Origin of the sequence: Plantibacter flavus, from assembly GCF_051487245.1 — a bacterium.
Classification (GTDB): Bacteria; Actinomycetota; Actinomycetes; order Actinomycetales; family Microbacteriaceae; genus Plantibacter; species Plantibacter flavus_B.
Genome location: NZ_JAHVDH010000004.1, coordinates 227423 through 285093 on the forward strand (window position 1 = coordinate 227423; position 57671 = coordinate 285093).

Sequence of the window (57671 nt, forward strand, 5' to 3'; positions counted from 1 at the left end):
TCCGACGGTCGCGTCGGCGTCGTCCGTCGCAGTGAGCGCCGGAGCGCCCTCGCCGCCGGTCAGTGCGCCAGTGACATCGGCGACGACGCGGTTGCTGAAGACACCGGCCGCGCTCTCGCCCGGTGCCGGCTGGTTCCCGGCGAGCGTCGAAGGCACCTCGCCTCCGGACCGGAGGTCGACTCGACGCTGCACGGCGACCGGCACCTGCTGAAGCGGCGATGCGGGGTTCTCCCAGAACGCGCCGTCAGCGCGAGTGAAGGTGTACCGGACGCCCTCGACGTCGCTCGCAGCCACCGAGTCGGGCAGCGGCGACGCGTTGAACTGCGATGCGGTGCGGGCGGTGCCGTTCACCCATGTTCCTCCGGAAGCGACGCAGTCCAGCGAGACGTCACTGAAGTCTCGACCGACGCAGACGTCCATCTGCACGCGGTTGATCGGAGCCGTCAGCGTGATCTGCGGGGCGAGTCCGACGTAGTCGAACGCGTTCCAGAACGTGCCGGCGTCGTCGGTGAGCACGAGCTCCACCGCGCGGACGCTGCCGCCGGGACGACCCGAGAGGGTCATCGTGATCGGCGCCCGGTTCGGCTCCTGCTGGGACACGGTGTTGAACGTCTTGCCTGCGGTGACGGAGATGCTCATCGCCTGCAGCACCATCGAGGCGTCGTCGGTCGCGGTCGGGCTGCTGTCGGGGCTGCCTCCGAGGTCGGCGACCTGCGCGACGGTGTCGTTCGCGACGGCCGAGTCGGCCACCGTGACCGGGGCGTCGGTGCTGCGGTGCGTCGCGCGCAGGCGGGTGTCGAGCGTCAGCGTGGCCTGCGCACCCGAGTCGATACGACCGGTGTGCAGCACGCGAACGGACACGACGTCGACGAGTTGCGCCTCGGTCATCCCGAGCGCCGTCGTCCTCGAGACCGTCTGCACGGAACCGTCGGACGCGGTCAGTTCGACGACCGTGTCGACGGTGCCCGCAGGCTGCGAGATGGTCACGAAGCCCTTGATGTTGAACACGTCGAACGGCGCCGAGGTCGAATCCGGGTTCGGCTCCGTGATCGACAGGCTGTCGACCTTCGCGGCCGTCACGTTCGTCGCGACGATGCTCGCGCGGCCGGACGGGAAGAAGGCCTGATCGGTGCCGAGCGGCGGGATGCCGAGCGGACCGCCGGTCCACGTCTTGTCGACCTGCACGTTGAGCGGCACGTCGATGAGCGTCACGGTGTCGGAGTCGACGTCGGTGACGACGAGGTCACCGGCGCTGTCGAGCCCCGAGGCTCGCGCGGTGTTGACGACCTGGCCGGGCGTTCCCGGACCGGCGTTGTACTCGCGGGAACCGACGGCCGGATCGGGGTCGGTGACCGGCACGCGGACGAGGTCCCGGACCTGGAAGTCGAGCACGAAGGAGCGGTCGTTGCCGATGGAACGGGCGACCCCGCTGCCGACCTGCGGAGCCGTCGGGTCGTCACCGATCGTCGCGGCGCGCGTGGGGCTCTCCGCGAAGACGAGGCGGACGCCGACCGTCGACGCCTGCTCGGCGGCGGTGAAGCTCACACCGGGGAAGGTGCCGTCGCACGCCCCAGGGCAGGGATCGTTCTGGGCTTCGACCCAACCGTCGCCGTCGTACAGTTCGACGCGCAACACCTGGTCGTATTGGAGCCACGGATCCTGCTCGGCCGTGATCGGGTCCACGCCGGTGACGTTGAAGGCGTTGAACACCGTGTCCTCGACGGGCGTCGTCGCGGGGTCGGCGGTGTCGGAGATCACGACGGTGTCGAGGTCGGCGTATCCGCCCGTCGACCAGTCGATCCGAGCCGGGATGCTGTCGCCCGAACGCGCGATGACGGTCTGACCAGCCCCGGGCGAGCTCTCGAGGAAGGTCTTCTCGATGAGGTCGCCCTGACCCGGCTCCACCGGGATGAGCGTGATGGTCGGGCACGGCACCGCGGTCACGCCGGTGGCAGGGTCGATGTTCGCGGCGGAAGCCCCGGCAGCTGCGCAGTTCTCGATGACGTCGTCGCCACCGGCTGCCGCGCCGCTCGCGTCCCGCTTGTCGGCACGGAGCGCGACGCCGAAGTTCGGCTGCACCTTGGTGCCGGGCGCGAACCCGATCTCGGAGTCGAACTGGAAGCGCAGACCCTGGATCGAGCCGCGAAGCTCAGCCGGGATCGGCATCGAGAAGATCCGCGGGCCGGCGACACCCGTCGCGCCGGGGAGGTCGACGAACTGCGTCCCGTCCCAGTACTGGACGGTGAGGGTCGCGTTCGCGGGGATCGCCGTCTGCGTGATCGCGGTGGCGTCGAACGAGTTCCACCAGGGGTTCGGCGACGGCACGGCCGGCAGCACCTGGGGGTCCTGGACGACGATCTGGTCGGCGTTCGTGGTGGAGGCGGGGAACGGCAGGAGCTCGGTCGGCAGCAGCACGGTCGCCGGCGAACCGGGCACCGAGAGGATGCTGGCCGGTGCGATGCGCTTCGCGACCTCGACGGCCAGGTGCTCGTCGTAGATCGTGAGCTGGTCGCTCGCCGTGGTGGTGCCAACGGTCCCGTCGACGGCGGTCGCGGAACCCTCGATGAGGTTGTCCCAGACGAATGGGGTGGGCGCGAAGTCGGGGTCGGTCGTGATGCCGAACGGCACGGTGGCCTCGGCACCGGCCGCGATGGTCCCGGTGAAGGTGACCGTGTACCCGGCGACCTGCTTGCCGGTTGCCGGCGCCGGCAACGTGTCCGCTGCGCCGGCAGCGATGGTCTCGGTCGTCCCGTCGCGGTAGGTCCAGGTGACAGAGGCACCCGTGGCGCCCATGGGCCAGACGACACCGGTCGTGAAGGCGTCGAACTCGATGCCCTCCGGGATGCTCGACCCGCTCGGCTCGGTGATGCTCAACGAGGTGACCGCGTCAGTGCTGTCGTTGGTGACCGTCGTGGTGACCGTGCTCGACTCGCCGTGGACGATCGCGTCGGGTTCGAAGCTCTTCGTCGCGGCGACGTCGACGACGGTCGGCACGATGCTGTACACGCCGGTGGCGGAGGCGTCGTCGGACTCGTCGCCGAGCACGACGGTCGCGGTGACGACGTTCGCGACGTCGGTGGGACCGGCGATACCGGCGACGTTCTCGCGCTGTTCGAGGTCGACGTCGATGGTCGCGGTCGCGCCGAGCGGCAGTTGCGCGCCGCCGCTGTTGTCGAAGGTGAAGCGCAGACCGCCGATGCTGGCCGGGTCGACGCCGTCGGGCAGGGTCGCCGTGGCCGCGGGGCTGCCGATAACCCAGTCGGTGCCGTCCCACACGTCGACCTGGACGCGGTCGGCGCCCTCGGGCAGGGTGACCTGGCCGAGCGCCGTCACGCCCAGGTACTGGAACGGGTTCGGCGCCGCTGTCGGATCGATCGGGTCGGTGACGACGAGGCGGTCGACCGGGCCGTTCGAAGCGTTGCGGCCGATGAGGGTCGCCGTCGTCGCGGTACCCGGTTCGTTGGCTGCCGAGGCGGGCGCGAAGCTCTTCTCAGCGCCGGCGAGCAGGGTGCGCTCCACGGTCGGGGTGACGATCGCCGTCGAGTTCGCCGGGGCGATCGCGTTGCTCGCGTTCAACGTGCCGGTGTTCGGAACCGGGAGGCCCGACTGCGCGAACGGGAAGTCGTCGCGCACACGGACGGTGATGGTCACCACACCGGTCGAGGAGTCCATGAGGCCGACGGCGCCGGCCGGGTCTTCGAGCTGGTCGGTGAAGGTCACCGTCACGGTGTTGCCGGTGATGACCGGGTCGGCGGCACTGACACCCTGGCCGACGTCGACCGCGAGGATCTCGAACCCCTCGGGGATCGGGTCGGTGAGCACGGCGTTCGTGCATCCGGTGCCGGTGTCGAGCGCTGAGCAGCCCACCGTCAGGTCGTAGGAGAAGGTCTCGCCCGGCACGACGTTCGGTGTCGAGACCTCTTTGAGCAGCGTCACCTCACTCGGGCCCTCAGCGAACGCGGCGGGTGCCGTGAGCGACATGAGTCCCGTCGCGACGACGATCGAGGTGAACAGGGCAAGCAGGCGGGAACGACGGCGCATCGGAACTCTCGGGCTGGGTCCTGACGGCGCAGCGAGGCGACCGTCCGGATTCATCGGGTGAATCGGGCGTTCGAGGTCAGCGCTGTCGGGCGCGGTTGACGATCGGTGGTCGAATCCCCCGCTGCGCTGTCCCCGATCGACATCCTAGGAGAACTCCCAGCCCCCACACGGGGGATATCCCACATTTGTCCTATAACTTTTCGGTCTCAGTGCTTCGGCCAGCGCGGTGCGCTCGCGCGAACGCGCCCCTGTGCCGCGAGCGCGGGCCTCCGGAGGGACGCGCTCGCGCCACAGGGGCGCGGCGGGACCAGCGCACCGCGCTGGCCACAGGGGTTACCAGTCGTGGACTGTTCCGTCTGCGAGCCGGTTGTAGGGCAGGTACGCGCGCTGGTACGGGTACTTGCCGGCCTCGTCGACATCGAGCTCGACCCCGAGACCAGGCTTGTCGCCGGGGTGCAGCATGCCGTTCTCCCACGAGTACGACTGCTGGAACACCGCGTCGGTCTTCGCACCGTGCTGCATGTACTCCTGGATGCCGAAGTTGTGGATCGACAGCCCCAGGTGCATCGCCGCGGCCATGCCAACCGGCGAGATGTCCGTCGGTCCGTGCATGCCGGACTTGATCTGGTACTGCGCCGCGTACTCGAGGGTCTTCTTCAACGCCGAGATCCCGCCCATGTGCGTCACCGCTCCACGCACGTAGTCGATGAGCTGCTCACGGATGAGGCTCTGGAAGTCCCACACCGTGTTGAAGATCTCACCGATCGCGAGCGGCGTCGTCGTGTGCTGGCGCACGAGCCGCAACGCCTCCTGGTTCTCCGCCGGGGTGCAGTCCTCCAACCAGAACAGGTCGTACGGCTCCAACGACTTCCCGAGCTTCGCCGCCTGGATCGGCGTCATCCGGTGGTGCCCGTCGTGCAGCAGCGGGAGCTCCGGTCCGAACTCGTTCCGCACCGCCTCGAAGACACCCGGGAGGTGCCGCAGGTACGAGCGGGTGTCCCAGTCCTCCTCGTTCGGCAGCCCACCCCGCTGGGCGGGCTCGTGGTCGTACCGGACTCCGGCGTTCTCCGCGGAGGTCTCGTTCGACGCGATGCCGTAGATCGACTTCAACCCGGGCACCGCCGTCTGGATGCGGATGGCCTGGTAGCCCTGCGCCTGGTGCTCCCGGACACTGTCGAACAGCTCCTCGTTCGTGCGCCCCGAAGCATGCCCGTACGCGAGCAGACCCGTCCGCGACGCCCCGCCCAACAGCTGGTACACGGGCATGCCCGCCGCTTTGCCCTTGATGTCCCACAGCGCCATGTCGACCGCAGCGATCGCCGCCATCGTCACCGGCCCGCGCCGCCAGTACGCGGAGCGGTACAGGAACTGCCAGGTGTCCTCGATCCGCGACGCGTCGCGCCCGAGCAGCAGCGGTACGACGTGCTCCGCGAGATAGGCGACGACCGCCTGCTCGCGACCGTTCAACGTCGCATCACCGATGCCGGTCAACCCGTCATCCGTCGTGAGCTTGAGCGTCACGAAGTTCCGGTCCGGACTCGTGACGATGACCTCGGCCTTGTCGATGTTCATGGGGTGCCTTTCTGCAGTGCGGCGCTCAGCCGCGGGGCCTGGGGGAATTCGGTCCGCGGGACACGGAGAACGATGCGGTGGAGAGGTCTGCCGCGACCGGGGTTGCGTGGCCGGTGGCGGCGCGGCGCTCGGCGATCGCCCGGACGACCTCGGCGTGCTTGGCGTCGGTCAGCGGGTAGAAGATCATGACGAGCACGGCGAGCAATGCGGCGACGGCGGGGATGAGGCCCGTGGCGGCACGGATACCCCATTCGGCGCCCGCCGACTGCACGGCGGCCCCGGCGGTGTATCCGCCGAAGGCGAGCGCGTAGGCGGCGAGTGCTCCACCGACGGCCTGCCCGGTCTTCCGGGTGAAGGAGAACAGTGCGTAGGTGATGCCCTCGGTACGGACACCCGTCTTCCACTCGCCGTATTCGACCGTGTCGGCCTCGAGTGCCCACACGAGCATGTTCACGAGCACGATGCCGACGTAGGCGATGACGAGTCCGGTGAAGCCGACGGCCGGCGCGCCCGCGGGGGCGAACAGGATGACGAGGCCGCCGACGATCATGAAGCCGGCGCCGCTCATGTAGGCGTTGCGCTTGCCGAAGCGTCGCACGATCCGCGGGATGAAACCGGCCAACCCGAAGGTGAGCGCGAGCTGGATGAGCGTGATCGCGGAATACAGGTGGATGGAGCCGAGGACGTCACGCAGGTAGTACAGCTGCACCGTCGACAACGCGAGCATGCCCGTGAGGAACAGGAACGAACTGAGGCACAACAGCATGAGCGGCTTGTTGCTGCGCAGCGTCTCGACGCTCTGCTTGAACGTGACCTGCGGCACGTCGCGCTGCACCCGCTCCTTCGCCGTGAGGACCGTGAAGAAGTAGAGCGCCGTCCCGACGACGACGAAGCACAGCGTCATCGTGGTGAAGATCGCCTGCAGGTCGGCGCCGGGCACGATGAGCGGGGCGATGAAGACGCCGAGACCGGCACCGACGGCCGCACCACCGATCGCACGGGCGCTCGCGAGCTTCGCGCGCTCCGTACCGACCTGCGTCATCGCGCCGGCGAGTGAGCCGTACGGGATGTTGACGAGGCTGTATGCGAGACCGAGGGCCGCGTAGGTCAGGTAGGCGTAGATGAGCATGCCCGTCTCACCGATCTGCGGCACGGAGAACGTCGCGACCGTGAGCAGGAGCAACGGGATGGAGCCGAACATGATGAACGGACGGAACTTGCCGAAGCGCTTCGAGAAGCTGCGGTCGACGACGCGACCGGCGAACACGTCGGCGAAGGCGTCGAAGATGCGGACGATGAGCAGCAGGGTTCCCGCTGCGGCCGCGGAGATGCCGGCGACATCGGTGTAGTAGACGAGCAGGAACATCGTCGCCGTCGTGAAGGCGAGGTTGTTCGCCGCGTCACCGGCGCCGTACCCGATCACGCTGAGCGGTGACAGGCGGTCGGCCTTCGGCGTCGGCGACGTGGTGTCGGCGACGACTGGAGGTGTCGAGGTCATGAGGGGCTCCTTTACCCGGGGGCGGTGCTGCGGCTCGGGATGCCGCGGAGTGGTCGTGGTCGGTGGACAGGGGTCGGGGCTGGCCGGCTGTTCAGCGGAGCGACGCCGCAGCGGCGTCGACCTCGGCGACGAGGACGGGGTCGGCAGCGAGCCGGGGGTCGATCACCGCGAGCAGCGCGGACAGCACGCCGCCGGCGGGCTGCGCCAACGCCGACGAGATCTGCTCGCCGGCGGCGTCGACCGGCACGGTGCCCGATCGCACGAGGGCGACCCAGGCGGCGATCACTCGGACGGCAGCCGCACCGGAGCGTCCGGCAGCCCGCTCGGCGAGCACGATCGGGACCGCGCGGACGCGCAGCTTGGTCACGCTGTCCTGGCCGATCTGCGCGAGTCGATGCTCGATGCGCGCGTTGTCGAAGCGGTCGAGCAGCGCCGCGCGGTAGGCGTCGAGGTCGAGTCCGTCGGGCAGGTGGCGGACGGCCTCGTCCCAGAACTCCTCCACCCAGCCGCGACAGACCGGATCGGCGACCGCTGCCGCCACCGTGTCATGGCCGCGCAGTCGTCCAACGGAGGCGAGCAGGGTGTGGGAGCCGTTGAGCAGCCACAGCTTGCGTCGCTCGAAGGGTTCGATGTCGTCGACGAAGCGGGCGCCGGCCTGTTCCCAGGCAGGGCGACCGGCGGGGAACACACCGCTCAAGACCCAGTCGCGGAAGGGCTCGGTGACGACGGCGGCCTCGTCGCGCAGCCCGGTCAGCGCGGTCGCGGTGTCGAGATCGGCGGGCGTGGTCTTCGGGGTGATGCGGTCGACCGAGGTCGAGACGACGGAGACGTGTTCGTCGATCCAGTCGGCGAGGGTCGGATCCACCTGGGCGGCGAGTGCCCGCAGACCCCCGGCGACGAACGGACCGTTGTCGGGGATGTTATCGCACGGCACGATGGCGAGCGGTCCGGCACCGGCCGCCCGTCGGGCCTGGAACCCGCGCAGCAGGCGGCCGAGTGCGGTCGTGGGCGAACCGTCACCGGCCAGCGCCGCGAGGTCGGCTGCGACCGCCGGGTCCGATGTGAGGGGCGCTCCGTCAGCACCCAGCCGGTAGCCGGCCTCGGTGACCGTCAGCGTCACGATGGCGGTGCCGGGTGCGGCGAGCAGCTCGACGAAGCGGTCGAGGTCCGCTCCGTCGACAGCCTCCGCGATACTGCCCACGATGCGCACGGCATCGCCCTGGGCGGAGCGTTCGATCACCGTGAACAGGCCGTCCTGCGGTGCGAGCTCCTCAGCGGCGTGTGCGCTGCGGCCGGTGAACGAGGCGATGCCCCACTCGCGTTCCGTGTCGACGACGTCGGTGTACCAGGCCTGGTGGGCCCGGTGGAAGGCGCCCAGGCCGAGGTGCACGATGCGGATCGGTGCCGCGGGAAGATCGCAGGTCGATCGCGAGAGCCGAGGTGCGGCATCGGTCGCCTGCGGTGGCTCGGTGGTCGTGAGGGTCACAGTTTGAACACCTTCCGGGGCTGGGCATCGACGAGGTCGACGATGATGGACTCCGCCGTGGCGACGTCGATCCGCCCTTCGCCGACGAGGCGGGCGAGGAAGGTGGCGTCGAGGCGGCGCGACATGTCGTGGCGCGCCGGGATCGAGAGGAATGCGCGCGTGTCGTCGATGAAGCCCGAGCTCCGCGAGAAACCGGCCGTCTCGGTGACCGCCGCACGGAACCGGAGCACGGCGTCCGGGGCGTCGAGGAACCACCACGGCGCCCCGATGAACACCGAGGAGTAGTAGCCGGCGAGCGGCGCGATCTCCCGCGAGTACACGGTCTCATCGATGCTGAACAGGACGACATGGAACCCGGGGGTGTTGCCGTAGCGCTGGAGCAGTGGGCGGAGCGGCTCCACGTACGAGGTGGCGACGGGGATGTCGTTGCCCATGTCCGGACCGAACCGGTGGAAGGTCTCGGTGTCGTGGTTCCGGAACACGCCAGGGTGGATCGTCATGACGAGTCCGTCGTCGCAGCTCATCCGGGCCATCTGCAGCAGCATGTGTCCGGCGAAGACCTGCGCCTCCCCTGCCGCGAGACGGCCACTGCGCGCCCGCTCGAACAGCGCGGCGGCCTCGGCCTCGTCGAGCTCGACCGTGAGCGGTTGCACGACGCCGTGGTCGGCGGACACGGCACCGTGCTCGACGAAGTACCGGCGCCGGCCCTCGAGGGCCTCGAGGTACCCGCCGTAGCTGGCCTCCGGGGTTCCGTTCCAGCTCGCGAGCCGGGCGATGCGCTCCGTCCAACCGGGCGCGGCCGGGTCGAGGTAGGCGTCGGGGCGGAACGTCGGCAGCACCCGACCCCGGAAGGTCGGGTCGGCGGCGAGGGCCGCGTGCGGCGCCAGATCGTCCATGGGGTCGTCGGTTGTGGCGAGCACCTCGATGCCGAACCGGTCGAACAGGGCGCGGGGTCGGAAGGAATCGGTTGCCAACGCCGCATTGATCGTGTCGAACAGGGCGTCGGCGTTGCCCGGCTCCGGCTGCTCGGTGATGCCGAACTGCTGCGCGAGGATCGACTGCAGCCAGTAGCCGGAGGCCGTGCCCGCGTACAGGCGCCAGTGGGCGCAGAAGGTGCGCCAGACGTCGCGCGGCTCCGCCGGGCGGTCGCCGCCGGGAATGCCGAGTTCGCTGAGGTCGACCCCGGCCGAGTGCATGAGTCGGGTCACGTAGTGGTCGTAGCGGATGAACAGCTCGGCGGCATCCGTGAACGGGACGTCCTCGACGAGGATGCGCGGGTCGACGTGCCCATGGGGCGACAGGATCGGCATCGCGGCGACTCGTTCGTAGAGGTCGCGGGCGACGGCGCGAGTGGTCGCGTCCACCGGGAACAGGCGGTCAGGGTCGTTCAGCAGCTTCGTTGGCACATGATGATTCAAGCCGCTCGACACTCGTTTGTCAACCGGTTGCCAAAACTGCCCACGAAGGGTCCCACATGGCTGCCCAACGAGGCTGAAGGCAGCCAACTGGGACCCCTCGCGGGCGGAGGGAGGTCAGGAGTCCAGTATCCTGGCGGCCGCCTTCCCAGATGCCGGTTTCCTCAGCGCATCCCCCGGAATAGCATGGCCGCATGAGCCTCGCCTTTGCGGTCAAGGATGACCTGTTCGACGCCCAGACGCTGCGCGCGGTGTCTTCCGCCATCTTCGGCGGAGCCGACGTCTTCGAGTGCATCGCCATCGCCCGTCGGGTGAAGGGGGACGACCTCGCGAGCTGGCACGCGGAGTGGAAGCGGGCCGCCGAGGACGCCTACTCCCTCGGCGTCACCGCTGAGGCGAATGGCCAGCACGAGACCGCACGGCTGGCGTTCCTCCGCGCGTGCACCTCCTTCCGCACCGCGGGCAGCGTGTACCTGGCAGCTCCGGTCGACCCGCGCCTCACGGAGAGCATCGCCCGCCAGCGCGACTCGTTCCGCCGCGCGCTCGCCCACTTCACCACGCCCGTCGACGTCGTGGAGATCCCGTTCGAGGACATCACCCTGCCCGGTTATCACTTCCGTGTGGCGGACGACGGGAAGCGACGGCCGACCGTGATCCTCGTGAACGGATACGACGGCACCGTCGAGGAGAACTACTTCTACAACGCCCAGGCCGCACTCGACCGCGGATACGACGTCCTCGCGTTCGATGGCCCCGGGCAGGGCTCGGTGCTGGTGGAACAGGGCGTCCACCTGCGACCGGACTGGGAGAACGTCGTCACCCCGGTCGTCGACTGGCTCCTCGAACAGCCGAGCGTCGACCCAGAACGCATCGCACTGATCGGGCTGAGTCTCGGGGGCTATCTCGCACCACGGGCGGCCAGCGGCGAACATCGGCTCGCCGCCTGCATCGCCGACTCCGGCTTCTACGACCTGTTCGACGCGGCGATCTCCCGTATACCGGCGCCGCTCCGCGGCCAGATCCCCGACGGCAACGCGACCGCCGTCCGACTCGTCGAAGACCTCATGGACTCCCGCCTGAAGAAGCCGACCGACGGTTGGTCGCTCCGGCGCGGGCTCTACGTCAACGGTGTCGACACGATGATGGACTACATCCGCGACGCGAGGAATTACACGCTGAAGGGCTTCGCGGAGCAGATCACCTGCCCGACGCTTGTCTGTCATGCCGAGGGCGATGACATCGCCGCCCAGGCGCCTGAACTCTACGCGGCGCTGAACTGCGAGAAGCAGTTGATCCTCTTCACCGAGGCGGAAGGTGCCGGTCAGCACTGCGAGGTCGGCGCACGACAGCTCTACCTGGCTCGGAGTTTCGGTTGGCTCGACGGCATCCTCAACCCGGACGACCTCTAGAGCATCGCCAGGCTCGGACCACTACCGGGTCGAGAGCTCGACCGGGCCGGTGGAGCCGCGGCGCACGAACTCCGTCGGGAGATCGGCCGAGGTCTCCCGACCGGTCGTCTCGCCGAGGAGCTGACGCACGGCGCGCTCCCCCATCGCCCGAAGCGGCGTGCGCACCGTGGAGAGGGCGGGCGAGGTGAAGTCGCTGCCGAAGATGTCGTCGAAGCCGATGACGCTGAGGCGCCCGGGCACGCGCACCTCGGCGGTCTCCGCAGCCTGCATGAGGCCGATCGCGACGAGGTCGTTGTAGGCGATGGCTGCGGTCACCCCGGAGGCGAGCACCCTGGGGAGGACGTCTCGCCCGCCCTCGAGGGTCGGCGCACTCGGACCGATCTCGACGATCGTCATGCCGCGCTCCGGTGCACGCCGCAGCAGGAACTCCCAGCGCGCACGGCTCATCCAGGCGTTCGCCGGCCCCGAGAGGAACGCGAGGGAGGTGTGACCGAGCTCGGCGAGATGCTCCAGGGCTGCGTCCAGACCCGACTCGAGGTCGGGGACGATCCCGCCGACGCCCTCGACCTCACGGTTGATGACCGCGACGGGGACCAGCGCGGCGAGCGCCTGGATCTCCTCGTCGGACAGGCGGCTGCTCACGAGGATGAGTCCGTCCGTCGACGGGATGATGCGGTCTGCAGCCGCGCGCTCACGCTCGGACGACTCCTGCGACTCGGCGAGGATGAGCGTGTAGCCCCGTTGCGAGGCCGCCTCCTCCGCACCGCGCACGGCCGGGAAGAACATCGGGTTGGTGATGTCGGCGATCAGCAGGCCGAACATCGACGTCAGGCCGGTGGGCAGCGCCCTGGCCATCGGGTTCAGCCGATAGTTGAGCTCTTTCGCGGCCGCCTGGACACGCTGCTCCGTCTTCACGTTGATGCGGCCGGGCTTCCCCAGTGCGCGTGAGACCGTCGACGGCGCGACCCCGGCCAGCTTCGCGACGTCGTAGATCGTCGCGGAACGACCACGCGGATGAGCAGCGGTGTTCGCCCCCGCGGGAGACACGACGGACTCGACCGGGACGGTCTCTTCGCTGGACAGGGTGTCCCTCATCTCTTGCGGCCTCGACGCCGCATCCGATGGGCCGGACGGGCACCTTCATGGTGCCACATCACGATGCTTCGGACACCAGGCCGGCGGTCTCGCGGCCACGCTCCTCCTCCATGAGCCGCAGCCGGTCCGACCGGCGCTGACGCTGGCGGTCGGGATCGGGCACGGGGGACGCGAGCAGCAGCCGCTGCGTGTACGGGTGCCGCGGGGCTCCGGTCACCTCGAGCGCGGGGCCCTGCTCGACGATCTCGCCGCGGTACATCACCGCGACCCGATGGCTGATGTGCCGGACGACGTCGAGGTCGTGCGAGACGAACAGGTACGAGACGCCGGTGTCGCGCTGGATCTGCAGGAAGAGGTCGAGCACCCGCGCCTGTGTCGTGAGGTCGAGGGCGCTCACCGGTTCGTCGCACACGATGAGCTTCGGCGAGAGTGCCAGGGCTCGGGCGATCGCCACCCGTTGGCGCTGTCCGCCGCTGAACTCGCTCGGCAAGCGGTCGAGTGCGTCCGACGGCAGCCGGACCTGGTCGAGCAGTTCGCCCACGCGACGACGGGACTCCTTCGTCGCCACACCCTGGATGCCGAGCGGCTCGGAGAGGATGTCACCGACCGTCATCGCCGGGTTCAGCGAGGTGTACGGGTCTTGGAACACCACTTGCAGGTCGCGACTGAGTCCGCGACGCTGCGCCCGCGAGGCGTGCGTGATGTCCCGGCCGTCGAAGGTGACGGAACCGCCCGTGATGGGCGCGAGGCCGAGGACCGCCCGCCCGAGCGTCGTCTTGCCGGAACCGGACTCCCCCACGAGACCGAGCGTCTCACCGGCTCCGATCCGGATCGAGACGTCGGTGAGCGCACGGAACGGCTTCGCGCGGAAACCCTTTCCCGGGTACTCGACGACGAGGTCGGAGACCTCCAGCAGTGCGTCCATCAGTTGCCTCCGGTTGCGGTGGTCAGCATGGTCATGGGCTCCTTGCCCTCGAGCATCGAGGACAGCAGGGTGATCGTGTACGGGTCGGTCGGCGTGCGCAGGATGTCGCGCACCGGTCCCTCTTCGACGATGCGACCGCCCTGCATGACCACGACCCGGTCGCAGAGGTCGGCGACGACACCGAAGTTGTGGGTGACGAGGATGACGCCCACGCCGAGCCGATGCTGGAGGTCGCGCAGGAGGTCGAGCACCTCGGCCTGCACCGTGACGTCGAGCGCTGTGGTCGGCTCGTCGGCGATGATGAGGTCGGGCTCGCAGCTGATCGCACCGGCGATGAGCACACGCTGCGCCATGCCGCCGGACACCTCGTGCGGATAGGCGGCGAAGGTGCGTTCCGGGTTCACGATGCCGACGTCGGACAGCAACGAGAGCGCTCGCCGCTTCGCCTCGGCCTGGCTGATCCCGAGGATCCGCACCATCGGCGTCGCGAGTTGCGACCCGATCGTGAAGGCCGGGTCGAGGTTCGACATCGGTTCCTGCGGGATGTAGGCGATGCGGCGCCCGCGCAACGGTGTCAGGCGGGACTGCACGACGGCGGATTCACCCGGCGCGGCCGTGTAGGCGCCGTCGAACTGGATGCTGCCGCCGGTGATGACGGCGTTGTCCGGGAGGAGGCCGAGGACCGAGAACGCGGTCTGCGACTTGCCGGAACCCGACTCGCCGACGATGCCGAGGATCTCTCCCCGATCGATCGCGAAGGAGACGTCGTCAACGACGTGCTTGATCGTGCCGTCGGCCTGCGGGTACCCGACTCCGAGGTGCGAGACCCGGAGCAGGTGGTGCTCCGTGCCCACCTCGACGGCGGCGACAGCACCCCTGGACGCACCGGCGGGTTTCGCCGGCGTCGACGTGCGCGTGCGCTTCGCCTTCACCGTCACCCTGTCCTCGAGCGCGTCGCGGATCGCGTTGCCGAGCAGCACGAGTGCGCCGATCGTGACGCCGATCGCGAGCGCGGGCCACAGCAGCAGCCCCGGCGTCAGATACACGTTCTTGAACCCTTCGCTCAGCATCACGCCCCAGGTGGCGACCGTCGGGTCCCCGAGTCCGAGGAACTCGAGCCCCGACTGGATGCTGATGGCCACGCCGCAGACCATCGCGGTCTGGATGATGATCGGCGCTCGGACGACCGACAGGATGTGGCGGGAGATGATCCGGCCGTCGCTCAGACCGGACACCCGGGCGGCGTCGACGTAGAGTTCGTTGCGCACCGACCGGACGGCTGTGCGGGTGAGACGGAAGTAACCGGGGCTGATGAGGACCCCGAACGCGACCATCGAGACCCAGACCGACGGGCCAAACGCCGCACGGATCGTGAGCAGCACGATGATGCTCGGGAGCGCCATGAGGACGTTGGTGATCCAGTTCGCGGCGGCGTCGAAGCGACCGGCGTAGTACCCGCCGAGCAGTCCGGCCGGCAGCCCGATCGCGATTGCCACGGCGGCGCACAGGACGGCGGACAGCAGGGTGATCCGCGTGCCGAACACGAGTCGACTGAAGGTGTCGCGACCGGCGCTGTCGGTCCCCAGCAGGTTGACCGAGTCGGGTGCCGCGAGCGTCTTGGCGATGTTCGCCGAGTTCTCACCGAAGGGCGCGATGACGTCTGCGAGGATCGCGACGACGACGAGCAGCGCGAGGATGAGCACCGCCAGCAGACCGAACGGGTTGCGCAGCACACGCTTGATCGTGTGCGGGCGCACCACGGCCCCGGTCTGGCTGGGGGTCGTCCGGACGGAACCGGTGAGCGGGGGCAAGGCTTCGGTCATGAGACACGCACCTTCGGGTTGAGCCAACCGTTGGCGAGGTCGACGAGGAGGTTGACGATGATGACGATGATGACCGTGTAGATGACCACGCCCATCACGAGCGGGATGTCGCCGAGCGTCGTGGACTGCACCGCCAGGGCGCCCATGCCGGGAAGGGCGAAGATCTGCTCGATGATCACGACACCGCCGAGCATCCCGATGAACTGCAGGCTGAGGACGGTGAGCCCGGCAGGAGCAGCACTGCGCAGCACGTGTGTGAAGAGGATCTCCCGCTCGCTGATACCGCGGCTGCGAAGGGTGCGGACGTAGTCCTTCTCCAGCTGTTTGATGATCGCGCTGCGCACCTGTTGCGCCGAACTCGTGACGCCGTTGATCACGAGCGCGATGACGGGCAAGGTGAGCGAGGCGATCCAGGCCGAGGCGGCGACTCCTGGTGCGATGCTGCTCGTCGCCGGGAACCAGCCGAGCTGGATGGCGAAGAGCGTCACGAGCATGATCGCCAGGACGAAGCCGGGGATCGCGTCCCCGACGACCGCGGCGGTCTGCACCACGCGGTCGACGGCGCCACGCCTGACCGCGGCCGCCATGCCGAGCAGCGTCGCCACCACGGCGATCAGGAGGATCGCCGAGATGATGAGCGCCAGGGTCACGGGCAGCCGGCCGGCGATCGCCGAAGCGACCGACTGGCCCGTGAACCAGGAGGTACCGAGGCTCCCCGTCAGCGCACCACCCAACCATTCGAGGTAGCGCACGGGGAGCGGCTGGTCGAGTCCGAGCTCGGCGGACTTCAACGCGACCTGTTCCGGCGTCGCGAACTCCCCGAGGATGTTCCTCGCGATGTTCGCCGACGAGAAGTACAGCAGGAAGTAGGTCAGGCACGAGATCGCGAACAGGACGACCACCCCGGCGCCGAGCCGCTTGAGGATGAACGCGAGCATGGTCAGCCCTTCGGCGTGTAGTTGTACAGGTTCGGTACGGCCTGCTGCAGCTGCGGGACCACCGTGACCTTGCCGCTGTTGCTGTAGAACATCTGGCTCGGCGTGAAGAAGGGCACGAACCAGGCGTTCTCGGTGACGTAGGTGTTCACGTCCTTGGCGATGGACCCGCTGTCGTCGCCACCGGCCTGGACGGCGTCGAGCATGGTCTGCAGCTCGGGAGTCGTCGTCTTGAACGGGTTGTACGCGGCGTTCGGGGCGATCATCTGCTTGATCGCGACCCACGGCTCACCCTGGAAGGTCTGGAACCACGCGGCGGCGTACTTGGCGCCGGAGATGTCGGCCACATAGTTCGCCGCCGGGACGGCCTCCTGCTGGACGGTGATGCCGATGTCGGCGAGCTGCTGCACGATGACGGCCATGATCGCCTCGGTCCCGGGCAGCGCTGGCAGGGTCAGCGTGAAACCGTCGGCGTACCCCGCCTCGGCGAGCAGCGCCTTGGCCTTCGTCGGGTCGTACGGGTACAGCTCGTTCAGGCTTTCGTCGTAGGCCTCAGTGGACTTCCCGAAGACCTGCTCGGTGACCTCACCGGAACCGAGGGCGAGCTGCTCGAGCATCGTCTTTCGGTCGAACGCGAAGTTCAACGCCTGGCGCACCCGGAGGTCGGCGAGTGCGGGCTGGATCGCCCCGTCGCGGTCGAAGAGGTACAGGCCCATCCAGTCCACCGGGTACTCGGTGAGTTCGAGTCCGGCGCCCTCGGCCTGCTTGCCCGTCTTCGCGTCCAGGATGGCTGCATCGATCTGGCCGGACACGAGCGCGTTCGTGCGCGCCGTGATGTCGGTCAGCACCTTGAAGACCACGGTGCCGTACTTCTGGAGGTCCTTGTTCCAGTAGTCGGGGTTCGCGGTGAACGTGAACTGCGAGCCGGGCACCGACGTGTCGGTGTCGAGGATGTACGGGCCACTCCCGACCGGGTCGGTGACGATCGCGTCGGTGCCGAGGGCTGCGGGGCTTCCCATGAAGCCGGCCGCCTGGCTGAGGTAGTAGGTCATCGCCGGGTCGGCTGCGCTCAGCGAGATGGTGACGGTCGTGTCGTCGACGACGTCGACCGAGGCGATGGAGGAGGCCTGCGCGGCGTCCGGGCCGTTCGCCTCGCGGAAGTGGTCGAGGTTCGCCTTCACCGCGTCGGCGTCGAACTCGGCACCGTCGGAGAAGGTGACGTCGTCGCGGAGCGTCAGCGTCAGCTGCGTCTGGTCGTCGTTGTAGACCCAGTCGGTGGCGAGCATGGGCTCGAGCTCGCCCTCGGGAGACCGGAGGATCAGGGTGTCGTAGGCGGCCTGGTAGATCGGCATCTGGTGCCCCAGGTGCGCCTGCGCGGGGTCGAAGGACTTGATGTCCGAGACCGAGCCGAGGGTGAGCGCTGCTCCCGCACCGCTCGCGTCTGCATCGGACGCCGAGCCGGAGCAACCGGTCAGGGCGAGAGCCGCTGCGGCCATGAGGGCGACGACTGCCGTCGCCCGTGAGTGAAACGTCATTGTTTTCTCCTGGATTGGAACACTGCAGAAAGCAGGGGCAATCGATTGCCACTACGTCGGGGCTGGTGCTTTGGAGCAAGAGTAAGGGAGCAGGGGTCGTTTGGCAACCGGTTACCAGATTTTGCAGTCGATGCAGACATCACGGCGCTCCGGACAGCCGATGGGACAGCCCAGGCGGGCACGCTGACCCGCACGCGGACATGGCAGGACGGCCGGCATCCCCGGTCAGAGGGATGCCGGCCGTCAGGCCTTCACGGGACTCAGACGCGCTCGGCGAACGCGCCTTCGACGCGGATGCGGTCGTTGAGCTCGGCGACGAACTCCGCCTCGTCGAACGCGAGCGGGACCTCACGACCCGTCCAGCTCGACAGGTGGATCGCGTTCGCGAGACGCACACCGAGGATGCCGTCGGCGCCCGGAGCGAGCAGCGGCTCACCGCGGAGGATGTTCGCCGCGAAGTTCTGCAGCACACCCGCGTGCTGCGTTCCCCACCCGGATTCGAACTCGATCGTCTCGCTCGAGTACAGCGCAGCCGTGTCGAGCTGACCGGTGAAGAGCTTGCGGACCTCGTCCATGCCCATGCCGTCGCTGATCTCGCGTTCCGGCTTCACGAGGCGGGTCACCGTCGCGACCTGCGAGCCCTCGACCACAATCTTCCCCTGGTCGCCGAGGATCTCCAGCCGGTCGGTGCCGATGAGGTCGTGCGTCGCCGTCACGAACACCCCGGTGACGCCGTCACCGTAGTCGGCGAGCACGGTGACCTCGTCCTCGACCGCGATCGAGCGACGGAAGCCATAGGCCACCTTGGAGAACACCGACTGTGGGACGCCGCACAGCCACTGCCAGAGGTCGAGCTGGTGCGGCGCCTGGTTCACGAGCACACCGCCACCCTCGCCACCCCACGTCGCGCGCCACGCGCTCTGGTCGTAGTACCCCTGCGGACGCCACCAGTTGGTGATGATCCAGTTCGATCGCAGGATGGAGCCGATCTCACCCGCGTCGATGATCTCCTTGAGACGCTTGTAGAGCGGGTTGTTGCGCTGGTTGAACATGATCGCGAAGCTCAGCTCGGGATGCGCGGCGGCGCACTCGTTGAGCTCGGCGACCTGTTTCGTGTAGACCCCCGCCGGCTTCTCGACGAGAGCGTGGAGTCCGCGCTCCAGGGCCTCGATGCCGAGCTGCGGGTGCAGGAAGTGGGGCACGCAGGTGATGACCGCATCGACGTCACCGCCGTCCATCATCGTGATCGCGTCGTCGTAGACCGGGATGCCGGGGAACTGCTCCGCGGCCGCAGCCTGCTTCGCGGGGTCGATGTCGGCGATCGCACCGATCACCATGTCGGGCACGAGACCGTCGGTGATGAACTTGGCGTACATCGAGCCTTGGGCTCCGAGGCCGATGATGCCGAGGCGGACTGCGGTCATGGGGTGACTCCTTCGGTTGTGCCGGTGCCGGCGGTGGTGGCGAGCAGCCGGTCCGGGTAGCTCTGGTCGTAGACGTCCTGGATGATGCCGAGCGTCTTGCCCGCTTCGGCCGGTGAGATCCAGAAGGGTTCCGGATCGTCGAGGCTGGCGTAGAAGTCCTGCACGAGCAGCTCGTGGGAGACGCCCCAGTAGGCGCGCTCACCCGCAGCCGTCGCGCGTTCCGGTGTCGTCTCGACGGTGCCGTCCGCGTACCGGACGGTGAGTCCGTCCTCGATCCGGAGGACGGCGCGCTCGGTCTCGACCTCGACCACGATGGGGGCATTCCAACTGTTCGCGTTCGTGGCGGAGAAGGTGCTCTCCGCTCCGTTCGCGTGGGTGAGCCGGATCTCGGCGGTGTCCTCCACCTCGATCACCTCGGAGAGCGCAACGGTACTGGCCTCTCCGTCGACCGTGACGACGTCGCCGACGAACCACTGGAGCAGGTCGAGCGTGTGGATGGCCTGGTTCATGAGGAGACCGCCCCCGCTGCCGGCCCACGTTCCGCGCCACGGGCGGTCGAGGTAGTAGTCGGCGGTGCGGTGCCACTGCACACTCGCTGAGGCGCGACCGACGGCACCGAGTTCGCCTGAGTCGAGCAGCTCGCGGAGCCGCTGCACGGGCTGGTTGTAGCGGTTCTGGAAGCAGACGGCGATCTTCGCCCCGCTCGCCGCGGCAGCGGCGATCACCCGCTCCCCGTCGGCGCGTGTGTGCGCGACCGGCTTCTCCAGCACGACCGAGACACCGCGCTCGAGGGCCGTGATCGCGAGATCGGCGTGCGTGTGGTGCGGGGTGCAGATGTGCACGACGTCGGGGTGCACGGTGTCGAGCAGTTCGACCAGGTCGCCGAACGCCGGCACACCGTTCGCGGCGGCGGCCGAGGCTGCCCGCGTCGGGTCGACGTCGCAGACCGCGACGAGCTCGGCACCGCTGACGGTGCGAATGGCGTCGAGGTGCACGACGGAGATGTCGCCGCAGCCGATCACCGCGGTCCGGGTCGTCATCGCAGCTCGATCCCGAGCTCGCCGGTGAGCGCCGCGAAGGCCCGGGCAGCCGTGCCGAACGCGGCCGGACCGGAGAACCCACCGAGGGCGTGCGTCTCGTCGAGGTGCGGTTCGAGCGACGCGAAACCCGTGTAGCCGTCATCGCGCAGCGCCGTCAGCGTCTCGCGCAGCTGGCCGTCGCCCTCGCCCGCCGGGACCACGCTGCCGGTCGCTGCGACCGCGTCCTTCACCTGCAGGTAGTCGACGTAGGGCCGCAGCATCGCGTAGGCGTCGTCGAACGGCTTCACGCCGACCTGGACGAAGTTCGCGTTGTCCCACGCGAGACGGAGGGCCGAGGATCCGACCGATTCGACGATGTCGAGGATGCGCTCGGGCAGGTCGCCGAAGATGTCCTTCTCGTTCTCGTGGAGGAGGACGACCCCCTCACGTTCGGCGAGGTCGGCGAGCAGACGCATACGGACGAGGACGTCGTCGCGGATGCTCTCGACCGGCACGCCGTCGGCACGGAAGAAGGAGAAGATGCGGATCTTGTCACTGCCGAGGACGTGGGCGGCGTTGACCGCTCTCGCGAGCCGGGCGACCTCGAGCTCGGCGTCGAGCGCGACGTCGACCTTGCCGATGGGCGAGCCGATCGCCGAGACGCCCATGTCGGCGTCGCGCAGCAGACCGGACAGCTCGTGGAGCTGTTCGTCGCTGAGGTCGATGACGTTCGTGCCCCACGCGCTGCGGACCTCGATGTTGGATGCCCCGAGCGCGCGCAGCACGGCGAGTTGGATGGCGGGGTCTGGGTCGATCTCATCGCCGAACCCAGAGAGGGTCCAAGCGACCGGCTGTTGTGCATTCACGTGCGCTGACGCCTCCGTGGTCGGTCTCATCGTCGGAACCGGGCAGCAGCACTGCCGGCGGACCCACCATAACTGTTTGGCAACCGGTTGACAACCCATGCCCCCTGAGGCACTGTTGAACGGTGCACCAGCGACGACGCGGTGCCGGGAAGACGAGGAATCCATGACCACGATCGGTGTCCAGGCGATGATGCTGAAGGACGAGTTCGCGACGACCGGACCGTTCGAGACACTTCGGAAGGTGACCGAGATCGGCTACCACGCCGTCGAGATCTCCCAGATCCCGATGACCGCGGAGAACGTCGCCGAGCTGCGTCGCGCGAAGGACGAACTCGGGATGGACATCGCGTCCCTGTCGGCGGCACTGTCCCCGGGCGGCGCACCCGGCGACACACTCGAGGCGGATCTCGACAAGATCGTCGCGGACGCGCGCACGCTCGACACCTCGATGGTGCGGATCGGCATGCTGCCGTTCGCGGCGATGGCGTCCCTCGACTCCGTGCTCGACTTCTGCGACCGCAGCAACGCCGTCGCAGAGCGACTCGCCGACCAGGGCATCCGGCTCTACTACCACAACCACCACATCGAGTTCGCGAAGTACGACGGGCGCTACCTGCTCGACATCATCGCCGACCGTGCACCGAGCATGGGTCTCGAGATCGACGTGCACTGGGTGCAGCGCGGCGGGCTCGACCCGGTCGCGACCCTCGCGAAGTACGGCGACCGCGTCGCGATGGTGCACCTGAAGGACTACCGCATCGGCACCCTTCCCGATGAGGCGTTCGCCGCCTTGGCCGCCGGCGACTTCGCGGCGTTCATGCAGGCCTTCACGGGCGTCGTGCAGTTCGCCGAGGTCGGCGAGGGCAACCTCGACTTCCCCGCGATCATCGAGCAGAGTCAGGCGATCGGCGCCGAGTACCTGCTGGTCGAGCAAGACGACCAGTACGGCCGTTCACCGCTCGACTGCCTGCAGACCTCGTACGACAACCTCGTGGCAATGGGCTTCGCCGACCTCTTCTGATCGGTGCGGTCGCCAGCGCGGTGCGCTGGACCGAGCCCGCGCTCGGTCCAGCGCACCGCGCTGACCCAAGGGCATCAGGCTGGACGACGGGTGCTGGCTCGGACGACGATCCGATGGGGCACGGCGACGACCCGCTGTGGCGCGTCGGCGTCGGACATCCGATCGATCAGCAGCCCGATCGCTTGACTCGCGAACGCCGCCTTGTCGAACGAGACCGTCGTGATGGGCGGGATCGAGTAGCGGCCGTCCACGATGTCGTCGAAGCCGGCGACCATCACGTCCTCGGGCACCCGCAACCCGGCGGCATGCAGGGCACTCACGGCACCGATCGCCATCGAGTCGGTGAAGCAGAAGATCGCGTCAGGGGCGCCGTGCTCGGCGACGAGTGCGGCCACCGCGTCCGCCGCGGCACCCGGCTCCCACGCCGCGCACCCCAGCTCCAACCGTGGATCGACGGCCAAGCCCGCCGCTTCCACAGCTTGCCGATACCCCTCACGGCGCAAGCGGCCGGTCGCCGTGCCGGCCTCACCGTCCGGCGCTCCGACGATCGCGATGCGACGGGCGCCCTGCGAGATCAGGTGCTCGGTCATCTCCCGTGACGCGACGACGCCGTCCACCCACACCTGGTCGACGAGCGTCTGCTGCACTTCGCCGACGAGCACAGTGGGCGGCAGGGATCCCGCTTCCGTGAGCGCGCTCTGTTCGATGGTCACGGGGTTGAGGATGAGTCCGTCGACGAGGTTCGCGCGGGCACGGGACAGCAGTTCCCGCTCGCGCTGCGGTTCTGCGGCGGTCTGTTCGAACTGCACGACCCAGCCGGCGTCGCGGGCCGCCTCGATGTAGGCACTCGCCATCTCGGCGGAGTAGAGCGTATTGAGCTGGGGCATGGCGAGCGCGATGACCCCGGTCCGGCCGTTGCGGAGACCACGCGCGCTGAGGTTCGGCACGTAGTCGAGTTCGCGGACCGCCGCCTCGACCCGCTCTCGGGTCTCGGGGCGCACGAACACCCCACCGTTGATCACATTCGAGACCGTCTTCGGCGACACTCCGGCAAGCGTCGCGACGTCCCGCACGGTTGCGCGCATCGCCCCAGGGTAACGGAGGCCGCCCAGGACGGCCGTGGCCTGACCATAGGATGGAGCGTGTGACCGATTCCTCCCCAGCGACCACGTCCATCGACGCGGTCCACCGCACGTGGTCCTGCGTCCTCTTCGACCTCGACGGCACGATCGCCGATTCCGCTCCCGGCATCATCTCCCGCATGAAGAAGACGCTCGCTACCGTCGGTGCGGTCGTCCCGTCCGACGAGTCGCTGCTGGCCTGGGTCGGCCCGCCCATCCTCGACTCCTTCCGCGACTTCGCCGGCATGGATCCGCTGCAGTCGCAGATCGCGCTCACCGAGTACCGCCGTCAGGTCGGCATCGAGGGGGCTGAGGCCGGAACCGCCATCTTCCCGGGCGTCGCGGGTCTCCTCGCGCGCATCTCCGAGGCCGGTATCCCGTTGGGCCTCGCCACGTCGAAGCCGGAGTCGCAGGCGAACGCCATCCTCGACCACTTCAACCTCACCCAGTACTTCACCGTCGTGACCGGCGCGTCCGAGGACGAGGTGCGCAGCAGCAAGGCCGACGTCGTCGGTGAGGCGCTGCGCCGACTCGCAGCCGCCGGAGCCGATGTATCGCGCACGGTGCTCGTCGGCGACCGACTCCACGACATCGAGGGAGCGGCAGCCCACGGCGTGCCGACGATCCTCGTCGAGTGGGGGTACGGCTCCCCTGCCGAGGCGGAGGGCGCGCTGGCCGTCGTGCACTCAGTCGACGCGCTGTCGCAGCTCATCATCGGCTGACCGTCGGCTCCTGCGCCGCCGGTCTGATGCTGGACGGCTCCTGAGCGCTCTGGGACACTGAGCGCATGACGATGGAAGACGGCCTGTTGAGCCTCCTGATCGTCCCGGCGGTCGCCGTGGCGGCTCCGCCCCTCGCCGCCCTCGTCGGCCGGTATGCGAAGGTGCCGCTGGTGGTGTTCGAGATCGTGCTCGGCATCCTCGTCGGACCGGCGGTCCTCGGTTGGGTACAGCCGAACGACTTCCTCGACATGCTGTCCCAGTTCGGCCTCGCAGTGCTGTTCTTCATGGCCGGGAACGAGATCGACTTCGCGACCATCGCGGGCCGCCCCCTGAAGCGAGCCGGGCTCGGCTGGGTGGTCTCGCTCGCGGGCGGCATCGCGCTCGGGGTCATCATCGGCGGCGACCTCGCGTCGGGGGTCTTCATCGGTGTCGCCCTCTGTTCGACGGCGCTCGGCACCATCCTCCCGGCACTGCGGGACGCCGGGGAGCTCCCGACGCCGTTCGGGCGCGCGGTCACGGCCACGGGTGCGGCGGGCGAGTTCGGGCCACTCATCGCGATCTCGCTGTTCCTGAGCGGCCGTTCGCCGCTGCCGGCGACGATCGTCCTCCTCGTGTTCGTCGGCGTCTCGGCCCTCGCCATCTGGTACGCGTCGAACGGCAAGCACTCGCGGTTGCACACGCTCGTCACGGCGACACTCCACACGAGCGGGCAGTTCGCCGTGCGTCTCGTGCTCCTCGGCATCGCCTCCCTCGTGGTGCTGAGCATCGTGCTGGGACTCGACATGCTGCTCGGAGCGTTCGCCGCCGGCGTGGTGTGGCGGGTGTTCGTGGCACGGGCGACGCCGGCCGACCACCGGGTCATCGAGACGAAACTGGACGCGGTCGCCTTCGGCTTCCTCGTCCCGATCTTCTTCGTGTCGAGCGGGGTGACCTTCGACCTGCAGGCGCTCACCACCCAGCCGGCGACCCTCGTGCTCGTGCCGCTGTTCCTCGTCCTGCTGCTCGTCGTGCGTGGGCTGCCGTCCCTCCTGGCGTCGCCTCCCGGTGCGACCAGGGCCGACCGACGCGGGTTGCTGTTGTTCGGCGCGACCGGCCTGCCGATCATCATCGCGGTGACGACGATCGGTGTGGAGAGCACGTTCCTGCCCGCTGACACCGCCACGGCCCTCGTCGGAGCGGGCATGCTGTCGGTGCTCCTGTTCCCCGCACTCGCCCTCGTCGGCCGCGCCCAGCGCACCCGGGAGGTCGGCGCCGACGTCCTGGACGAGACGCCCTAGACGGCCCGGTCGACTGGGGTCTGGTACGGAACCGCTGCACTGCATACAGTTGCTGCATCCCAAGGAGGTCGTCATGGCGGTGTTCACTCGAGGTTTCGGCGGTCGCGCACGCGAGCAGGACGACCGGCTTCCTCCCGGGCAGTTCCTCACCGAGGACTTCCCCGTCCTGTCGGCCGGGCCGACGCCGCGCATCGACACGGCGGAGTGGGAGTTCCAGATCCGCACCGAGACCGGCGAAACGCATCGGTGGGACTGGGCTGCGCTCCAGGCACTGCAGGCCGACGACATCACCCGCGACATCCACTGCGTCACGCGCTGGACGAAGCTCGAGACGAGCTGGCAGGGCGTGTCGCTCGACACCCTCTTCGCGGACGTGGAGAGCAGCTACGACTTCGTGATGGCGCACTCGTACGGCGGGTACACGACGAACATCCCGCTCGACGACCTCCTCGGTGGCAAGGCCTGGATCGCGACCGGCTTCGACGGCGAACCACTCGCGCCGGAGCACGGCGGACCGGCGCGACTGTTGATCCCCCACCTGTACTTCTGGAAGAGCGCGAAGTGGATCCGCGGGCTCGTCATGCAGCAGGACGACGAGCCCGGCTTCTGGGAGCAGAACGGCTATCACGCGTACGGCGACCCGTGGCTCGAGCAGCGGTACTCGTGAGGCGGCCCGACCATGTCGACGTCTGGAAGCCTGCGACCGTGGTCGAAGCGACACGACTGACCGCGACCGGGCGCAGCCTCGTCCTCGACGTGCCGGGCTGGGGCGGGAACCTGGCCGGTCAGCACGCCGACGTCCGCCTCACCGCACCGGACGGGTATCAGGCGGTCCGCTCGTACTCCGTCGCGTCCGCTCATGCCGGGGACCGTCTGGAGATCGCCGTCGACCGCCTGCCGGACGGCGAGGTGTCGCCGTTCCTCGTGGACGCGATCGAGGTCGGCGATCAGGTGGAGGTCCGCGGCCCGCTCGGCGGCTGGTTCGTGTGGCGCCCGGAGGAGACCGGGCCGGTGCTGCTCATCGGCGGCGGGTCGGGCATCGTCCCGCTCATGGCGATGGTGCGGGCGCACGAGGCCGCCGGCAGCGTGACCCCGTTCCGGCTCGTCTCGTCGGTCCGTTCCCCCGAGGACGCGTTCTTCGCCGACGAACTGCGGGCGGCCGCGGGCGTCGAGGTCACCTGGATCTACACGCGACGGACGCCTGAGGGCTGGTCGCGTCCGGCGGGGCGACTCACCGCGACCGACCTGGGGGCCCTGCGATGGCCGGACGGCGAGGCGCCTTCGGTCTTCGTCTGCGGGCCGACCGGCTTCGTCGAGGCGGTCGCCGACACACTCGTCTCCCTCGGCCACGACCCGGCGCGCATCAAGACGGAACGGTTCGGAGGCGCCTGATGACCTCGCATCTCGACGGCAACGTCCTCGCCGGAGCCCTCTCGGAACTGACCGGGAGCGACCCCACCGACACCATGTCGCAGTGCCTCTCCTGCGACGATGTCTCACCGCTCGCCGCCGAGCTGGTGTTCGGCAATCCGGACGCCTGGGTGGTCCGCTGCCGCCACTGCGACGACGTCCTGCTCGTCGTCGTGCACCGCGACACGACGACGGTCGTCACCCTCGACGGCGTCCGATGGTGGACGGAACTCGGTTGAGCGGCCTCTGCGCAGGCCGCGCGAACAACACGATGCGGTAACTGGTCGTGTTACAGTACCGGCATGGAACCAGATAGCAAGCTCGTGGCACTCCGCCGCGGCATGCTCGAGCCACTGGTGCTCGCTTCCGTCGAGCAGCAGGCGCGGTACGCGGGCGAGATCGCAACCGCTCTCCGCGACGCCGGCTTCCCCGTCCAGGAGGCCACGCTCTACCCACTCCTCAACAAGCTGCGCCGCGAGGAACTCCTTGCGCACGAGTGGCAGGAGTCGGCAGCCGGACCACCGCGGAAGTACCTGTCGCTCACCGAGAGCGGCCGGGCGCAACTGCGCGATTTCCGCGCGTACTGGGCATCACTGACCGACATGATCACGACGATCGGACACTGACATGGAACAGATCCACCACATGAGCCTGAGCGGTCACGCGGGCACGATTCCACTCACCGCGACCGCGCACGCGCGCCTGCTGCACTATCTGTCCGAGACCCGTGCAGCACTCACTTCAGACCCCGATGCCGACGAAACCGTTCGCGATCTCGAGACCACACTCGGCGAGCGCTTGCACGCCATCGCCGCCGCGACCGGCCAGGCGGTCGACGACCCAGCGCTGGCCCACCTCCTGTCCGAGACCGGCACGATCGAGCGCGGGACGGCAGCGCCACCGCCGCCGCGAGTCGTCACCACCCCTGCGCGCGGGCGCTTCCTGTGCCGCATCAACGAGGGCAAGTGGTTCGGCGGCCTCTGCGCGGGTATCGCCGCCCGGAGCGATTTCAACGTCGACTGGACGCGCACCGTCATGTTCTTCCTGCTGCTCCTCACCGGCGGAACGATCGGCCTGGTCTACCTCGTCGTGCTGCTGCTCGTCCCGCGCGTCGAGACACTCGAGGAGTACCACCGCCTCTGTGCCGAGCCGCGTCCAGCGAGCTGATCGACAGCCGCGAGCACACCAGGTGGTCCGTGTGACGCGAAAGCTATTGACATTAGCTAAATGCCAATTGATACTAGCTGCATGACGACGAATGCAGCATCCCACGGACCTGCCACCCAGTACCTCGACCGCCCAGAGGGCACGGTCGCCTACGACATCCAGGGCGACGGCCCACTCGTCGTCCTCGTCCCCGGCATGGGCGAACTCCGCTCGTCGTACCGGTTCCTCGCACCGACGCTCGTCGAGGCCGGCTACCGCGTCGCCTCGACCGATCTCCGCGGGCACGGCGAGAGCGATGCCTCATTCACCTCATACGGCGACGAGGCGACCGCGTCGGACATCCTCGCGCTCATCGAGGAGCTGCATGGTCCCGCCGTCATCGTCGGCAACTCGCTCGCAGCGGGTGCCGCGGTCATCGCAGCCGCCGAGCACCCGGACGCCGTCGCCGCGCTGGTCCTCGTCGGACCGTTCGTCCGCAACCCGAAGTCGAACGCCGCGATGCTCGCCCTGTTCCGAGCGATGACGGCGCCGCTCTGGGTGGCCCGCGTCTGGAAGGCCTACATGCCCTCGCTCTACGCCGGCCGCAAGCCGAGCGACTTCGACGAATACCGCGCCGCGGTCTTCGCGAGCCTTCGTCGCCCAGCCTTCGGCAAAGCCTTCTCGGCGACGACCCGACAGACGGACCACGCCGCAGCGGAAGCAGCCCTGCCCGCGGTACAAGCGCCCGTCCTGGTCGTCATGGGAGACAAGGACCCCGACTTCCCTGATCCGGCCGCCGAAGCGCACTGGATCGGCGACGCCCTGCACGGCGAGGTCGTCCTGGTCGCCGAGGCAGGGCACTATCCTCAGGCGCAACAGCCGGAGATCACGGCGAGCGCCGTCGTCGGCTTCCTCGGCTCGGCGGTGCACCGTGCCTAGGGCGGGCCTCACCCCGGAGCGGGTCGTGGACGCGGCTGCGGTCCTCGCCGACGAGCAGGGGCTCGACGCCCTCACGCTCGCAGCCCTCGCCGAGCGCCTCGGCGTCCGTCAACCGTCCCTGTACAAGCACATCGACTCCCTCGCCGGGTTGCGGCGGAGCATCTCGATCCAGGCGAAGGGCGAACTCGGCGCGGTGCTCCTCCGGGCCGCCGTCGGCCGCTCGGGTGCCGATGCGATCCACTCGATGTCCCGCGCGTACCGCGCCTGGGGTCTGGAGTTCCCCGCTCGATACACCGCGGCCCAGTGGATCGCGGGACCCGAGGACGCCGAGGACGCTTCGGCTTCGCTCGCTGCCATCCAGATCATCGCCGACGTGTTGACGGCGTACGAACTGCAGGGGGATGATGCGATCGACGCCATCCGCGCATTCCGGTCGACCCTGCACGGCTTCGTCTCCCTCGAGGCCGCCGGCTCCTTCGGCCTCGACGTCGACATCGATCGCAGCTTCGACCGACTCGTGCGCGGCTTCGTCCTGGCGCTGAACGACTGGGCGTCGACCGGGGAACCGTAGCCTGCACGATGCGCTCCGAGCGGGCAAGGGCTTCCTCCAGCCGATCGCCCGCCGGTAGATTGCCCGGCATGGCCTGCCGCATCAGTGAACTCGTCCTCGACTGCCGCGATCCGGAGACGCTTGCGCGGTTCTGGTGCGAGGTGCTCGACTTCGTCGTCCTCGACCGGGACGACGACTCCGTCGAGATCGGTGCGCGCGACGGCTTCGGCGGATCGCAACCGACCATCATCCTCAGCCGCAGCGACGACCCGCCGCAGACGAAGTCCAAGCTCCACATCGACGTCAGCGCCACCGACAGCGAACAGGAGGCCGAGCTCGAACGTCTCCTCGCACTCGGTGCACGGCCTGCCGACGTCGGCCAGACCGGCGAGGAGTCGTGGCACGTGCTGCAGGACCCGGAGGGCAACGCGTTCTGCCTGCTCAAGCCGCGAATCAACCCGGTGTGAAGCGGGGACGGCCGGCCGACCGGATGCGCTTCGAGCGCCCGACCTGTCCTCGGATCGTTCGGGCTTGTCGCCGGTCCGCCGCGGCCGCGGTGACATAATCGGCCCATGTCCACGACCGCACGGTACGCCAGGCAGCTCGCCCTACCGGGCTTCGGCCTGGCCGCGCAGGAACGCCTCGCCGAAGCGACCGTGCTCGTCGTCGGCGCCGGCGGCCTCGGCAGCACCGTCATCCCTGCGTTGGTCGCGGCGGGGGTCGGATCGGGTGGCGGCGCACTCCACCTCGTCGACGACGACACCGTCGAGCTGAGCAACCTGCACCGCCAGACCGTGCACTCGACGGCGGACATCGGCCGCCCGAAGGTCGACTCGGCCGCCGACCGCGCGCTTGCGATCAGCCCGGACACCACCGTCGTCCGCCACCGGCTGCGCCTCAGCGCCGGCGAGATCATGGGGCTGATCACCGGCGCCGACCTCGTCATCGACGGCAGCGACAACTTCCAGACGCGCTATCTCGTCGACGACGCCGCAACACTCGCCGACGTTCCGCTCGTCTGGGGTTCCGTCCTGCAGTACAGCGGGCAGGCCGGCCTCAGCTGGGCGTCCAGAGGTCCCCGCTACCGCGACCTCTTCCCGCACGCCCCGGCCGACGACCAGGCGTTGTCGTGCGAGATCGGCGGGGTCCTGCCGACGACCGTCGGCGTCATCGGTTCGCTCATGGCGACCGAGGCGATCAAGGTCCTCACGGGGGTCGGCACGCTCTCTCTCGGCAGGGTGACCGTGTTCGACGCCCTGAGCGGCGCGTTCCGCGAGGTCCGCTACGAACGCGATCCGGCGGGTGCCCGACCGGTGTCACTCGACGAACACCTCCACCACGAACCCGAACCCGCTGCGACGCACCCGGCCTCACCGCACGCTCCCCGCCACGCGATCTCGACGATCACCGCCGAGGAGCTGTCCGCGGGCATCAGTGACGCCGTCCTGCTCGACGTCCGCGAACCGTGGGAGGTGGAGATCGCGCGCCTCCCGGGCTCCACGCTCATCCCCCTCGGCTCGCTGGAGGAACACGTGGGCGAACTCGACCCGAACGTGCCGCTCGTCGTCTACTGCCACCACGGCATCCGCTCGGAGACGGCCCTCCGGTTCCTCCTCGACCGCGGGTACTCGGCCGTGCACCTCGACGGCGGCATCGACGCCTGGTCGCGCCTCGTCGATCCCAGCGTCCCCCGCTACTGACGCCGGCTCCGAACACTCCGTGCAGCCCCACCGACCCACGACGACGGGAACCTCAATGACCACACCAGCAGCCGCGAGCCGGAAGACCGTCGAAGAACACGTCGCCGATGTGGCCGCCCTGCTCGAGCGCGTGGTCGACACCGCTGTCGAGTCCGTCGGGATCGACGATGCGGCCGGACGCGTGACCCACTCGGCAGTGCGCTCTCCCGTCGACCTGCCGCTGTTCCGCAACTCCCAGATGGACGGCTTCGCTCTGCGCGCCTCCGACCTCGTTGCAGGCGAGACCCGCCTGCGCGTCGTCGGCGAGATCGCGGCGCGGCCGATCGAACCCGCCACGCTCGATGCCGGAACCGCGGTGCGGATCATGACGGGCGCAGTCGTCCCACCCGGCGCCGACGTCGTCGTCCCGGTCGAGGAGACGCGGGTCGAGCTCGCGGACGACGGCACCGAGACGGTCGTGCTGCTGGCCCCACGGAACGGCGGCACCCGCGCAGCCGGGCTCTTCGTCCGGGACCAGGGCAGCGACGTCCGCGTCGATGACCAACTCCTCCCCGCGGGACTGCGCCTCGCCTCCCGGCACATCGCCGTCCTCGCCGCCGCAGGCCTCACCGCGGTCGACGTGCGTCGACGGGTGCGTGTGTCGATCATCACGACGGGTGCCGAGCTCGTCGAACCGGGCGAGTCACCCACGCTCGGGCAGACCTTCGACTCCAACGGCTCAGCCCTGGCGGCCGCCGCCATCGCGGCGGGGGCGACCGTGGCATCACGTCACCGGGTCGTCGACGACGCCGAGGAACTCATCGCCGTCCTCGATGCGCTGAGCGACACCACCGACCTCATCCTCACCTCCGGCGGCATCTCCATGGGCGACCATGAGGTGGTGCGCGACGTCCTCGGCCCGAGCGGCGGGTGGATCGGGTCCGTCGCGATGCAACCGGGCGGCCCGCAGGCACTCGGCGAGCACGGCGGGGTGCCGATCATCGCCTTCCCCGGCAATCCCGTGAGCACCCAGCTGTCGTTCGAAGTCTTCGTCGCCCCGGTCCTCCGGCGCGACGCAGGCCTCCCGCAGGCTGCTCGCGGACCAGCCCAGCTGGCGACGGACATCCGATCAGTGCCCGGGAAACGGCAGTTCCTCCGCGGGAGACGATTGGACGACGGCCGGGTCGAACCGGTCGCAGGGCCCGGTTCACACCTCGTCGCGGGGCTGGCGGCATCCGACGTCCTGATCGTCGTGCCCGAGGACGCGCTCGAGCTGGCCGCGGGCACGACTGTGGAAGCATGGGCGCTATGACCGGCCTCACGCACCTCGACGACGACGGCCGCGCGCGGATGGTCGACGTCGGCGACAAGACCCCCACCAAGCGTGCCGCGACGGCGACCGCGACGTTCACCACCCGCCCTGACGTCATCGCCCTCGTGCAGGCGGACGGTCTGCCGAAGGCCGACGTGATCGCGACCGCTCGCATCGCCGGGATCGCAGGCGCCAAGCGCACCAGCGAGCTCATCCCGCTCTGCCATCAACTCGCCCTATCCTCGGTCAGCCTCGACTTCGCGTTCACCGAGGACTCGATCGTCATCACGGCCACGGCCAAGACGACGGGACCGACGGGCGTCGAGATGGAGGCGCTGACCGCGGCTTCCATCGCGGGTCTGACGCTGCACGACATGGTGAAAGCCGTCGACCCGGCCTCCGTGCTCGGCGACATCCGACTCCTGGAGAAGTCGGGCGGCAAGCGCGGCGACTGGACGCCGGGCTCCGACGCCTCGGCGACTCCCGCCGGCACGGCACCGCCCGCCATCCGGCCCAAGTCCGCCGCGGTGATCGTGGCGTCGACGGCCGGCGCCGCCGGGACGCGCGAGGACCTGACGGGCCCGCGCATCGCGAGCTGGTTCGCCGATCACGGCTACAGCGTCGACGCGGTGACGGTCGTGGCCGATGCCGAGGTGCACCTGGCCATCGCCGCCGCCCTGGCCGAGTCCCCCGCGGTGCTCATCACGACGGGCGGGACGGGACTCTCACCGAGCGATCGCACTCCGGAGGCCACGCGCCCGCACCTCGACCGCGAGCTGCCCGGTGTGGCCGAGGCGATCCGCGCCCTCGGGCTGACGAAGACCCCGACCGCGGCCCTCAGTCGCGGCCTGGCAGGCGTCGCGAACGGCACCGTCGTCGTGAACCTGCCCGGGTCGACCGGCGGCGTGAAGGACGGCCTCTCGGTGCTCGACGGTCTCCTCGATCACCTCGTCGCACAGATCGCGGGCGGTGGCGCGCATGAGTGAGCCGATGGCGGAGGCTGCGGTCCTCGCACTCATCTCCGCGGAGCCGCTCGACGCCCACGCGATCGAGGACTTCGTCGCGGCGCCCGCGAACGGCGCCCTCGTCGCGTTCCGCGGCATCGTCCGCGACCACGACCACGGCGAGGCCGTCAGCGCGCTCGAGTATCGCGCGCACCCCGAGGCCCAGCGGTTCCTCGAGGAGTGCTGCCGGGCGGTGTCGGAGCAGACCGGCCTCCGGGTGGCCGCAGCTCACCGCATCGGGCCGCTCGTCGTCGGCGACCTCGCGCTCGTCGCCGCCGTCGCCGCCGCCCATCGGGCAGAGGCCTTCGCCGCCTGCGAGCGGCTCGTCGAGGAGATCAAGCGCACCGTCCCCATCTGGAAGCGCCAGCACCTCGCCGACGGCGAGACGGAGTGGGTCGGGCTTTAGGCGGCCGCGACCGGGATCAGCGCGGCGTGACGTCGTAGGTGATGCGCACGAGGCCGTCGTCCGGCGTGACGTGCGTGCCGCGCACCCGCAGGAGGACGTCGGCGTCGAGGTCTCCGAACAGGCGCGCTCCGGAACCGATGAGGACCGGCGCGATCGAGACCGTGATCTCGTCGATGAGCCCGGCCCCCAGGAATGCCTGGATGGTCTTCCCGCCGTCGACGTAGACGCGCTCCGCCCCCTGCGCGTCGAGCAGTCTCACGGCGTCGTCGAGCGACCTCGCGACCGTCACGCGGTCGTCGCCCGACTCAAGGGTCGTGCTCAGGACGACGACGCGCTTGCCGGTGAACGGCCACTCGTCGAAGTCGAGGATGGTGTTGTAGGTGGTGCGCCCCATGACCAGGGTGTCGATGCCGGGGAAGAAGCTCTCCCAGTCGAGCGCCGGGTGTGCTCCAGCGGCGTCCGCCGAGTGCCCGCGTGGCTCGAGCTCGGTGAGCCAGGTGAGCTCGCCGTCGGAGCGCGCGATGAAGCCGTCGAGGCTCACCCCGATGAAGACGCAACCGTGCCAGGAGTGTTCGCGAGACGTCATTGGTCCAGTGTGCTCGTGACCACCGACATCGGGCCTCGGTACGGTGTGCCGCTGCGCTTGACGCCCGACAGGCGACCCAGCAAGCTGACCTGATGCACGCGACGACGGCCAGACGAGGCGAGTGGCTCACGCGACGGGTCGGGTTCTGGGGGTCCGTCGGTGGCGGTGCCGGTGCCTCATTCGAGGCCTACGCGCGCATCCTGCACCCGGTCGACGGGCACCGCTTCGACCTCGCGTCCGCCGACGAGTGGGGCATGCAGCCGGTGATCGAGGAGCGGGAGTGGTCCTGGGCGGAGGTCGCCGAGCGCACCGGCCGCACGATGCACCCGCTCGTCCAGTGGCAACGGCTCTGCGGCGGCACGGACGGCGTCAGATTCGACGACGGCTGGATGATCGGCCAGTCGCCGGAGGGGTGGCTCGACCCGAGACTCTGCGCAGCACTCACGCGCCACCTGCGCCCGGCGACCAGCACGCCCGACGACATCACGATCGGCATCTGGACCGGGTTCGGACATCTCACCGGATCGGTGGGCTACTTCTCGTTTTCGACGCTCGAGGACGGCGAGGACGAGGCAGCTCGCGACGCCCGCCTCCGCGAGGGCGAGGACATCCTCCGGCGTGAGGCCGAGGCCTCGGTACGACCCGAGCATCGCGCGGCGGTCGCGGCGACAGCGCTCGGGGGGTCTCAAGATCAGGTGCTCGCGCTGCCCGGGCGGGACTATCTGGTCCTCGGTGGCGGGCTCGACGAACTCGCGGACCCGAGCTGGGGCTACAGCGCCGGCATCGGCTGGACGCCCACCTTCCCCCCGAGCCCGACCCCGCAGCTCATCTGGCCGGAGGACCACTCGTGGGTCGTGTGCAGCGAGATCGATTGGGACTCGACGATCGTCGCAGGTCCTCGGTCCCTCATCGACGCGGTCCTCGCCGACCCCGCCTTCGAGTCGTTCGAGGTGCAGGAGACCGACGAGCTGATGCTCCACAGCGACGTCATCAACTCGCGCTGAGTCGCCCGAATCGGCGCAATAATCCGCCGATTTCCTGCATTTCCGGGCGCCTCCGCCAACCGGGGGAGAACGTACGGAGATTTGCCGTACAATTGCCGTATGGTCTCTCCACTGAAAGACAAGCGCATCGAGGTCCGCGTCACCAGCGCCCAGAAGGACGCGATCGCTACCGCAGCGGCGATCGAGGGCCGCTCCATCACCGACTTCACGACGGCGGCCGCAACAGAACGAGCCGCCGACGTCATCAGTCGCGAACGCAACATTCGCATCGACGCGGCGGCATTCGAGCAGTTCGAGGCGATCCTCGACCGCCCGGCCCGGTCGATCGACGGGCTCCGCGATCTCCTGAACCGACCCTCGATCTTCGTTGACTGAGTTCCGGACACCACGTCCCCTCGCCACCGGAGACGTCCTCTCTGACTTCCGGTGCGGGGTCGACGCACTCGACAGTTGGCTGCGCGGATACGCACGGAACAATGATCGACACGGCGGATCGAAGACGATGGTCTCGGTGACGACTGAGGGTCGAGTCGCCGGCTACTACTGCCTGTCGGCCAGTTCGCTCATTCGCGATGATGCCCCGAAGCCGCTCGCACGCCGAGCACCCGATCCTGTCCCCGTCGTCCTCCTCGGACGACTCTCGATCGACCAGGAGTTCGCGGGCCGCGGTCTCGGCACCGCACTCCTGCAGCACGCGGTCCTCCAGGCGATCAGTGCGGCGGAGATCATCGGCATGCGCGCGATCCTCGTTCACGCGCTCACCGACGAGGTCATCCCCTTCTACGAACGCTTCGGATTCGAGAGGTTCCCCGGCTCCAATCGCGCGCTCTACCTGTTGGCTTCCGACGCACGTGCGACACTCAACGGCTGAGCCCCCCTGAGTCGCCCAAATCGGTCCAGAAATCCGCCGATTTCGTGCATTTCCGGGCGACTCAGCGGACGCCCTCCGTGTACGGCGCGAATCGCGTCCATGTGCCGCGAAGCCTCCATCGCCGCGTCGGGGCGAAGAAGCCGTCGATTCGGGTGCTCTCCTCGACGGTCCCATCGGGGAAGGTGACGCGCACCGCGAACCGCACCGTTCCGACGAGTTCCTCCGCACGCCCGGCGATCGCGGCGTCGATCACCCGTTCGGCGAACGCGGTATCGGCTTCAGCATCGTCGAGTTCCCAGCGACAGCCGTGCTCGCCAAGGTGCAGCACCATTCCCCGCGGCTCGATCAACAGGCTGAGCGGTGCACCCCGCGGATCCACAGGCTTCACGTCGATGACGGTCAGAGGTCGCTCGGTGTCGAGAGGGGCGTCTGTGATGGTCGCCGATTCGCCGGCGAGGCCCAGCGCGAAGGCGTGCCATCGCTCGACGCGCACAGCGAGAACATCCAACTCGCCGTCGACTTCATCCGCCATCGAACGCTCTCCCCGGCACCCTTGTGTGGGCAACCGACGATCATCCCAGCGCGACTGTATTCCTCGCAAGCGCACCGACCGCCGCACCCCCCTGAGTCGCCCGAATCGGTCTGGAAATCCGCCGATTTCGTGCATTTCCGGGCGACTCGGACGGGGAATGGACGTAGGGTGATCCGATGCCCGAACACGACCCCGCTGCCATCGACTCCTTCGTGCGCGTCCGCGGCGCCAACGAGAACAATCTGCGCAACGTCGATGTCGACGTGCCCCGCGATGCGATCGTCGCGTTCACGGGGGTCTCTGGTTCCGGCAAGTCGTCGCTCGCGTTCGGGACGATCTTCACCGAAGCACAGCGGCGGTATCTGGAGTCGGTCGCCCCCTACGCGCGGCGCCTCATCCAGCAGGGACACGACCCGCACGTCGACTCGATCTCCGGCCTCCCACCCGCCGTCGCACTGCAGCAGCGTCGAGGCGCACCGAGCTCCCGGTCGAGCGTCGGCACGGTCACCACCCTGTCCAACTCGCTCCGCATGCTCTTCTCCCGCGCCGGCACCTTCCCCGAGGGCTTCACGACGCGCCTCGACTCCGATGCCTTCTCGCCCAACACCGCGGTCGGCGCGTGCCCCGAATGCCACGGCATCGGTGTCTCCCACACCGTCACGGAGGACTCGCTCGTCCCCGATCCGACCCTCAGCATCCGCGACGGCGCCATCGCCGCCTGGCCCGGTGCTTGGCAGGCGAAGAACCTCCGCGACATCACGATCGCGCTCGGCTACGACGTCGACCGCCCGTGGCGCGAACTCGACCAGGCCGACCGCGACTGGCTGCTCTTCACCGATGAACAGCCCGTCGTGCAGATCACCCCGCAGCGCGACCGCGTCGCCAAGCCGTACAACGGAATGTTCTGGAGCGCGAAGAAGTACGTGTTCCACACCCTCGCTGATTCGAAGAGCCAGATGATGCGCACGAAGGTGTTGCAGTTCGTCCGCAGCGGTCCGTGCCCGCTCTGCGGCGGCACCGGCCTCCGACGAGAAGCACTCGCAGTCACGTTCGCGGGGCGGACGATCGCCGAACTCAACGCCCTGCCGATGACGGAACTCGCCGAGGTGATCCGCCCCACCACCCTGCTGCAGGATGCTGCACCCGCCCTGCCCACCACGCTCTCCGGCGAGCGCACCGACGTCGCCGTGGCCATCACCACGGACCTGTTGGCACGCATCGGCGTCCTCACCGACCTCGGCCTCGGCTACCTGGGACTCGGCCGCGTGACGACGACGCTCTCGCCCGGCGAGATGCAGCGTCTGCGACTCGCGACCCAGCTGCGCTCCGGCCTCTTCGGCGTCGTCTATGTGCTCGACGAACCGTCCGCGGGTCTGCACCCGGCCGACGCCGAGCCGCTCCTCGAGGTCTTGGAGCAGCTGAAGCGCTCGGGCAACTCGGTCTACGTCGTCGAGCACAACATGGATGTCGTGCGGAATGCCGATTGGATCGTCGACGTCGGTCCCGGTGCGGGCGAGGGTGGAGGCGAGGTGCTGTACAGCGGCGCGGTCGAGGGACTCGCGGCCGTCGAGGCCTCGGCGACACGGCCGTTCCTGTTCCCGCAGCCCGGAGCCACCGGCGCTGAGCGACGCCCACTCCGTGAGCCGAGCGAATGGCTCGCCGTCGAGGGCATCACCCTCCACAATCTCGCGGGCATCGACGTGGCCGTCCCACTCGGCACGCTCGTCGCCGTCACCGGGGTGTCCGGTTCGGGCAAGTCGACGCTCGTCAGCCGAGTGCTCCGCGACGTCGTCCGCGACCACCTGCACTCGGACGACGGCAGTGGCGACGCGGCAGAGGACGACCCGACGGCGCTGGACTCGACCGCGACGGAAGAGGGCTCCGGTCTCGCCGAGGCGACGGTGCCGGACGGGCACGCCGACACCCTCACCGTCGGTCGGGTGACGGGACTCGAACACATCGATCGCCTGGTCCGGGTGGATCAGAAGCCGATCGGTCGGACGCCGCGCTCGAACCTCGCGACCTACACGGGCCTGTTCGACTCCGTCCGGGCGGTGTTCGCGTCGACCCCGCTCGCCCGCGAACGGAAGTACAGCGCCGGTCGGTTCTCCTTCAACGTCGCCGGCGGACGGTGCGAGACCTGTCTCGGTGAGGGCTTCGTGTCCGTCGAGCTCCTGTTCCTGCCCGGCAGCTACGGCCGCTGCCCCACGTGCAACGGCGCACGCTACAACGCGGAGACGCTCGAGGTGACCTACGAGGGTCAGACGATCGCGGACGTTCTCGCGCTCACGGTCGAGCAGGCAGCCGAGTTCCTCGCGGGCATCCCGGCGGCAGCCAGGAGTCTCCGCACCCTGCTCGACGTCGGCCTCGGCTACCTGCGTCTCGGCCAGCCTGCGACGGAACTGTCGGGCGGCGAGGCGCAGCGCATCAAGCTCGCGACCGAGCTCCAGCGCGTGCGCCGCGGCCATACCCTGTACCTGCTCGACGAACCGACGACGGGACTGCATCCGGCGGATGTCCGGCTCCTGCTCGCGCAACTGAACTCGCTCGTCGACTCAGGCGACACCGTCGTGGTGGTCGAGCACGAGATGGACGTCGTGGCGGCAGCAGACTGGGTCATCGACCTCGGCCCGTCCGGTGGTGACGCCGGCGGGCGCATCGTCGCGGCAGGGACCCCCGACGAGGTCGCGGCCGACCCTGCGAGCCGGACGGCCCCGTATCTCGCGCGTCGCCTCGCCTGAGCCGCACCGTGCGTGCGCTAGCCTCCGGCGAACGGCGGGAGCACGTCGACTCGGGAACCGAGGGGTCGGCTGTCGTCTCGGCTGACCACACCGTCCACGAGGAAGGAGCCCGAGGTGAGGACACGAGCCATCGCGTCCCCGTAACGACCGAGCAGCACGGCCTTCAGCTCACCCACGGTCGCGACCGCCGGCAGTGACTCCTCGGGCACGCCCGCTGCCTCCTCCGCGGCCGCGAAGTACCGCACGAGCACCTGTCCCGTCATCGTCTCAACCACCGATGGCCCCCATACTGCGCTCGGGTCGCACGAAGTCGGGCGACGCGATCCGGTGGCCGGCCTGCTTGTGCCACATCGCCGCGCGCCAACGGTCGGCGATCTCCTCGTCCGCGACTCCAGAACGCAGCAGACCCCGGAGGTCGGTCTCGTCGTCGCCGAACAGGCACGAGCGGATCGTGCCCTCGGCGGTCAACCGGGTTCGGTCGCAGTCGTCGCAGAACGATCGCGTGACGGACGCGATGATGCCGACCGTCGCCGGCCCACCGTCGACCAGCCACTCCTCCGCCGGGGCCGACGGGTCTTCGCGATGCGGCGCCGTGAGGGTGAAGCGGGTGCCGAGGACGTCGAGCAGTTCGGCTGCATCCACCATGTTCTCGCGCACCCACGCCTCGTCCGCGTCGAGCGGCATCTGCTCGATGAATCGGAGACGGCACCCGTTCTCGATCGCCCATGACAGCAACGCGACGGCGCCGTCGAGGGTGTCACGCATGAGGACGGCGTTGATCTTGAGCGGCGTGAGCCCGGCCCGCTTCGCCGCGTCGATCCCGGCGAGCACGGCTGGCAGCCGGTCGCGACGGGTGAGGCGGGCGAAATGGTCGCGGTCGACCGTGTCGAGCGAGATGTTCACGCGCGTGAGGCCGGCGGCGACGAGCTCGTCGACGCGCTTGTCGAGTCCGATGCCGTTCGTCGTCATCGAGATCGACGCGTCTCCGGCGACGGCGGAGCTGCGGGAGATGATCTCGGCGAGGTCTGGTCGCATGAGCGGCTCACCACCGGTGAAGCGGATGTCGTGGACACCGAGGTCGCGGACGGCGATCTCCACGAGTCTGCCGATCTCGGTCGGCGTCAGGAGGTCTTCGCGGGCGATCGCCGGGAGCCCCTGCTCCGGCATGCAATAGGTGCAGCGGAGCGAGCACTTCTCGGTGATCGACACGCGCAGGTCGCGGGCCACCCGCCCGAAGCGGTCGATCAGGCCGTCGACGTCCGGGCGCCCGGCGGCATCCGGGATGTGCCTGAGCGGCGACCCGATGCGGGGGATTCCGAGCCCGACGGCAGTCATGTCCCCCAGCGTACGTGCCGCTTCGGCGAATCCGTCCCTCAACGGAGTCCTCATCGGTGACGAACCGAGGACAGACGGCGCCCTCACGGCGAACTCCCGCCCTGGCGCGCGTAGCATGGCGCCCATGGAGCCACGCCGACGGACGCTGCTCGCCGGTGCGGCGGGCCTCGTCTCAGCCGTCGCCACCCTCGGTGCGGCCGAGGCCGTCGCGGCGTTCGTCGCCCCGGCGGCGTCTCCGCTGCTCGCGGTCGGCTCACTGGTGATCGACCTCGTTCCCGGCTGGGTGAAGGACACGGTCATCGCGCTGTTCGGCACGAACGACAAGCTCGTCCTGCTGCTCGTGCTCGGTGTGCTCGTGGCCGCTCTCGCATTCGGCATCGGGGTGCTCGAGGAACGTCGCCCGGCCGTTGGAGCGATCGCCCTCGCCCTCGTCGGTGGCATCGCGGCGTTCGCCGCCCTCAGCCGAGCCGACGCAGGCTTCGACTGGGCTCTGCCGAGCGTCGTCGGCGCGGCGGTCGGCATCATCGTCCTGCGCGCTCTCTGCTCCCGGCTCCGCACGTGGGAGCAGGAGGCTGCGATCGACGCCGCCCGTCCGGTCGTCGGTGCCTCACGAGCCGCGCTCCCCCGACGGTCCTTCCTCATCCTGCTCGGCGGCACTGCGGCAGGCGCTCTCGTCATCGGAGTCGGCGCACGGGTCGCCTCGGCCGGTGCGGTCGCCGTCGAGACGATCCGGAAGGCGCTGAAGCTCCCGGCGGCTGCGGTCGCCGCCCCGCCGATCCCCGCTGGCGCCGACCTCGGCATCACGGGCCTCAGCCCACTCATCTCCCCCAACGACTCGTTCTACCGCATCGACACCGCCCTCCAGGTGCCGAACATCGACCCGTCCACCTGGAGCCTGAAAATCATCGGCATGGTGGAGCAGGAGGTCAAGATCGGCTTCGACGAACTTCTCGCGCTGCCCCTGCAGGAGTCGCGGATCACCCTCACGTGTGTGTCGAACGAGGTCGGCGGCACGCTCATCGGCAACGCGCTCTGGCTCGGCTACCCGATCCGAGAGCTGCTCAAGCGGGCGAAGCCGAAGCCCGGTGCCGACATGGTCCTCTCGCGCAGCATCGACGGCTTCACCGCCGGCACGCCGCTCGAGGTCCTCCAGGACGAGGATCGCGACTGTCTGCTCGCCGTCGGCATGAACGGTGAGCCGCTCCCCCTGCAGCACGGGTTCCCGGTGCGCATGGTGGTGCCGGGGCTGTACGGCTATGTGTCGGCCACGAAGTGGGTCGTCGAACTGGACGTCACCCGCTATGCGGACGCGAGCGCGTACTGGACCGATCGCGGCTGGTCAGAGCTCGGACCGATCAAGACGCAGTCGCGCATCGACGTGCCGCGGAACGGCGGTCGGGTCGCGAGCGGGACCGTCGCGGTCGCAGGCGTCGCGTGGGCCCAGCACACCGGTGTCGCGCGAGTGCAGGTGCGTGTGGACGACGGCGACTGGGTGGATGCGACACTCGCGCCCGCCATCTCGGAAGACACCTGGGTGCAGTGGGTGCACGAATGGGACGCCGCGGCCGGCGACCACACGATCGCGGTCCGCGCCACCGACGCCACGGGCAAGACGCAGGGCGAGACCTTGGTGGACGTCGTCCCGAACGGTGCCGAAGGCTGGCACACGATCAGCGTCGGAGTCGACTGACGATCACACGCTGACGACCGGGGCCTCCTCGTCGGCGTCGGCCGGCACCGCGACCACAGGGCGCTGCACGAACTCCAGGACGAGCAGCACGAGGGCGGAGACGAGCAGCGTGCCGAATACCAACCCGCCGGTGAGCGGCCGGACGAAGAGGATCACCGCGCTCGCGACGACAGCCACGGCGATCTGCAGCAGCACCCGACGCAGGTAGAGCCATTCGCCGACCCTCCCGGTGGTGAGACCACCGCGTTCCGCCGCACTGCGCGTGAGCGCGGCCGCCCGGCTGACGAGTCCGCGGAGCTTCCGTGGGGTCCGGAACGGCCCGGCGAGCCACGCGACCACCGCGATCACGATCGCGAGGACGAGCAGCGAGGTCGCCGTGCCGCGCATCCCACCGGCGACAGCGTCGAAGAGCGCCGCCGTCACGTCTCCCGGCATGCTGGCCGGGCTGACGAGCGTCGGCAGCACGGCCCGCGCGATGGAGAACGCGGCCGCGGTGACCGCCATCGCGAGCGCGAGGGCGATGCCGGCCCAGATCAGGGCGACCGACCGCCGCCGGGCCACGACGACTCCGGCGACGAGCAGGCCGAGCACCACCCACGGCAGCCAGGTCCCGACGCCGATCGCCAAGCCGTACGCGAGCTGCACGGTCGGTACGGCATCCGATTGCGCGACCGTCACCGTGAGATCGACGGTGGGGATGTTCGCCGCGAAGGTAAGCCCCTGCGCCACGAGCCGTTCACGCACCTCGACGAGGATCGGGGCGAGCTGCACGCCGATCGAGCCGTCGGCGCCGATCGAGATCGCCGCGTCCGGGTCGCCCTGCAACGCCGCGACGAGCCCCGTGTGCGTCACCCGGAGCGCCTGCGCCCAGGTGTTGGAGAACGCGTCGGAGGCGACGAAATCCGAGACGGTCGAACGCACGAGCCCCACGAGCCCTCTCGCAATGGGGCCTTTGAGCGCTTCGAGCGCGTTCGTCGCCACCGGACCGGTGCCGAGGTCGACCACGCCGTCGACGACGTCCGAGGTCAACTGCCCGATGTCGACCTGCTCGTCGATCGCCGCCACGGCTCGGTCGGTCACGAAGCGTTGGACGGCCGGGTCGTCCGCCAATGGCGCATACGCGGCGACGAAACGCTCGGTGTCCGAGACATCGATGCGCACCCACGCCGCGACGACCGCGACCGGGGCGAGGAGCGACCCGAGGAGGATCAGCACGGTCGACAGCACGGTCCACGCCCAGGCTCGCCGCTTCCACTCCGGGGCCCCGCCCGCCGCACCGCCCGAGAGCGGGGGCGGCTCCTCGGTCGGACTCGTGGAGCGCATGAGCTGCTCGGACTCGAGCTCGGCGTTCGCCGCGACGAGATCGGCGTTGCGGGCGCTGAGCTCGGCAACCGTCGCCAACAGTTCCGCACGGGTCGGTCCGGCCATGATGAGCTCCCCACGTCGTCGACTCGGCGCGCCTCCCACGACGCGCCTCGCTCGCAGAGCGTAGCGCGCGAGCACGAGCCGACGGGAGTCGGAATCGGCTCATACCGACCCGGATTCGACTCCTGACCGTATGGAATATAAGATGACGCGGCTAGCCCTACGACGAGACGTCCGGGACGCATCACGATTCCGATCCAGGTCGCCCCGGTGTCACCAGCTCGGAGTATCGTCACGGAGGTAACCGCACTTCGCACTCCCGACCGCCTGCGCAACGCTCGGGGGCACTGGGCCAGCATCCACACCACCCAGCTCCATCTCCTCGTCCCGGACACGCCATCCGTCCAGGACACGAATCGACAAAAGGACCTCACGTGGCCCTCCTCTCCCTGACCCTTCGACATGCCAAGCCGTACACGGCTTGGATCATCGCGGTGTTCGTGTTGCAACTCGCCTCCACGATCGCCGCCCTCTACCTGCCGAGCCTCAACGCCCAGATCATCGACAAGGGCGTCTCCACCGGCGACACCGACTTCATCTGGTCCACCGGCATGACGATGCTCGTCGTGTGCTTCGTGCAGGTCATCACTGCCATCGGCGGCGTGTACTTCGGCGCCCGCACCGCGATGGCGATCGGCCGCGACCTCCGCAGGGACGTGTACCGCAAGGTGGACTCGCTCGGCGCCCTCGAGATCAGCGGCTTCGGCAGCGCGACGCTCATCACCCGCGGCACGAACGACGTGCAGCAGGTGCAGATGCTCGTCCTCATGACGCTGAACTTCATGGTCTCCGCCCCCATCATGTGCGTCGGCGGCATCATCATGGCGCTTCGTGAGGACGCCGGGCTCTCCTGGCTCGTCTGGGTCTCGGTCCCGATCCTCTTCGTCGTCGTCGGCTTCCTCGTGTACCTCCTGATGCCGCTGTTCCGCGTCATGCAGGACCGCATCGACGGCATCAACAGCGTGCTGCGCGAGCAGATCATCGGCATCCGGGTCGTGCGGGCCTTCGTCCGCGAGCCCTTCGAGTCGGAGCGCTACGACCGAGCCAACGAGGCCCTCACACGCGTCTCGGTGAAGGTCGGCAACATCTTCGTCCTCATGTTCCCGGTCATCATGATGATCCTGCACCTCGCCACGGCGGCCGTGCTCTGGTTCGGCGGCCACCGCGTCGACGCCGGGCAGATGCAGGTAGGGTCGCTCACCGCGTTCCTGCAGTACCTCCTGCAGATCCTCACCTCGGTGATGATGGGCGTGTTCATGGTCATGATGATCCCGCGCGCCGTCGTCTGCGCCGAACGCATCCAGGACGTCCTCGACACCGAACCGAGCCTCGTCGTTCCGACGGATGCCGACGTCCGGGTCCCGACGGCGGGCCGGGTCGAGTTCACCGGCGTCACCTTCGGCTACCCGGGTGCCGAGCGGCCTGTCCTGTCGGACGTCACCTTCACGGCTGAGCCGGGGAAGACCACGGCGATCGTCGGCTCCACGGGTTCCGGCAAGACGACACTGCTCTCACTGATCCCCCGCCTCTACGATCCGCAGCAGGGCCACGTCACCATCGACGGCGTCCCGGTGTCACAGCTCACCCGCCAGCAGATCGCCGGCGTCGTCGGGCTCGTGCCCCAGAAGCCGTACCTGTTCTCCGGGACGATCGCCTCGAACCTCCGCTTCGGACGTCCCACGGCGGACGATGACGAGCTCTGGGAGGCCCTGCGGGTCGCCCAGGCCGAAGACTTCGTCCGCGCGAAGCCGAAGATGCTGAACGACGGCGTCGCCCAGGGCGGCACGAACGTGTCCGGCGGTCAGCGACAGCGACTCTGCATCGCGCGGGCGCTCGTCGCCCAGCCGCGCGTGTACCTGTTCGACGACTCGTTCTCCGCGCTCGACGTCTCGACCGACGCCCGCCTGCGCGAGGCCCTCGGCGACTCCACGGCCGACGCGACGGTCATCATCGTCGCTCAGCGCATCGCGACCATCCGCGAAGCCGACCACATCATCGTCATGGACGACGGCAGCATCGTCGGCCGTGGCACCCATGACGAACTCATCGAATCCAACGAGACGTATCGAGAGATCGTCCAATCGCAGCTCGCTGTGGAAGGGGTGGCGTGATCATGGCCCGTTCACCACGTGACAAGCGTTCGTCGGACGCGCCCCAGGCGCCAGAGCTCGGTGCGGTGGAGGAGGAGCTCCTCACCCCCGAGTACGTCCCGAGCGAGTCCGACGGCGACATGTTCGGCGGGACGCCCGCCAAGAAGGCCGAACAGTTCTGGCCCTCCGCCAAACGGCTCATCGGACTGCTCGCCCCCGAGAAGGTGAAGATGAGCATCGTCGTGGCCCTCGTGGTCGTGTCGGTCGTGCTCACCGTCATCGCTCCGAAGATCCTCGGCCAGGCGATGGACGCGATCTTCAACGGCGTCATCGGCTCGCAGCTGCCGGCCGGCGCGACCCTCAGCCAGGTCGTCGATCAAGCCCGCGCCTCGGGCAACGACCAGTACGCGGACATGCTCGAGAAGTCGAACATCACGCCCGGCCAAGGCATCGACTTCACCCTGCTCGGACGACTCATCATCATCGTGCTCGCGATGTACATCGTCGCGTCGGTGCTCAACTGGGCGCAGGGCTACATCCTCAACGGGCTCGTCATGCGGGTCGTCTACCAGCTGCGCCAGGACATCGAGCGCAAGCTCAACCGCCTGCCGCTCAGCTACTTCGACACCCGCCAGCGCGGCGACCTGATGTCGCGCGTCACGAACGACGTCGACAACATCCAGACGGCACTCCAGCAGGCGTTCTCGCAGCTCGTGCAATCGGCACTCACGGTGCTCGGCATCACGGCGATGATGTTCATCGTCTCCTGGCAGCTCGCACTCATCGCACTCATCGCCTTGCCGCTCTCGGCGATCATCGCCGGAGTCATCGGTTCCCGCTCGCAGAAGCTGTTCACCGCGCAGTGGAAGAACACCGGGTCGCTCAACGGCCACATCGAGGAGTCGTTCTCGGGGCTCGAACTCGTGCGCGTCTTCGGGCGCGACAAGGAGATGCTCGCGGAGTTCGACGAGCGCAACGAGAAGCTCTACAAGGCGGCGTTCGGAGCGCAGTTCGTCTCGGGCATGATCATGCCCGCGATGCAGTTCGTGTCCTACCTGTCGTACGTGCTCATCGCCGTCGTCGGCGGTCTGCGGGTCGCATCGGGCCAGATGACCCTCGGAGACGCGACCGCGTTCATCCAGTACTCGCGCGAGTTCTCGCAGCCGCTCGGGCAGATCGCCGGCATGGCGAACCAGCTGCAGTCCGGTGTCGCATCGGCAGAGCGCACCTTCGAGCTGCTCGACGCCGACGAGCAGGACCCGGAGACGGTCACCGCGAAACTGCCTGAGCACACCGACGGCCATGTCGAGTTCGAGGACGTGTCGTTCAGCTACACCCCCGAGAAGCCCCTCATCGAAGGACTCTCGTTCTCGGCGCAGCCCGGACACACGGTCGCGATCGTCGGCCCGACCGGCGCCGGAAAGACCACCCTGGTGAACCTCGTCATGCGGTTCTACGAACTCACGGGCGGCCGGATCCTCCTCGACGGCGTCGACATCACCTCGCTGTCCAGGGCGGAACTCCGCTCGCAGGTCGGCATGGTGCTGCAGGACGCCTGGCTCTTCGAGGGCACCATCCGCGAGAACATCCGCTACGGCCGACTCGACGCCACCGACGAGGAGGTCATCGAGGCCGCGGAGGCGACCATGGTCGACCGCTTCGTCCGGCAGCTGCCCGACGGCTACGACACGGTGCTCGACGCCGAAGGCGGCAGCGTGTCGGCCGGTGAGCGACAGCTCATCACGATCGCCCGGGCGTTCATCGCGAAGCCGAAGCTCCTCATCCTCGATGAGGCGACCTCGTCGGTCGACACCCGCACCGAACTGCTCGTGCAGCACGCGATGGCGGCGCTCCGCAGCGACCGCACCTCGTTCGTGATCGCCCACCGGCTCTCGACGATCCGCGACGCCGACACCATCCTCGTGATGGAGAACGGTCGCATCGTCGAGCAGGGTTCGCACGAGAAGTTGCTCGACGTGAACGGTTCGTACGCCGAGCTCTACCGCACGCAGTTCCGCGGCGGCGAGCAGGCGCAGGCTGAGTCCGGCGCGCCGGCCGATCAGCTGAACGACCAGGCGGAGCACGCACCGCGGAGCTGATCCGCGCAGCATGTCCGACGGCGGGCCTGCTTCCGAGCCACTCGGGAGCAGGCCCGCCGTTTCAGGTGAGGGTGGCGGACCGCCACGTGCCCTGATCGTTGACCCACAGCTTGCCGTTGCCGACGAGGAGGTCGCCGGACGCGCCACCGTACGGCCGCGCAAGCCCCATGTGGCGCGTCGACAGGTAGCTCGTCTGTGGTTGGGCGTTCGCGTGCGCCGTGTTGTTCGACTCCCAGCGGTTGCCCTGGACGACGGAGCGGCCCGTGGTGCCGTAGGTGTCGAGGCCGTACTCGCACTCTCTGGCGGTGTTCCCGACGATCGTCGCGCCGCCCGTGCAATTGACCACGGCCACGCCGACGCGGATCCGGTCGATCCGGTTGCCGGTGATGACGATCGAACCGGCTCCCTGGTGGTGCAGTCCGAAGCCGTTCGTCACCGCGGCTCCGGTGATCGAGTTGTCCGTCAGCATCGCGTCGACGCAGTGGTATGAGAGGACCCCGCCGACGACGCCGGAAGCCAGACTGACCGTGAGGCGGTTGCCCGACACGGTGGGCCGGACGGCGCGATCCAGCACGATGCCGTTGGGGCAGGTGCCGTCTGCGATGCGGACGATGTTGTCGGAGACGACCGTGTCGGTCGCGCCGACCGGACTGTTGGATCCGGGCAGCACGGCGGCCGACAGGGAGATCGCCGCCGCAGCGTCGCCACGGATCTCGATCTGGTTGGCCTCGACGGTGGCTCCCTGAACATCCCGGTAGATCATGATGGGGCATCGCGACGGTTTCCACGCCGAGCCGGGATGCTCAGCGGCCGTCCTCGTCCACCGCACCGTATTGCCGACGACAGCTGTCGCCCTCGTGTCGATCAGGGCGATCCCCCACCAGGTGGCATCGGACACGGTGTTCGCGACGATGACCGAATGACTGACTCCTTCGAGCACGATGCCGCGCCTGAACGGCCCGGTCACGACGTTGCCGGTGAAGGTGATCAGCGCGTCCGCCCACGGACCGGGGTCGATCGCGTAATCGGGCAACGATTCAGCGTGGATGCCGATCCGGGCGTCTGCGCCGGAAGCCGCCGTCACGATGTTGCCGACGACGCTGGCACGGGCACCCCAGATGGTGATGCCGTCGCCTCGGTCTTCGCCCGCCGATGAGCCGGAACCGGACCCGCCGCCCGCACCCGTGACGTTGAGGACGTGGCAGCCCGTGATCACGACACCGCCGTACTCACCGAACGGGCGGTTGATGATGCCGTTCTGGAAACCGTCGACGGTGACGCCATCGATCACGACATCGCTCGCGTGGATGTCGATGCCGACGTTGCGCTCACCGGAGGTGGACCCAGCTGGCCCGGTGTAGGTGATGCGGACCTCACTGACCGTGGATCCGGCCGCGATCAGTTTCAGGGCAGGAGCCGACTCGATGCCGCCGACGAAGCGCAGTTCTCCACCGCCACGGAGATCGATCCGCCGGTCGATCCTGATCGTGCCGTCGAGTGCGATGACGTCGCCGCCACGGACGACGACCGTGCTGTCCGCGGGGAGCGCGGCGAACCACGCCCGGACGGCGGCGGTGGACACGGATGCACCGGTCGGGTCGATGCCCTCGCCCGCGAGGACATGCTCGCCGCGGGGCTCGGCGAGCGGTGGGACATCGGCGTCCGGCACGCCTGCAGGCTCAGGCTCGGGCCCTGAAACCGGCTCCTCCGGTGGCCGTGGACTCGGCTCTGGTTGCGGGTCTGGATCGACCCCTGCTCCGCCGTCGCCGTCGGGCGGCGTCTCGGGTTCAGCCACGGTGCGGGTGATGAGCGTTGTTCTGTCCACAGATACAGGATACAGATACATGAGGTGAAAAAGCATCATAAGCTGAAGCATCGGGAGAGCGGCTCCCGCCCGCCGGAGGACGCCATGCCACCACTGCGACAAACCGATGCCTCCAATGCCACCGGGTCCGCCCGACGATGCCTCGACGCCTTCGCCGGCGCACGGGCACTGGCCGCCTGGTGGGTCGTCTTCTCCCACTCATGGGAGTGGCTGTCGGGCGTCCTCCCCGAGCTCGCCTGGCTCGCCCCGTTCGCACACACCGGTCTCGCGGTCGACTTCTTCTTCATCCTCAGCGGGTTCACCATCGCCGAGGCCTCCATCGATCGCACCTGGACGACTCGCAGGTACCTCGGCTACCTCAGGAACCGCCTGGCCCGCCTCTATCCCGCACACCTCGCAGTGCTCCTCCTGTTCGTCGCGCTGTTCGTCGGCGGCGCCCTCGTCGGGATCGAGGCCGATGAGGGCGCGTTCCCCTGGCTCGGCTTCGCCGCCGAACTCACCCTCACCCGCGCCTGGTTCGGTGACGCCCTGTGGTGGAACGCGCCGGCGTGGTCCCTCTCCGCGCAGCTCTTCGCATTCCTCGTGTTCCCTGCGGTCGCGGTCGCGTTCCGCGGGCGGCTGCGGCGGACGACACCGCTCCTCCTGATCGCCGTGATGCTCATCATCGTCGACACCGCTGCGGCAGCGACCGCACCCTCGGCGATGAACGGCATGGCCTGGCCGGTCGTGCGCGTCCTGTGCGGCTTCATCGTGGGCGTCTGCGTCGCGCTGGGGACCAGGCAGCTCCCGCGCACTCCGGTCGCCGCGTGGGTCGCCGCCGGTGGCGCCCTGGGCCTGCTCGCGGCCGCCGTCATGCTCGAGCCCGGCGCCCCACGCGCCTGGGCCGCAGTCACCTTCGGCGCGATCGTCGTCGCCGGACTCGCCACCGCCTCGCCGCGGTCGACGCGGCTCCTCCGCAACCGCGCCGCACGCATCCTCGGGGAGCTCGCGTTCAGCACCTACCTCGTGCACCTGTTCGTGATCATCGTGCTCGCGAAGACCATCGAACCCGCGACCGTCACTGGCGCTCCGCTCGTACTCCGAGCAGCGGTCCTCATCGTCTGGTTCGGATCGATCCTCGGAGCAGCGTGGCTCCTGCACACGATGGTGGAGAGCCCGGCACATCGGAGGTTCTCACGCCGGATGCGGTGAGGCGCGCCCGGTTCGACCACGCGGTCGCGCTCAGTGCACGGGTCGCTGTGCCGCCCGGAACCCGTTCGCGAGCCGCTCAGGCAGACGCAGCACTGCACTCACGAAGCCGAGCACCATCACCGCGACCGCGGTCCACAGGAGCAGCCAGCCGGTGGCGGTCGGCGGGCCGAGCAGCATCGCCGCCGCCACGTCGCCAGCACCCCCGGGGATCGCCGTCGAGACCGCGATGCCGAACGCCAATCGAGCAGCGCCGAGGGCGAGGAGGAGGAGACCAGCGGACAGCGCGACGCCGATCGCCGCACCGGCGACCACCCGGCTCGGATTCCGCCGCCCGATCCACAGCAGCAGCACGCCGAGGATGAGGAGCGCGACCGCCGCCCACGGCGTCCAGTCCGCCACAGACTCGACGACGCGGATCGCAGAGAGCACTGGAGCGACCTCATCGGCAGGCACGACGTCGACCACGCGGTCCACGTCCGGGATGAGCGCCGCGAATCCGAAGCCGGCGTCCACCAGCCAGGTTCGCGTCGCCGCCACGATCGGGCCGAGCTGTACCCCGAGCCCCTGCTCGGCGGAGACGGCGACCACCGCACCGTCTGCCCCCGCGAGGCCGTCGGCGAGCTGCTGATGCGTCACTCGGAGCGCCTCGGTCCAGGCCGTTGCGAATGCCGGAGAGGCGGCGAACTCCGCCACGTTCCTGCGGAGCACCTCGCGGAGCGCGTCCGCAGCCTCCCCACCGATGGCCCCGAGGACGTCGGTGATCATGGGCGGCAGCGCGAGTGCCGCTGCGAGGTCCGCCGGGCTGGCGGCTGCTGCATCGAGGTCGACCTGGCTCTCGAGCGCAGCCAGTGCCTGCTCGCCGAGGAACTCCTGCACCGACGGCTCGGCCGCCAGGGGCGCGAGCGTGTCGACGAAGGTGTCGGTGTCGCTGAGGAGGGCATCGGCCCAGGTGCTCACGACGGCGACGGGCACGAGCAGGGCGCCCAACACGAGGGCCACCGTGCCGAAGAAGCCCCACCAGGCGGCACCCCGCCGCTCCGAGAGCTCGACCGCCTCGAAGGCCAGGAAGTCGTCGTTTGCGGCGGTCGTCGATTCGCTGGTCACCCGCCCGAGTCTACGAGTGGTCGGGATTCCGTCAGGCTGTCGGCTGACTGGGCGATCGACGAACCGCATAGGCGGCGACCGCTGTACTCGTGGAGACCGTCACGTGCTCGGGGAGATCGTCCAACGAGAACCAGCCGAGGCCACTGTGCTTGTCCGGCTCCCGGAGAGCGGGTTCGCCGATCGCAGCCTCCGCCAGATACACGGGCGAGATCCAGTGCTGGTTCAGCCCCACCTCGAAATGGTCGACGACGCAGAGGAGGTCGACCGGGCCGAGGTCGAGACCGGTCTCCTCCTCCACCTCGCGCCGCACGGCGTCCTCGAGGCGCTCCATCCAGTCGACCTTCCCGCCGGGGATCCCCCAACTGCCGGCCTCGGGTGCGCGGCGACGTTCGAGGAGCAGGATGCGCCCGTCACGGATGATCGCCGCGCCGCAGCCCGAGCGGGGACGGCGCGCCTCGTCAGTGGATGGTGTTGCGGAGGAGGACGACACGGCTTCACGCTAGTCCACGGCGAAGGGTTCCGGCCGTGAACGATCACGGTACGCTTGCTCCGGCAGCACGACGATTCGATGAAGAAAGCGCAGATCATGGCCCACGAACCAGCCGAGACCCGTTACGACGACATGAGCTACCGGCGCGTCGGCCGCAGCGGACTGAAGCTCCCCGCCCTGTCCCTCGGCCTCTGGCACAACTTCGGTGAAGCCCGCAGCATCGAGACGCAGCGGGCCATCGTGCGTCGCGCCTTCGATCTCGGCATCACCCACTTCGACCTTGCGAACAACTACGGGCCGCCGGCAGGTTCCGCCGAGACCGCCTTCGGCCGGATCTTCACCGAGGACCTCGCCGCGCACCGCGACGAGATCATCATCACCTCGAAGGCCGGCTACTACATGTGGCAGGGGCCCTACGGCGAGTGGGGTTCGCGGAAGACCATGCTCTCGTCGCTCGACCAGAGCCTCTCGCGCATCGGCGTCGAGTACGTCGACGTCTTCTACTCGCACCGTCCCGACCCGGAGACGCCGATCGAGGAGACCATGGGCGCGCTCGCGACCGCCGTGCAGTCGGGCAAGGCACTGTACGCGGGCATCTCGAACTACTCGCCCGAGCAGACGGTCGCTGCCGCTGCCGCGCTGCGGGAGTACAAGGTGCCGCTGCTCGTCCACCAGCCGCGTTACTCGATGTTCTCCCGCGAGGTCGAAGACGGCCTGCTCGACACCCTCGACGAGCTGGGCCTCGGCGCGGTCGTCTTCAGCCCGCTCGCGCAGGGCATGCTGACCGACCGGTACCTCGGCGGCGACGTGCCGGCCGACTCACGTGCGGCGACCAGCCACTTCCTCAGCGAGGACTCGATCACCGGCACCTACCTGGAGCGTGCCCGCGGCCTGCAGGCCATCGCCGAGGAGCGGGGCCAGACCCTCGCGCAGCTCGCGCTGTCGTGGGTCCTGCGTCGCAACACCGTCACCTCGGCGATCATCGGTGCGAGTTCCGTCGCGCAGCTGGAGGGCAACTACGCGGCCATCCACCGTCTCGACTTCGACGACGCCGAGCTCGCCCGCATCGACGAGTTCGCCGTCCACGGCACCCTCCGCTAGTCGGCTCGCCCCCTCGTTCCCGTTGTTATTGCCCTAACTCAGGAAGCGCTCGGCGCGTCGCGCAGAACGCCCCGGCGTGTCATCGCGACACGCCGGGGCATTCCTGAGTTGGGGACCGAACAGACAGCGGGGCTACTCCTGCAGATCTTGCGAATGTCGCCTGGCGGACACCGCGCTCCCCGCCCAGGCGAGCCCGTAGCCGATAGAGGCACCGATGAGGACGGGTGCGAACGCGCCAGGAATCGCGGTCCATGCGCGACCTCCTACAACCGCCTGAATCACGAATGCAATGAGCGTTCCGAACACCGTCAGAGCCCAGAGCAGTCCGATGTACTTGCGGGACGCCCTCGGATCCTTCCAATCGAGCCGTTTCCCGCAACGCTGCACTCGAGAAGCCATCTGGATAAAATATTCCACATATCCCCTCCTGTGCGAAGGGAGGACTCACTTGAAACGCCCGGCCCGCCCGCAACTATTGAAATCCGACGCATGGTGAACGGGGAGCCGTCCATCGCGGTGACATCATCGGATAGGCACACACGCGGCGCCGAGCATGTCACGAGGCCCCAGTTAGCGGCATTACAACCTAAGGGCAGTTTGGCTGAGAGCGGGAGGCCAGCGGGATCGGCCTGCAGCGGCGACAGAGGACGTAGCTTCCACTTAGTTGCCGAGGGCCATCCCGGGGCTTCCCTAATTAGAAAGCGGAAGGGGCGATGACAGATGCGATAAATCGAGTTCATCAGAGCGCCGATACTGCGCCATGGTGAATTCGGTCTCGTCTGCGATAGATACCACGACCGAAGCCAGTGCCCCTTTGACACCCGCCGTTCCAGCCATAGGTCCCGCGGGAGTGATAATATCCTGAACTAATTCGGCAAATCGCCACCACAGGGCATTACGTTCCTCCTCCGCGGGTCGAGCCTTATCGACCGGAAACAAGCGATCAGATACGCCCGGGATCGTCCTCAGAGGCTTCTCCTCCGGAAGGGCGAGGCTCCAATCGTCGTGATCATCCGGAGCGATTGGGAGTTCGCCCGCTTCCAAAATTAGGAAGAGCTCCATCGATGCCCCGGTTCTGGACCAGTCGTCAGCTGCCACTCGAATTTCTGAGATCGCCTCGATTGCCCGGCCCAACGGGCTGGTGGCCTTGCCTGCCTTGCTGATCACGAGGTCGCTCAGATTTTTCAGCCAAGGTACGACCTCGTCCGGCAGAGCTAAACGAGAGAATCGACGCCCGACCCGGTGCGCGAACTTGCGCTGTTCCGCCCACCGCTCGTCAGGTATGGAACGCTCGACCGTCAGATCCAGCGCCTCCGTCTTGGGAATAGAAGAGATCACCTCAAGGTCGGCGAAAAGACCCCCTACGTCTCCAGTAACGGGCACCCACCGAGGGCGCTTGCCTCGCAGCACTTCAGCTGCGGTATTCGCGTTCAGACGCACCGCTTGCGCGACCGTTATGTTCGGCCTGTCGGCCAGAACAAGGTCGCAGGTTTGCGAGAGGATGACTACGTGCTCCGGGCACGCCACAAGCCCCGACCCGACGTGAATCTCGCGCAAATGGAGAATGTCAGCTTGGCGCAAGTTCCTAGAGAATGCGTCAAGACGTTCGTTGCCCTCCACGCTCAGCTCGGGTCCAGCATGGCATCCAGGGACGCGACGCGGGGCTTCGTCTCCGCGTATGCACCTACGGCCAGCTTCCTGAACGCACTTAGAGGCGACTCGCCAGAGTCGTCCGGGCCGACAAGTTTCCGACGGACGTCGTCAGGCTGCCCCGACCCGACGCCTGTCAGCAGCTGATCGAACTCCTCGAGAAGAGCGGTGTTCACAGCGCTCAAATTACCGCCAGAGGCCCAATGGTGAGCGGCTCGTCGAGAAACGTTGAATGCCCTCGCGAATTGATCCCAAGTCAGGCCTGACAGCTCGCGCATGCGCTTCACCTTCGCCGCCGCTGATTCGTAAGCGCGTGGCGCCGCAGCCGCCGGAGCGACCACGACGATCGAGGTTGCGTTAGCCGAGCTCGGCAGCGCCGCGGGCGTGCCCAGCAAGACAGACGTCGCCGTCGCTGCACCCACGAATAGGAACAGGAACGGAGCACTCCTAGTGGGCTCCGCGTGGTGCACGTAAGCACTGTTCGTGCCCCCCGTTACACGCATCGGAGATGCGAGGGTTGTGAGCACTTCAACCCCCAAATCTCTCGATGAACGAATCTTTCACAGACCAACGGAAGAAGTTGTAGGCCAGTCCGGTGAGCCCTTCGAGCCGCTCTAGCAACTGCTCTGGCACAAAAGCTGTACGGCCCTCGTCGTACGCGTCAAGATCCAGAATCCAGCTCTCGGAAGGTACCGCAATCAAACTTGCATCGTGCGTGGAGTTTGGCGGCATAAACCCCCACTTAGCCAAGAGGGTCCCTCGGCCTGACCGAAAAAGAGACTCACTGAACGAGTGGACCAACTGCACGTGGTCGGGAGCAGGTACGGCACCAGCCCCCAACACCGTGGCCTGGACCAGGTTCGCGAGGTCGTCATAATCCGGCCGCTCACTAATGCGGTTGACATACCTCCATCCGATGCGCTGAGCAGCAGGGAGGCTTGTGAGTTCCGAAACGACGTCTAGGATTCGCGCGAACCGTTGCGTCATGTCCTCCCGCGACGTGTAGGCCTCACGGTTCTCAAGAGTGATGAAGGTCGGAGCGAAATAGACGCTCCACGCGTCATCGACCGAGACCCATTGCCGGATCACCGGCGCAGCCTGCGGCCGCACCTGGCCCGTAAGCGTGTCCAGTTCGAACGCAATCCCTTGACCAACCGGGCTGAGCGGGTACTGATCGGACAAACTTGTCCCGATCTCGTCCGCTACGGCGGAGAACCGTGTTGAGAGGAGCGTGTGCTCGGGCCACTGGACCTGACAGAGCACTCGGACCAAAGGAGCGCGGTCGAGATGAACTTCTGCGTGGTCACGGGCAAACGGTCCTTCAGGCTCAGTCGTCACGCTTCACATTCTACTTCACACTACGCACGTCGACCGAATTTTGTCTATTGAACTTCAGTGCCCGACTCAGGATAGCCACGACAGAACACGTACCTGAGGAGCAGACGACTGCGGACATCGTGCGGTCTCCCGGGCAAGATTACACGCGCCTCCTCGTCGGGCCGGCGGCAAGCCTCACCGATCAAGGCCTGCCGCGGGCGGAGCACATCGCCCAGCGCGAGCGGCTGGGTAGCGGTGCAGGCGCGCAGGTCGCCCACCCGGGCCTCACCCTGCGCTCATCCCACGTTCGTCACTCAGGAAGCGCTCTGCGCGGCGCGCAGAACGCTTCCTGAGCTAGGGACAGGGCGAAAGGGGAAAGGCGATCAGATGATGTCGTCCGACAGGTGGTTCGGCGTGCCGAACCGGTGCGCGGTGATGGACACGGCCTGCTCCTGGAGGAACGGCAGCATCTCGATACGACCGGCCTCGGTGACCCGGCCCGCGTAGATCGCGACATCAGGGCTGCCGGACGTCGCGTGGGCGACACCCTCCGGCGTCCCTCCGATGATGCGGATGCGAGCGCCCGCCTTCGTCCCGACGAGTGCCTCGGCGGTCACGAGCCAACGGTCCTCGCTCTCGACCGTGACCGACCGGGCGATCGACTCGACAGCCGCCGCCAGGCCTGCCGGGAGGGCGACGGCGGACGACACCTGCACGACGCCGCCTGACGCCGCACCGGCCGCGACCACGCGCACCAGATCCGCGACCGAACCGCCGTCGACGAGACGCACGTGCACCTCGCGCGGCATGTAGCGGAACACGTTCCGCTCTGCCGTCAGCTTCGAGACGTCCTTCGCGACACCGAACTCGTCCGCCCATGCAGCGGCGTCGCTCGCCACCGCGCGACGCACGGACGCGAACTCGTCTGCCGAGAGCACCGCGTCCGCAGCGCGCAGCAGGGCCGCGACCGCAGGCTTCGGGCCGCGACGC

50 protein-coding genes (2 of these 50 running past the window's edge) are annotated in these 57671 nt (G+C 68.8%); 25 read left to right on the forward strand and 25 right to left on the reverse strand.

Translation table 11 applies throughout. The features are described from left to right. The 5 genes from KXS11_RS11360 to uxaC all read right to left on the reverse strand — a co-directional run. Nucleotides 1–4041 carry the 5' portion of a DUF5979 domain-containing protein gene (locus KXS11_RS11360; protein WP_437385694.1) on the reverse strand. Its footprint begins 3045 nt before the window's first position, so 4041 of the gene's 7086 nt are visible here — the first part of the coding sequence; its start codon is at nt 4039–4041; its stop codon lies beyond the left edge, outside the window. Between the two features lie 333 nt (nt 4042–4374). After that, on the reverse strand, nt 4375–5613 hold the full coding sequence (manD, locus tag KXS11_RS11365; protein ID WP_437385695.1) for a D-mannonate dehydratase ManD: 1239 nt from the start codon (nt 5611–5613) through the stop codon (nt 4375–4377). 25 nt (nt 5614–5638) lie between these two features. Further along, nucleotides 5639–7111 (reverse strand): glucuronide transporter, encoded by a 1473-nt coding sequence (gene uidB, locus KXS11_RS11370; RefSeq protein ID WP_437385696.1) that lies wholly within the window; start codon nt 7109–7111, stop codon nt 5639–5641. Nucleotides 7112–7202: 91 nt separating this feature from the next. Then, nucleotides 7203–8597, reverse strand: coding sequence for a mannitol dehydrogenase family protein (locus KXS11_RS11375; protein WP_437385697.1), 1395 nt, complete (start codon nt 8595–8597; stop codon nt 7203–7205). Continuing rightward, nucleotides 8594–10003 carry a glucuronate isomerase gene (gene uxaC / locus KXS11_RS11380; protein WP_437385698.1) on the reverse strand — a complete coding sequence of 470 codons (1410 nt, stop codon included), beginning with the start codon at nt 10001–10003 and terminating at the stop codon, nt 8594–8596. The genes KXS11_RS11375 and uxaC overlap by 4 nt, the downstream gene beginning before the upstream one ends. Before the next feature lie 203 nt (nt 10004–10206). Between uxaC and KXS11_RS11385 the strand changes: the two genes are divergently transcribed. After that, the gene (locus tag KXS11_RS11385) at nt 10207–11421 is read left to right on the forward strand and encodes an alpha/beta hydrolase family protein (RefSeq protein WP_437385699.1); all 1215 of its coding nucleotides are present in this window, start codon (nt 10207–10209) and stop codon (nt 11419–11421) included. A 21-nt stretch (nt 11422–11442) separates the two neighbouring features. Here the strand turns inward: KXS11_RS11385 and KXS11_RS11390 are convergent, their stop codons facing one another. The 8 genes from KXS11_RS11390 to KXS11_RS11425 form a co-directional block, all read right to left on the reverse strand. Then, the gene (locus KXS11_RS11390) at nt 11443–12516 is read right to left on the reverse strand and encodes a LacI family DNA-binding transcriptional regulator (protein WP_437385700.1); all 1074 of its coding nucleotides are present in this window, start codon (nt 12514–12516) and stop codon (nt 11443–11445) included. Between the two features lie 58 nt (nt 12517–12574). After that, a complete protein-coding gene (locus KXS11_RS11395) occupies nt 12575–13441 on the reverse strand; it encodes an ATP-binding cassette domain-containing protein (RefSeq protein ID WP_437385701.1) in 867 nt (288 codons plus the stop codon). Further along, nucleotides 13441–15264: a dipeptide/oligopeptide/nickel ABC transporter permease/ATP-binding protein gene (locus KXS11_RS11400; RefSeq protein ID WP_437385702.1), complete on the reverse strand. Its 1824-nt coding sequence runs from the start codon at nt 15262–15264 to the stop codon at nt 13441–13443. Before KXS11_RS11400 ends, KXS11_RS11395 begins: the two co-directional genes overlap by 1 nt. Next, a complete protein-coding gene (locus KXS11_RS11405; RefSeq protein WP_437385703.1) occupies nt 15261–16202 on the reverse strand; it encodes an ABC transporter permease in 942 nt (313 codons plus the stop codon). The genes KXS11_RS11400 and KXS11_RS11405 overlap by 4 nt, the downstream gene beginning before the upstream one ends. 2 nt (nt 16203–16204) lie before the next feature. Continuing rightward, complete coding sequence (locus KXS11_RS11410; protein WP_437385704.1) at nt 16205–17734, reverse strand: ABC transporter substrate-binding protein; 1530 nt, start codon at nt 17732–17734, stop codon at nt 16205–16207. 260 nt (nt 17735–17994) lie between these two features. Beyond that, nucleotides 17995–19158 carry a Gfo/Idh/MocA family protein gene (locus KXS11_RS11415; protein WP_437385705.1) on the reverse strand — a complete coding sequence of 388 codons (1164 nt, stop codon included), beginning with the start codon at nt 19156–19158 and terminating at the stop codon, nt 17995–17997. Continuing rightward, nucleotides 19155–20198, reverse strand: coding sequence for a Gfo/Idh/MocA family protein (locus KXS11_RS11420; RefSeq protein WP_437385706.1), 1044 nt, complete (start codon nt 20196–20198; stop codon nt 19155–19157). The genes KXS11_RS11415 and KXS11_RS11420 overlap by 4 nt, the downstream gene beginning before the upstream one ends. Further along, entirely contained in the window at nt 20195–21043 is an 849-nt protein-coding gene (locus KXS11_RS11425; RefSeq protein ID WP_437385707.1) for a sugar phosphate isomerase/epimerase family protein, read from the reverse strand. The genes KXS11_RS11420 and KXS11_RS11425 overlap by 4 nt, the downstream gene beginning before the upstream one ends. Before the next feature lie 163 nt (nt 21044–21206). Between KXS11_RS11425 and KXS11_RS11430 the strand changes: the two genes are divergently transcribed. Next, nucleotides 21207–22064, forward strand: coding sequence for a sugar phosphate isomerase/epimerase family protein (locus KXS11_RS11430; protein WP_437385708.1), 858 nt, complete (start codon nt 21207–21209; stop codon nt 22062–22064). Between the two features lie 74 nt (nt 22065–22138). Here the strand turns inward: KXS11_RS11430 and KXS11_RS11435 are convergent, their stop codons facing one another. Continuing rightward, a complete protein-coding gene (locus tag KXS11_RS11435) occupies nt 22139–23149 on the reverse strand; it encodes a LacI family DNA-binding transcriptional regulator (protein WP_437385709.1) in 1011 nt (336 codons plus the stop codon). A gap of 50 nt (nt 23150–23199) precedes the next feature. Here KXS11_RS11435 and KXS11_RS11440 point away from each other — a divergent pair, with 50 nt between their 5' ends. The 14 genes from KXS11_RS11440 to KXS11_RS11505 all read left to right on the forward strand — a co-directional run bounded on the left by KXS11_RS11440 (nt 23200) and on the right by KXS11_RS11505 (nt 33630). After that, nucleotides 23200–23907, forward strand: coding sequence for an HAD hydrolase-like protein (locus KXS11_RS11440; RefSeq protein ID WP_437385710.1), 708 nt, complete (start codon nt 23200–23202; stop codon nt 23905–23907). Between the two features lie 65 nt (nt 23908–23972). Beyond that, nucleotides 23973–25184 (forward strand): cation:proton antiporter, encoded by a 1212-nt coding sequence (locus tag KXS11_RS11445; RefSeq protein WP_437385711.1) that lies wholly within the window; start codon nt 23973–23975, stop codon nt 25182–25184. 73 nt (nt 25185–25257) lie between these two features. Continuing rightward, a complete protein-coding gene (locus KXS11_RS11450; protein WP_437385712.1) occupies nt 25258–25851 on the forward strand; it encodes a sulfite oxidase-like oxidoreductase in 594 nt (197 codons plus the stop codon). Nucleotides 25852–25889: 38 nt separating this feature from the next. Beyond that, entirely contained in the window at nt 25890–26576 is a 687-nt protein-coding gene (locus KXS11_RS11455; RefSeq protein ID WP_437385713.1) for a ferredoxin reductase, read from the forward strand. Beyond that, nucleotides 26576–26833 (forward strand): DUF6510 family protein, encoded by a 258-nt coding sequence (locus tag KXS11_RS11460; RefSeq protein ID WP_437385714.1) that lies wholly within the window; start codon nt 26576–26578, stop codon nt 26831–26833. The genes KXS11_RS11455 and KXS11_RS11460 overlap by 1 nt, the downstream gene beginning before the upstream one ends. A 63-nt stretch (nt 26834–26896) precedes the next feature. Beyond that, complete coding sequence (locus KXS11_RS11465; protein ID WP_437385715.1) at nt 26897–27220, forward strand: PadR family transcriptional regulator; 324 nt, start codon at nt 26897–26899, stop codon at nt 27218–27220. 1 nt (nt 27221) lies between these two features. After that, nucleotides 27222–27761, forward strand: a complete 540-nt coding sequence (locus KXS11_RS11470) for a PspC domain-containing protein (RefSeq protein ID WP_437385716.1) — start codon at nt 27222–27224, stop codon at nt 27759–27761. Between the two features lie 81 nt (nt 27762–27842). Then, on the forward strand, nt 27843–28679 hold the full coding sequence (locus KXS11_RS11475; RefSeq protein WP_437385717.1) for an alpha/beta fold hydrolase: 837 nt from the start codon (nt 27843–27845) through the stop codon (nt 28677–28679). After that, nucleotides 28672–29250: a TetR/AcrR family transcriptional regulator gene (locus KXS11_RS11480; RefSeq protein ID WP_437385718.1), complete on the forward strand. Its 579-nt coding sequence runs from the start codon at nt 28672–28674 to the stop codon at nt 29248–29250. The genes KXS11_RS11475 and KXS11_RS11480 overlap by 8 nt, the downstream gene beginning before the upstream one ends. A gap of 68 nt (nt 29251–29318) precedes the next feature. Continuing rightward, nucleotides 29319–29696 (forward strand): VOC family protein, encoded by a 378-nt coding sequence (locus KXS11_RS11485; RefSeq protein ID WP_437385719.1) that lies wholly within the window; start codon nt 29319–29321, stop codon nt 29694–29696. Between the two features lie 105 nt (nt 29697–29801). After that, nucleotides 29802–30929, forward strand: a complete 1128-nt coding sequence (locus KXS11_RS11490) for a ThiF family adenylyltransferase (RefSeq protein ID WP_437385720.1) — start codon at nt 29802–29804, stop codon at nt 30927–30929. A gap of 55 nt (nt 30930–30984) precedes the next feature. Beyond that, on the forward strand, nt 30985–32220 hold the full coding sequence (locus tag KXS11_RS11495; RefSeq protein WP_437385721.1) for a molybdopterin molybdotransferase MoeA: 1236 nt from the start codon (nt 30985–30987) through the stop codon (nt 32218–32220). Further along, nucleotides 32217–33206 carry a bifunctional molybdenum cofactor biosynthesis protein MoaC/MoaB gene (moaCB, locus tag KXS11_RS11500; protein ID WP_437385722.1) on the forward strand — a complete coding sequence of 330 codons (990 nt, stop codon included), beginning with the start codon at nt 32217–32219 and terminating at the stop codon, nt 33204–33206. Before KXS11_RS11495 ends, moaCB begins: the two co-directional genes overlap by 4 nt. After that, a complete protein-coding gene (locus KXS11_RS11505; RefSeq protein WP_437385723.1) occupies nt 33199–33630 on the forward strand; it encodes a molybdenum cofactor biosynthesis protein MoaE in 432 nt (143 codons plus the stop codon). The genes moaCB and KXS11_RS11505 overlap by 8 nt, the downstream gene beginning before the upstream one ends. 16 nt (nt 33631–33646) lie before the next feature. Here the strand turns inward: KXS11_RS11505 and KXS11_RS11510 are convergent, their stop codons facing one another. Then, complete coding sequence (locus KXS11_RS11510) at nt 33647–34216, reverse strand: dihydrofolate reductase family protein (protein WP_437385724.1); 570 nt, start codon at nt 34214–34216, stop codon at nt 33647–33649. Nucleotides 34217–34308: 92 nt separating this feature from the next. Here KXS11_RS11510 and KXS11_RS11515 point away from each other — a divergent pair, with 92 nt between their 5' ends. From KXS11_RS11515 to KXS11_RS11525, 3 genes are all read left to right on the forward strand, one after another. Continuing rightward, entirely contained in the window at nt 34309–35220 is a 912-nt protein-coding gene (locus tag KXS11_RS11515; protein WP_437385725.1) for a hypothetical protein, read from the forward strand. A gap of 99 nt (nt 35221–35319) precedes the next feature. Continuing rightward, nucleotides 35320–35595, forward strand: a complete 276-nt coding sequence (locus KXS11_RS11520; protein ID WP_437385726.1) for a DUF1778 domain-containing protein — start codon at nt 35320–35322, stop codon at nt 35593–35595. Further along, complete coding sequence (locus tag KXS11_RS11525; RefSeq protein WP_437385727.1) at nt 35588–36091, forward strand: GNAT family N-acetyltransferase; 504 nt, start codon at nt 35588–35590, stop codon at nt 36089–36091. Before KXS11_RS11520 ends, KXS11_RS11525 begins: the two co-directional genes overlap by 8 nt. A gap of 61 nt (nt 36092–36152) precedes the next feature. Here KXS11_RS11525 and KXS11_RS11530 read toward each other — a convergent pair whose 3' ends face one another. Continuing rightward, a complete protein-coding gene (locus KXS11_RS11530) occupies nt 36153–36758 on the reverse strand; it encodes a hypothetical protein (protein ID WP_437385728.1) in 606 nt (201 codons plus the stop codon). Between the two features lie 41 nt (nt 36759–36799). Between KXS11_RS11530 and KXS11_RS11535 the strand changes: the two genes are divergently transcribed. After that, nucleotides 36800–39364, forward strand: a complete 2565-nt coding sequence (locus KXS11_RS11535) for an ABC transporter (RefSeq protein ID WP_437385729.1) — start codon at nt 36800–36802, stop codon at nt 39362–39364. Between the two features lie 17 nt (nt 39365–39381). Here KXS11_RS11535 and KXS11_RS11540 read toward each other — a convergent pair whose 3' ends face one another. Together KXS11_RS11540 and moaA are read right to left on the reverse strand one after the other, a co-directional pair. Then, nucleotides 39382–39627 carry a MoaD/ThiS family protein gene (locus KXS11_RS11540; RefSeq protein ID WP_437385730.1) on the reverse strand — a complete coding sequence of 82 codons (246 nt, stop codon included), beginning with the start codon at nt 39625–39627 and terminating at the stop codon, nt 39382–39384. Nucleotides 39628–39631: 4 nt separating this feature from the next. After that, entirely contained in the window at nt 39632–40699 is a 1068-nt protein-coding gene (moaA, locus tag KXS11_RS11545; RefSeq protein WP_437385731.1) for a GTP 3',8-cyclase MoaA, read from the reverse strand. A gap of 124 nt (nt 40700–40823) precedes the next feature. On the opposite strand from moaA, the gene KXS11_RS11550 reads away from it, so the two are divergent. Next, nucleotides 40824–42389 carry a molybdopterin-dependent oxidoreductase gene (locus KXS11_RS11550; protein ID WP_437385732.1) on the forward strand — a complete coding sequence of 522 codons (1566 nt, stop codon included), beginning with the start codon at nt 40824–40826 and terminating at the stop codon, nt 42387–42389. 3 nt (nt 42390–42392) lie between these two features. Here KXS11_RS11550 and KXS11_RS11555 read toward each other — a convergent pair whose 3' ends face one another. Next, on the reverse strand, nt 42393–43817 hold the full coding sequence (locus KXS11_RS11555; protein WP_437385733.1) for a hypothetical protein: 1425 nt from the start codon (nt 43815–43817) through the stop codon (nt 42393–42395). A gap of 371 nt (nt 43818–44188) precedes the next feature. Between KXS11_RS11555 and KXS11_RS11560 the strand changes: the two genes are divergently transcribed. Further along, nucleotides 44189–45925 carry an ABC transporter ATP-binding protein gene (locus KXS11_RS11560; RefSeq protein ID WP_437385734.1) on the forward strand — a complete coding sequence of 579 codons (1737 nt, stop codon included), beginning with the start codon at nt 44189–44191 and terminating at the stop codon, nt 45923–45925. Between the two features lie 2 nt (nt 45926–45927). Beyond that, nucleotides 45928–48003 carry an ABC transporter ATP-binding protein gene (locus tag KXS11_RS11565; RefSeq protein WP_437385735.1) on the forward strand — a complete coding sequence of 692 codons (2076 nt, stop codon included), beginning with the start codon at nt 45928–45930 and terminating at the stop codon, nt 48001–48003. A gap of 61 nt (nt 48004–48064) precedes the next feature. Here KXS11_RS11565 and KXS11_RS11570 read toward each other — a convergent pair whose 3' ends face one another. Continuing rightward, the gene (locus tag KXS11_RS11570; RefSeq protein ID WP_437385736.1) at nt 48065–49828 is read right to left on the reverse strand and encodes a NosD domain-containing protein; all 1764 of its coding nucleotides are present in this window, start codon (nt 49826–49828) and stop codon (nt 48065–48067) included. Between the two features lie 84 nt (nt 49829–49912). Here KXS11_RS11570 and KXS11_RS11575 point away from each other — a divergent pair, with 84 nt between their 5' ends. Then, nucleotides 49913–51019, forward strand: coding sequence for an acyltransferase family protein (locus KXS11_RS11575; protein ID WP_437385737.1), 1107 nt, complete (start codon nt 49913–49915; stop codon nt 51017–51019). A 30-nt stretch (nt 51020–51049) separates the two neighbouring features. Here KXS11_RS11575 and KXS11_RS11580 read toward each other — a convergent pair whose 3' ends face one another. After that, nucleotides 51050–52123, reverse strand: a complete 1074-nt coding sequence (locus KXS11_RS11580) for a hypothetical protein (RefSeq protein WP_437385738.1) — start codon at nt 52121–52123, stop codon at nt 51050–51052. A gap of 31 nt (nt 52124–52154) precedes the next feature. Then, nucleotides 52155–52613: an NUDIX hydrolase gene (locus KXS11_RS11585; RefSeq protein ID WP_437385739.1), complete on the reverse strand. Its 459-nt coding sequence runs from the start codon at nt 52611–52613 to the stop codon at nt 52155–52157. Nucleotides 52614–52709: 96 nt separating this feature from the next. Between KXS11_RS11585 and KXS11_RS11590 the strand changes: the two genes are divergently transcribed. Then, nucleotides 52710–53714: an aldo/keto reductase gene (locus KXS11_RS11590; protein WP_437386020.1), complete on the forward strand. Its 1005-nt coding sequence runs from the start codon at nt 52710–52712 to the stop codon at nt 53712–53714. 690 nt (nt 53715–54404) lie between these two features. On the opposite strand, the gene KXS11_RS11595 is transcribed toward KXS11_RS11590, so the two are convergent. The 3 genes from KXS11_RS11595 to KXS11_RS11605 all read right to left on the reverse strand — a co-directional run. Then, on the reverse strand, nt 54405–55295 hold the full coding sequence (locus tag KXS11_RS11595) for a hypothetical protein (RefSeq protein ID WP_437385741.1): 891 nt from the start codon (nt 55293–55295) through the stop codon (nt 54405–54407). Nucleotides 55296–55892: 597 nt separating this feature from the next. Continuing rightward, a complete protein-coding gene (locus tag KXS11_RS11600; protein ID WP_437385742.1) occupies nt 55893–56702 on the reverse strand; it encodes a TIGR04255 family protein in 810 nt (269 codons plus the stop codon). Between the two features lie 362 nt (nt 56703–57064). Beyond that, a protein-coding gene (locus KXS11_RS11605; protein WP_437385743.1) for a bifunctional proline dehydrogenase/L-glutamate gamma-semialdehyde dehydrogenase crosses the window boundary here: on the reverse strand, nt 57065–57671 show its final stretch. It continues 2867 nt past the right edge of the window; the window shows 607 of its 3474 coding nt (coding positions 2868–3474); its start codon lies off the right edge, out of view — the gene reads right to left on this strand; its stop codon occupies nt 57065–57067.

What these genes read in the sequence shown, in the direction of transcription:
- KXS11_RS11485 (WP_437385719.1), top strand. Translation starts at nt 29,319, where the DNA reads ATGGCCTGCCGCATCAGTGAACTCGTCCTCGACTGCCGCGATCCGGAG.
- moaCB (WP_437385722.1), top strand. Translation starts at nt 32,217, where the DNA reads ATGACCGGCCTCACGCACCTCGACGACGACGGCCGCGCGCGGATGGTC.
- KXS11_RS11420 (WP_437385706.1), bottom strand. Translation starts at nt 20,198, where the DNA reads ATGACGACCCGGACCGCGGTGATCGGCTGCGGCGACATCTCCGTCGTG.
- KXS11_RS11555 (WP_437385733.1), bottom strand. Translation starts at nt 43,817, where the DNA reads ATGGCCGGACCGACCCGTGCGGAACTGTTGGCGACGGTTGCCGAGCTC.
- moaA (WP_437385731.1), bottom strand. Translation starts at nt 40,699, where the DNA reads ATGACTGCCGTCGGGCTCGGAATCCCCCGCATCGGGTCGCCGCTCAGG.
- KXS11_RS11490 (WP_437385720.1), top strand. Translation starts at nt 29,802, where the DNA reads ATGTCCACGACCGCACGGTACGCCAGGCAGCTCGCCCTACCGGGCTTC.
- KXS11_RS11385 (WP_437385699.1), top strand. Translation starts at nt 10,207, where the DNA reads ATGAGCCTCGCCTTTGCGGTCAAGGATGACCTGTTCGACGCCCAGACG.
- KXS11_RS11410 (WP_437385704.1), bottom strand. Translation starts at nt 17,734, where the DNA reads ATGACGTTTCACTCACGGGCGACGGCAGTCGTCGCCCTCATGGCCGCA.
- KXS11_RS11405 (WP_437385703.1), bottom strand. Translation starts at nt 16,202, where the DNA reads ATGCTCGCGTTCATCCTCAAGCGGCTCGGCGCCGGGGTGGTCGTCCTG.
- KXS11_RS11400 (WP_437385702.1), bottom strand. Translation starts at nt 15,264, where the DNA reads ATGACCGAAGCCTTGCCCCCGCTCACCGGTTCCGTCCGGACGACCCCC.
- KXS11_RS11565 (WP_437385735.1), top strand. Translation starts at nt 45,928, where the DNA reads ATGGCCCGTTCACCACGTGACAAGCGTTCGTCGGACGCGCCCCAGGCG.
- KXS11_RS11440 (WP_437385710.1), top strand. Translation starts at nt 23,200, where the DNA reads ATGGAGCGTGTGACCGATTCCTCCCCAGCGACCACGTCCATCGACGCG.
- KXS11_RS11390 (WP_437385700.1), bottom strand. Translation starts at nt 12,516, where the DNA reads ATGAGGGACACCCTGTCCAGCGAAGAGACCGTCCCGGTCGAGTCCGTC.
- KXS11_RS11535 (WP_437385729.1), top strand. Translation starts at nt 36,800, where the DNA reads ATGCCCGAACACGACCCCGCTGCCATCGACTCCTTCGTGCGCGTCCGC.
- KXS11_RS11495 (WP_437385721.1), top strand. Translation starts at nt 30,985, where the DNA reads ATGACCACACCAGCAGCCGCGAGCCGGAAGACCGTCGAAGAACACGTC.
- KXS11_RS11475 (WP_437385717.1), top strand. Translation starts at nt 27,843, where the DNA reads ATGACGACGAATGCAGCATCCCACGGACCTGCCACCCAGTACCTCGAC.
- KXS11_RS11470 (WP_437385716.1), top strand. Translation starts at nt 27,222, where the DNA reads ATGGAACAGATCCACCACATGAGCCTGAGCGGTCACGCGGGCACGATT.
- KXS11_RS11415 (WP_437385705.1), bottom strand. Translation starts at nt 19,158, where the DNA reads ATGACCGCAGTCCGCCTCGGCATCATCGGCCTCGGAGCCCAAGGCTCG.
- KXS11_RS11430 (WP_437385708.1), top strand. Translation starts at nt 21,207, where the DNA reads ATGACCACGATCGGTGTCCAGGCGATGATGCTGAAGGACGAGTTCGCG.
- KXS11_RS11465 (WP_437385715.1), top strand. Translation starts at nt 26,897, where the DNA reads ATGGAACCAGATAGCAAGCTCGTGGCACTCCGCCGCGGCATGCTCGAG.
- uidB (WP_437385696.1), bottom strand. Translation starts at nt 7,111, where the DNA reads ATGACCTCGACACCTCCAGTCGTCGCCGACACCACGTCGCCGACGCCG.
- manD (WP_437385695.1), bottom strand. Translation starts at nt 5,613, where the DNA reads ATGAACATCGACAAGGCCGAGGTCATCGTCACGAGTCCGGACCGGAAC.
- KXS11_RS11530 (WP_437385728.1), bottom strand. Translation starts at nt 36,758, where the DNA reads ATGCACGAAATCGGCGGATTTCCAGACCGATTCGGGCGACTCAGGGGG.
- KXS11_RS11435 (WP_437385709.1), bottom strand. Translation starts at nt 23,149, where the DNA reads ATGCGCGCAACCGTGCGGGACGTCGCGACGCTTGCCGGAGTGTCGCCG.
- KXS11_RS11590 (WP_437386020.1), top strand. Translation starts at nt 52,710, where the DNA reads ATGGCCCACGAACCAGCCGAGACCCGTTACGACGACATGAGCTACCGG.
- KXS11_RS11505 (WP_437385723.1), top strand. Translation starts at nt 33,199, where the DNA reads ATGAGTGAGCCGATGGCGGAGGCTGCGGTCCTCGCACTCATCTCCGCG.
- KXS11_RS11540 (WP_437385730.1), bottom strand. Translation starts at nt 39,627, where the DNA reads ATGACGGGACAGGTGCTCGTGCGGTACTTCGCGGCCGCGGAGGAGGCA.
- KXS11_RS11575 (WP_437385737.1), top strand. Translation starts at nt 49,913, where the DNA reads ATGCCACCACTGCGACAAACCGATGCCTCCAATGCCACCGGGTCCGCC.
- KXS11_RS11460 (WP_437385714.1), top strand. Translation starts at nt 26,576, where the DNA reads ATGACCTCGCATCTCGACGGCAACGTCCTCGCCGGAGCCCTCTCGGAA.
- KXS11_RS11445 (WP_437385711.1), top strand. Translation starts at nt 23,973, where the DNA reads ATGACGATGGAAGACGGCCTGTTGAGCCTCCTGATCGTCCCGGCGGTC.
- KXS11_RS11515 (WP_437385725.1), top strand. Translation starts at nt 34,309, where the DNA reads ATGCACGCGACGACGGCCAGACGAGGCGAGTGGCTCACGCGACGGGTC.
- KXS11_RS11550 (WP_437385732.1), top strand. Translation starts at nt 40,824, where the DNA reads ATGGAGCCACGCCGACGGACGCTGCTCGCCGGTGCGGCGGGCCTCGTC.
- KXS11_RS11395 (WP_437385701.1), bottom strand. Translation starts at nt 13,441, where the DNA reads ATGGACGCACTGCTGGAGGTCTCCGACCTCGTCGTCGAGTACCCGGGA.
- KXS11_RS11520 (WP_437385726.1), top strand. Translation starts at nt 35,320, where the DNA reads ATGGTCTCTCCACTGAAAGACAAGCGCATCGAGGTCCGCGTCACCAGC.
- KXS11_RS11510 (WP_437385724.1), bottom strand. Translation starts at nt 34,216, where the DNA reads ATGACGTCTCGCGAACACTCCTGGCACGGTTGCGTCTTCATCGGGGTG.
- KXS11_RS11450 (WP_437385712.1), top strand. Translation starts at nt 25,258, where the DNA reads ATGGCGGTGTTCACTCGAGGTTTCGGCGGTCGCGCACGCGAGCAGGAC.